This is a genomic window from Pelagimonas varians (assembly GCF_003208435.1).
GTDB lineage: Bacteria > Pseudomonadota > Alphaproteobacteria > Rhodobacterales > Rhodobacteraceae > Pelagimonas > Pelagimonas varians.
Genome location: NZ_QKMF01000025.1, coordinates 1 through 46,641, shown reverse-complemented (window position 1 = coordinate 46,641; position 46,641 = coordinate 1). Strand labels below are relative to the sequence as shown.

Here is a 46,641-nt window from a genome sequence, read left to right as displayed (position 1 = left end):
TGGCAACGACTCGGGCAATGGCGGGGCCGGGGATGATGTTCTCTTCGGCGAGGACGGCAATGACTCTTTGCGCGCAGAAACCGGAGCTGATGCGCTATGGGGCGGCGATGGCGACGACTGGATGGATGGCGGCAGCCAAAGCGATACACTGGGCGGCGGCGCAGGCAACGACATTTTGCTTGGTGGTGATGGCCAAGATGAGCTGTGGGGTTCCGCAGGCAATGATGATCTTTGGGGCGGCGCGGGCGACGATATGATGGGCGGAGGCACCGGCGTCGATACTTTGCACGGCGGCACCGGCAATGACATCGTCTGGGGCGGCGGCGAGGGCGATTTGCAATACGGCGGAGATGGCAATGACAACGTCGGCGGCTATTCCGGTGATGACACCCTATATGGCGAAAATGGCAATGACGGGGTTTGGGGCAATGTCGGCAATGATCTGGGCTATGGCGGCGCGGGCAATGACACGCTGGCTGGCGACGTTGGCAATGACACCCTGTACGGCGGCACCGGCGATGACATCTTGTCGGGCGGCGGTGGCAATGACCGGCTGTGGGGGGGCGCGGGTGCCGATACCTTTGTCTTTTATGCAAACCCGGGCAATGATGTGATCGGTGACTTCGAAAACGGCATTGATCATATCCGCATAAATGGACCTGCCTCTTCTTATCGGGCCTTGACGATTGAGGCCACAAACGATGGCACCCTTGTGCACATCGCGGGGGGAGGAGAGATCCTTCTGGATGGGGTAGATCGGTCCACAATTTCGTCGGATGATTTCTTGTTTTCCTGATCTGCGAGGACCGACTCCTTGTCCTCCCCCTCTTTGCGTTGTTAAGAACCTGCGTGCAGGACACGGGGAACGGGTGCGGATATGGGTGGGTCACATGGGGGAAAAAAGTTCCAGCAGCGCTATCAACAGGCCACACGCTTTATTGTGCCACAACTGCGCCAATCCGGCCGGCCGCTGAACCAGTTACGCGCGCTGGAAATTGGCTGCGGCGAGGGCCCTAAACTCTGCGCGCTGGCCCCGTTGTTTGACCGCTACGTCGGAATTGATCTGGATGCCCATGCGCTTGAGCTGGGCCGTGAAAATGCCCGCGCCTTGAACATCAACAATGCCGATATACGCCTGCAAGCGGCCGATGATCTGCCCGAAGTTCTGGCGGCAGAGCAGTTTGATGTTATCTTTTTATATGCGGTGCTGGAACATCTGACCGTCGCCGAACGTTTGGCAACGCTGCGCCTGTGTTGGGACATGCTGCCGGAAAATGGCTTGTTGTACTTTGGCGAAGCCCCGAACCGCATTGCACCAATCGACTACCATTCGACCAAACTGCCCTATTTTCACATGATGCCACCTGAATTGGCTCAGGAATTTATCGACAGGTCAGCTCATGAAAGCTGGCGCACCCGTGTGCGATCAGAAGAGACCGTAGAGCTGGGATTATATCGCAACGGGCAGCATGTGGGGTTTGAGGAATTTGACCTTGCCATCGCGCCGCCCGATCAACTGGCCCAGCATCTGCTATTGGACAATTGGTCCGAACCGATGATGAATCTCTATCCTTTGCGCTGGTTCGAACCGCGAAACCTTGATGATTTTGCCCAACTGACCGCCACCGGAGTGCACCAAGCGCCGTTGCCGCCACTGTTTGCGCGCTATTGGCTTGAAGGGATCTTGGTCAAGAACTCCGGCACTCCGCCGCCGCCTGTACGCTTTCCCAAACTGTCAGGCCCTCAAGAAACCCGCGCCTTTCGCGATCCGGTTGGGACAGCCTTTTACGGGCTGCGACAAACCGAAACCGCGTCCTTCACCCTTGATGCCCCCGCCACTGAGCTGATGCTGGGCGTGACGCAGAAAAGCTATGGCCAGATCAGCGTCGCGCAGGAGGGAAAAGATATCTGCATCCTTGAGGTAGAAGACATCCAGTCCGCAAATGCCGGATCGTGGGCCCCGCAATCTTGGCGGCGCATTGCGCTGCCTGCCAACCGTGCCGGTCAAACCCTCACGATATCCGCCGCAAAAAATGCCTGGATCGGCTTGTGCCCGCCCTTCATACGCTAGACGCACTTCCGATCTTGGCCCCTTAAGTTCTGCGCGCCCCTTGAGTGCCGCGTCGCTGTGCGGCACAAGACCCACGTATTTACGGTGCCTCAGCGCGCCCCATTCTTTATCGGAGACGCTCCATGCCCCCCAAATTTGGCACCAGCGGATTACGCGGCCTTGTGACTGAACTGACTGACGACCTTGTCGCCGATTACACCCGCGCATTTTTGGCCGCCTGTCCGCATGGCGGCGCTTTGCATCTGGGGCGGGATCTACGCCCCTCGTCCCCCGACATTGCCGCCGTTGTGGCCCGCACAGCCCTCGCTGAAGGCGTTGATGTGATCGATTGCGGCGCGCTGGCAACCCCTGCTCTTGCGCTCTCGTCTTTGCATGCAGGGCAGGCGGCTTTGATGGTCACCGGAAGCCATATCCCCGCAGACCGCAACGGTCTTAAATTCTACGTCCCCAACGGCGAGATTTCCAAAGAGGACGAAATCGCCATTGGGGCGCATTTGGGCCGTGACAGCGCCGGATTGGATGCCGCCGAGGCGGATGGATCAGCTGCAGTCACCGCCTATCTGGCGCGCTATGTGACGGGCTTTGGCCCAGCGGCTCTGGCCGGGTTGCGCATCGGCATCTATCAACACAGCTCCGTTGCGCGTGACCTGATGGTTGACGTGATCAAGGCCCTTGGCGCCGAGCCAGTCGCGCTTGCCCGCTCTGATGTCTTTATCCCTGTCGACACCGAAGCGCTGGACCCGCAAACCCGTGGCATGCTGGCTGGCTGGTGCACAGAGCATAACCTTGATGCGCTGATCTCGACCGATGGCGATGCGGACCGGCCGATGGTGGCCGATAAATCCGGCACCGTGGTTTTGGGGGATGTTCTGGGCGCGCTGACGGCCCGCAGTCTTGGCGCCACGGTCCTTTGTACGCCGGTTTCGTCGAACTCGATGGTCTTGGGGATGGATGATTTTGCAACCGTACATCTGACCCGCATCGGATCCCCCTATGTGATCGCTGCAATGGAAAGCACGCTGACCGCCGATCCGGCAGCCAAGGTGGTGGGATATGAAGCCAATGGCGGATTCCTTTTAGGCTTTGACGCCGAAGGAGTAGCTGGCACGCTGGCACCCCTGATGACCCGCGATTGCCTTCTGCCGATCATTGCGCCTTTGGCTGCCGCAAAGGCCGCCGGACAAAGTCTCGCTGATCTGGTTGCAACGCTCCCGGCCTGTTTCACCGCTGCAGACCGTATCGCTGGCATCCCGACCGAGGTCTCAAACAGCTTTATCGCGCAATTGACCCAAGACGCCGCCGCGCGCGCCGCGTTCTTTGAGGCGGGAGCCGAACAGGGGATTGATACCACAGACGGGCTGCGGGTCACATTCACCAGCGGCGCTGTGGTGCATCTGCGCCCATCGGGAAATGCCCCCGAATGCCGCTGCTATGCCGAAGGCCCCAGCGCCGGAATTGCCCAGTCTCTCGTTCAGACGCACCTGAAAAAGCTGCAAGACAGCCTCGGATAGGGACGCGCGATGCTTCAACTTTGCTCAAGCGCATTAGGCGCTTGAGCAATTTGAGGACTCCGCGCAGGGCGGGCTGGTCTAAAACCGGCCCCTCAAACTCCCGTTATGAATGAGCAAGCTTTGGCGTAGGTCAGGACTTATGTGATCCGGATTGAAGGGTATTTTGCTACACCCGTTTTACCGTCGCCAAGCTCACCTTGAACAAATTTGCGATGTCCTTCATCGCCCGCCCCTCGCTTTTTAACCGCAGCACTTCAGCTTTCTGATCCGCTGATAGGGCGGGGGGGCGCCCCCCGACGCGGCCCTTTGCTCTAGCCGCCTTGAGCCCCTCCATCGTCCGTTCCCGGATGCGTTCACGCTCGAACTGGGCGATGGATGCAAATACGTGGAAAATCAGACGCCCCGCTGGTGTGGTTGTGTCAATATCTTCGGCAAGGGATCTGAACCCCGCCTGCACGGTTTCGATCTGGGCCACGATGTCCAAAAGATCGACCAGAGAACGCGCAAGGCGGTCATACTTGGTCACCAGAACCACATCATCCGGTCTGAGTTGGTCCAAAAGTCGATCAAGCTCAGGGCGTGATCTTTTTGCTCCGCTGATCTTGTCCGCGAAAATGCGCTCCGCACCGGCTTCTGTCAAAGCCGTGATTTGGGCATCAAGGTTTTGGTCCGCTGTCGAGACACGTGCATATCCAATAATCATGTTTGGACGGTATCAAAAACGGTTCAAAACACAATCTGTTTTGACCCGGGTTTTTGAGCCTCAGAAGTGTCCTGAAAACAGGCCGGCAGGGCGCAAGGGTCAAAAACGACCGTTTTTGACCGATAGGGTCTGACAAGGGGGGCTGGCCGACGAGAAAAGAAACGATTTCTGGCTCCAATAGACATCACTTTAGGGCCACAGTATCGTTGCCGAAGTGGCTTCGCCAGATTTCCGCCCGTGCGCCATCCCTTGCATCGTAATCCCGCACGGCCAGCATCAAATCTCCAAACTCTGGCACTTCTTCGTCCGCCCCGATCTCGGTCAACCGCATTGTGTACCACGCGGTCACGCCGCCCTCCGGAGCCTCTGCGAACCTTGGAAACGCAGGTTCGCGCAACCGGTTCTTCATCCAGTAATTTGGCAATGAAGGCTCAAGCACCAGCGCACGGGCGAGACCGACAATATCAACAGCCCCACTTGTGACCGCCTCATCGGCCTGTTCACGTGTCTTGAAACCGCCGGTCAGCATAAGAGGCTTGGAGGTCAACTTACGTGCGCGCTTGGCGAACTGAATGAAATAGGGGCCGTGCCCCGACCCGTCAGAAGCGGATTTTGCTCCGGGAAAGTAGGTTCCGCCGCTGATGTCGATCAAATCGACCGAAGACTGATCGAGCGCGGCAACAACCTGAAGCGCCTCATCCTCGGCGAACCCTCCTTCGAGAAGATCGGAGGAGTTCAGTTTTACAGCAATCGGAAAATACGGCCCGACTGCGGCACGGATCGCGTCTATGGAGGCCAATAGAAGCCGCATGCGGTTCTGGATTGGGCCACCGTAATTGTCACAGCGTTTGTTGAACAACGGTGACAAGAACTGGCTAAGCAAGAACCCGTGCGCCGCGTGAACCTCTACTCCGCCAAAACCGGCCTGTTGAGCGAGGCGTGCTGTCCGCGCGAATTCCTTGGGGACTTGGTGGATTTCGTCGTCGCTCATTTCAGCGCAGCGCAAACCCGGCACATCAAGCGCACTTGGTCCCTTTGGATTGCTCGTCGGAGCGTAGGAGAGCGCTCCGGCATGACCGAGTTGCACCCAAAGAAGGGCACCGTTGCTGCCGCCATTTTCGGCCAATTTCCGAAAGCTCTTGAGGTCGGACATCTCGTTGAGCACGAGATTGCCGGGTTTCTCCGCGTAGCCGGGATTGCCCTGAACCTCGCCGACAATGGATACCGCCACCCCACCTTCTGCCCATCGCAGGTAAAGGTTTATCTGCTCTGCTGTCGGATGCCCCGTTCCATCCCCCAACGAATCCGACATGGCCGATTTTGCGATACGGTTCTTAAGGACGGCACCGCAGGGCAGTTCGAGTGGCTCAAATAGATTTACATGCCGCTGCATTGCAAACTCCCGACAATTTTGGACTAACCCATTGACCGCTGACGCACGCACACAGCGCCCCTGTGCGGCGAAAAAAGCAAGATCGAACTTCTATCTGAGACACCGCGCCAGCCGAAACTCATGGTTATCTATCACCGGCGAAAACGGCCGCTTCCACCAAAAACAATGGCTGTTTTCCAAAGATCCCGTTCGCAAAAGCGGCCATACGCGCAGATCTTGGTTCAGAACCGGAACGGTGCATCCCCGAGCGCCTCTTCAAGCTGGATACGCGTGGTATCGAGATTGGGCACAAAATCCAAAATCCGACCCGATTTTTGGCCCTTTTGCGTCAAGGCAACGGTGAGCAAGGCGTTGTAGTTGCCGTGATCCGCCGGATTTATACCCAAGAAATCCAACAGGTCTGCCACCTTTTGGCGCCCCTTTTGAGGGTCCGCATAGACCTGTTCAAAATAGACCACAAACGGTGTGATACCGTGATCATCCATCAACGTCTTTATCTTGTGCCGGTAGGTCTGACAGACTTTTAGGTGCGCCACCGCACCCGGCGCGTCAAACGGCGCAGCCTGCGCTGTGCCGTTCTGCAAATCCTGAAACACTTTCCAGGCCTCTTGTTTACCCCACGCTCCGGTCAGCCGGGCCAATTCCAATGACAAAATCCGGTCGACCTCGGCTTCGCGGTCCAGCACGATCTGCACATAGCCAAGCTCGGTCGAGACCTCGAGCAACAGCCGGTTGAACGGATCAGGCAGCAATTCAAAACAATGCTTGATCAAAGGACGTTTCGCCAGAACCCGCTTTAGATCTGCCCGCAAGAGATCCTCATCCTTGTGTTCAAACCAGCCTTTCGTGACCGCGCCAAATACCCGCTCGGGGTTAAAAGGTTCGTGTTGAACGCCAGAATGTTCTGACAAGACTGCCAAAAGCCCTGCGAGTGTGGTGCCGCCGGTGCGGCGCAACGTCCAGATGATATACGGGGAACTCACGTGACCTATCCTACCTGCATTGTTGGCAAATCTGGTAGCATCTAGCCCCTCTGCCGACAAGCCGCGCTTTCCCCTCGTGCAAAGCCCCACAACTCGCGGTACAACCGCGTTAACTTACTGCAGAGATCTCATGACACTGACGCGTTCCGGCCAAACCGCCCTGACACCATCTGTTTCCATATCGGTGATTGTTCCGGTCTATAACGTCACGGGTCACATCGCTGCCTGCCTACACAGTCTGCGCAGTCAGACCTTTGAAAATTTCGAAGTCATTGTGATTGATGACGGGTCCACCGATGACAGCGCCGCAATCGCCCGAAGCGCCATCGCCGGTGATCCGCGCTTTGAGGTGATCGTTCAAGAAAATCGCGGATTGTCCGGCGCGCGCAATACCGGATTGGACCATGCCCGCGGGGGCTGCATTGCTTTTGTGGACGGGGATGACCGGGTGATGCCGGACTATCTGGCCCAGCTTTGGCAGGCCTTGCAGGACAGCGGTGCGGATTGGGTGGCCTGCGGGATCCAGTCGTGTTTTCCAGATGGCAATGGCACCACCCATTCCGCCATTCACGGCAGCGCAGACCTGTCTTTGCACCACACACCGCAGCGTTTCGCCTTTCATGACTGGTCCGATGTGGTGCGCCATTTCCCCTCGGCGTGGAACAAGCTCTATCGCCGCGCCTTGATCGAAGATTTGCGCTTTGACGAAGGACTTTGGTTCGAAGACCACGGGTTTTTTCTAAGGGCTGCTGATCGGACCGATCATATCTTGCACCTGCCACAGCCGCTCTATTTGCAAACCCAAGGCCGCATCGGCCAAATCACCACCCAAGACAGTGACCGGGTGTTCGAGCAATTCGATGTGCTGCGCGACATGTCACAGCTGATGCACGCCAGCTCCAGACCCGGCGGTGCCCAAGCCATGGCCCGCATGGTATCGCGCCTGAGTTTCGAGCGCAGCACCGCCCTCAAAGATCCCGTCCGCCGATCCCGCTTTGTGGCGGCTACGGTCGATTTTCTCAACGATCAGGGCCTGACCTATAGTGCCGATTGGGACCCTGACATTGCCCGCGCATGGGGCCTTGAGATCTCTGGCCAACTGCCGCTGAGTGTGGTTGTTCCCTGCACCGCAAACGCGACCGGTCCAAAGGCTTTGCAAGACACGCTGCACAGCCTGACCACGCAATTTGGTCCCGGCCGCGAAATCCTGGTGATCTGTGAGGGTGAAAAAGCCGCGCAAACCGCCAGAAACGCCGCCAGGGACACGCCTTTGGCCCAGATCCATTTGGCTCAACCTCCTTTCAAAAACAACCTATTACAAGCTGGCCTTGATCTGGCGCAGGGGCTCTATGTGCATTTCCTAACCGCCGGAGATGTGCTGCACCCGGCCGCCTTATCCGACTGGGTTGAGACCGCACTGCGCCATGACGCCGACGTCACCCAATCCGCATTTCGAATGGGAACAGGGCCGGATGCACCGGTGGAATCCGGGTTGTTGGATGCGCCATGGCAACCGGGTGATCCTGACATTGCCGCCCCCGAACAGATCACCGCTGCGCAAGCTTTACGCGCCGGTCCCCATCTACAAACCAAGCTGTTCAAACGGTCTTTTTTGGCGGAACAGGGTCTGAAATTTGCCTCACGCCCCCGCGCGAAAACCGGCGTTGGTCCGGATTGGGGCTTTGGCCTTGCCGCGATGCTGGTGGCCAAGCGTGGGGCCTATGTGGCCTGGCCGACCACCGCAATCGCCGCATTTGACGCGCCGCCCCCGCGTGCAGTGTCAGCAAGCCTAACCTATAAGTCCATGCTGCGCGCCCTGCCCGCCAGCGCCACAGGCATCCTGCCGCTGGGTTGGCAAAAGCGGCTTTATGCCCGTGTCCTGCGCCACCATATCGACACTGCCCTACCCGCCTCTGGCCCACGAAAAACCCTGTCACTGGCCACCATGAGCGCCAACAGCCTGTTGCGCGGCTTTTCCGGTCCCCATGTGGATCCCGCCGGATTTGACCCCAATATCGGCCCGCGTCTGGCCAAGATCCTGAACCCGCAAAGCCTGCTTGGGCTGCCTGCGCTGGTGCCCCACCCTGCGAAACCCGCCAAGACCAAATCACCGCCCAAGTATCTCTTTCCTGTCCACACCCATGCCTGTTTGAAGTTTCGCGTCGATTTTCAGCAAGCCGATTTTGCCAATCTCGATTTTAACATCAAAAAGGGACCGCACATTCCGTTGCATCTGTCGTTTCGCCTGAAAGAACAGAGAATTATTTGCAATGACAGCCACACAGACGGGCGTTGGCGGGCAGAGCGTATCAAACCCTTTGCCCTCAGCCGGCAGGGCCATGTTGTTCAAATCGATATTGCACGGCCGACAGTCCGCGTTCTTGTTGACGGACAAGAGGTGTTTCATCTCACCCAGCGGCGCCTTTGGCGGCGCAGCGGTTTTGCCTCTTTGGACAAGATCACCCATTTTTCGCCCGAAGTCGGGATCAACCCCACCGACATCATTCCGCAAAAGCCCACAAAGGAACTGGCGCTGGACCCGCGTTTGATGCTGCGCGCGGCGCAATCTGCGCAGGGTCAAACGCTTGATCATGACGGTGTGCCGATGCTGGTAACCGAAGCCACTTTCAGCGGCCATCAAGCCGGACTGGTGGCACAGCCATCGGGAAAGATATGGGCAACCGGTAAAGACAAAGTCACATTCTCGCTCTCAGGTGGCAGCGCCCTATCGCTTAGCCGCCAAGACATGGCCGACCGGATTGTGACGGTCTGCGATCAGGGATTGGCAAAACAGGATGCTGCATTGGCTGCACTGGTGTTGGAACATGTGCAACTGGGCAATCTCTTGCCGCTTTTGCCCAAAGCCACACAATACGCTGTCGACACCTTGTCACACGGGCTTGGCCTTTCGGATTATCTCCAACGGCCCGCAGCGGCCCCGACCCAAGACCATATACCAATTGTCGAAGAGGCTTTGGCAAAGCCCGATCCTGTCACGGCGCAGATCAATGTGGCCCTGACCCGTTTTTCACAAAGTCAAAGCGCGCACCCGCCTGTGGATCCAGCCCAGACCCTGGCCGATATAGCGCTGCCAAAAGACAGTCTGAAACTTTTGTATCTCAACCTGTCCGAAGTGTTTTGCAGCCAGGGCCAGACCTTTGAAGTTCTCTATGATCAGGCCCGCGCCGCTGGTGTAAACAACTACACCCCTGCGCCGGGCGGCGATGTCTGGAGCCTATCGGCGATGTTGCCGTTTATGCTGTTGAACGGCGATTATGACGCCCTCGAAGAGGCCGCGCAGGATCTGGCAAAACGCAGCGATGAGGGCTGGATTTTGACACCGCCGGTGTCTTGGGCCATGCGGCGCGCACAAACGCTATCGGGGGTGCCCGATAGCCTGCGCGATGGTATGCTGTTTTCATGGATGGCGCTGGTCCGCGGCCAAGCCGAAACCTATTGGGGCCGCACCCATTGCCGCGAGATGACGCGCAGCGCAGTCTGGCTGGTCACCGATTTGAAACGTACCGACAAGATGCACCGCGATGTGCATAAATTCTGTCTTGGCATCTATGGTCTGTCGCGGACATTCTGGCAGATGATCGATGAAACAGGCTCTGTTCCTGCGCACCTGGCTCAGGCGCATCACTATTTCAACACCATTCTTGAAGCCAAGGCAGGCACATCCAATCTGGCGGAAATCGACCGCGCCCTATGCTTTTTCGAGGCGGAAGGCAGTCTTGAAGCGGCCCGCTTGCGTGTTGAATTGCTTGGCCCGACCAGCAGCACCGGCCCGACGGCCCCGCTGTTGGCTGGCCCCAAAGACCCCGCAGGCGCCGCGATCCGGCATCTGGCCTTCCCATCCAGCCCCCCGATCGATCCTGCCTTGATGGATCTGGCCCGCGACGGGATCGCCGATCTCTATCCATTGGTGACGCGCGCGCCTCACTTGGATTGCCAACACAGCGCCGCGCGGCGCATCGAAGCCGCGCAGAAATCCCCCGAAACCGGATCAGACAGCGCGCTGTTGCAAACGTTTGAACCGCTCAGCGGGATCGATCAAGGCTTCCTCGGGATCGGCCTTGGGCTCAGCTTGCTGGCGATCCGTCTAGATCAGGGCCAACCCAGCGGCCCGATTGCCCAATGGATCGATGCGCAGATCGCAAATGTCCCCGCCCTCGCCCGGCGCGAACTGCCCCATGCGTCGGCGCTTGTCTCGCCTTTGGCGCGGCTTGCGGGGCACCCCGATCAAGATGCAAAGCGCCTGTGTCTGGAACTGGAAGCCCCGCCTTTCGCCCAAGATCTGCTGCCCTGCGCTCCGGCTTCGCCCCTGTATGATACGGTTGTCACGGTTTTTTCCTGCCGCGCCTATCTTGATGACCGCATCCCTGCCCTGCGTGCCAGCTGGCTGACGATGCTCAAGGATCTGGGCATTCCCTATGTGGTGGTTGTCGGCGATGGAGACGGGCAATTGCGCGGCGATGTGGTGCATCTTGAGGCCCCCGACGATTACGAAGGCCTGCCGCAAAAGACATTGGCCGCAATCAAATGGGTGCATGACAACACCCCCTACGCGCATATGCTGAAAATCGACGATGATTGTTTTCTCAATGCCCCGTTGTTTTTCCAATCTCTCAGCTACCGCAAAAGCCACTATTACGGCCGCCGCCTAGAACGCGCTCCGGGTCAGTTGGACCGTGCTTGGCACCAAGTGAAATCCACGTCGGACCGCGGGCGCTTCGAGCTGGATAAGTCACCAGAGCCCTCGTCTTATGCGGATGGCGGTTCGGGCTATGCCCTCAGCCGGACTGCGATGAAGGCCGCGCTGGATGCTGCCCAAAGCGCATCGGGACAACAGATTATTGCCGCCTCCTTTATGGAAGACAAAATGCTGGGCGATCTGCTGGCCCTGCGCAGTATCCATGTCTCTGACGAAGATTACCTGACCTCGGTGCGCCGCCGCTCGCACAAGGATGCGATCCCGGTCGCGACATGGCTCAACAGCTTTTTGCCGTCTCAGGCCGCGCCACTGCAATTGGCACACCTTGATAACCACCACGATCTGGCCGGGGCGATGGCGCAGCTCAAAACCAATGATTTGCGTCCCCCCAAAATTTGGCCCAGCTTTCAAGCGGCCCGTCTGGGGTTTCAAAGCAACGCGCTGGAACTCATCAGCTCCGAGGCGACAGTCCAGGCCGCCCGCGACGCCGACGTTGCGGTGGTTGCCTGCATGCGCAATGAGATGTTCATGCTGCCGCATTTTCTGGCCCATTATCGCCGCCTTGGCGTGACTGCGTTTTTGATTGCAGACAATTGTTCTGATGACGGCACCTTGGAATATCTGGCGCAGCAACCCGATGTCGCGCTGTTTTCTGTTGATACCGACTACAACAAATCGGCTTATGGCGTCGGCTGGCAACAGGCGATGATGGCCGCCTTTCGCATGCACAAATGGTCGCTGGTTGCCGATGCGGATGAATTGCTGGTCTGGCAGGAAAACCAGACCCAAACCTTGCCTGATTTGCTAAAATCCCCGGATCTTGACAGCGCCGAAGCCGTGCGGATCTTTATGCTTGATATGTATCCCGAAGGGCCGCTTGAGGCCGCAGATTTTGCCAGCGGCGACCCCTTTGCCGAAGCGGGCTTTGCCGATCGCGATCCGTTTCTAGATCATTGCCTGATGCGCGGCCCCTATTGCGATGCACCGGCTTGGACATCCGCGCTACGCCACCGTTTGATCCCCGGCTCAACGCCCAATCTGTTTGTGGCCCAAAAGCTGGCGCTGCTGCGCTATCATCCGTTTATGCATTTGTCGGCGGGTCTGCATTTCATCGCAGATGCACAGGTGGCCAAACGCGAGCTGATCTTTGGCCATTTCAAGTACAATGCCGCCTTCCGCGCCAAAGCCAAGGCCGAAGTCGCCCGCGGCCAGCACTGGGGGGATGCGGCGGAATACAAGAAGTATCTGACACTGACGTCGGAGGCGCGCAGCCAGATCCATGACCCGGAACTCTCTGTGCCGTGGCACCAAAGCCCGTTTGTCAAACAGCGGCTACAGACCTGACCAAAAGGGCGGCCTAGCCGCGATAGTGTGGCAACAACCCGTCGATATGGGCTGGCATACCCGTGGGTGGACGGGCCCCTTGCCAGTAGCCGTCAAAATCGACGCTCCCGTCCAGCAGCGCCGCAATCCGGGCATGAAAGGCCTCTATGTTGCCGGCGGGAAACACCATTTCCGGACAGTTGCCCAGCTCCTGAGCCCCGCCCATATCGGCGCAGAGCAATGGAATGTGGCGGGCATGCATTTCTAACGCCACCTGTGGCAGGTTGTCGTGCCACAATACCGGAACCAGCCCGACATCGACCTGCGCCAACAACCGGTCCAGATCGTCATGGCCATACCCGTTGGCGTAATCGACTTCGCTCAGATGGCTGCCCAAGGCTGCGACACGGCCCATGGTCGCCTTGTCACCGCGCCGCGCGGCAATCACCACCCGCACCCGTCCGGCCAAATCCGGCGGCAGGGTTTCCAGCGCTTGCAGCAAAAAATAAAAGCCTTTGTCGCGGCGCATATAGCCCAGATAGCCCAAGGTCAGAACACTGTCACCCGATTGCGGCACCGCGCGGGGGACCGTTTGGGCAAAACGTGCGGACTCGGGCGAGCCGATATAGCTGGTATGGGCAAGCTTCGGGTCTATTCCATGCGCCACGGCCAGTGTGCGCACCGCATCCGAAACGCACAGCACACTGTCGCAAAATCCGTTCAGCGCCGCCACCATCTGCGCCCGCCGGCTAGCAAAAGGCGTACCATCAGGGCGGGCCACCACCTCAAGCGTACCGGGGGTGCTGCCAAGGCTCTGCCTGCGCATCCGCCGCGGGACACCGCGCAGCCTACGCGCCAAAAGCGCCGTCTTGGCCCCAAAGCGCAACGACCAGAACAACGCCACATCAAACGCCCAACTGCCCGGCTTTAACCCCATTGATTTGAGCTGGCAGCTCAGCCCCGCCGCCAGTTGCAGATTGCGCTGGTTATGACGGGCCGGCAAACAGTGCACGCAATTGCGCCCCTCATCAAATCCGGTGCAGCTGATCCGCTCTTGGTGCCAAAAATTCACCTGCGGGCAAAACGGATAGTAATTGTGCAAAGACACAACAATCCGCATCTGCGGCCAGCGCGTCTTGAACCCCTCAAGCACCGAAACCGGCAGGCCTTCGAGGTTGTTCAAATGCAAGACATCGTATGGGCCAGTCTGATCAATCAAATCATAGACCGTTTCTGCTGTCTCTGGATGATCCAACTGAGCGCCATCACCATAACTGTGATGCGCCGGGGCGATCACCCCTGAATTGACGATTACATAGCGCGGGCAGGCATCGCCTTGATCGACCACGTCCCAGCGCGGCACGCGCGACAGCAGGTCATAAGCCACTCCGGATGAAAAGAAGGCGACGCTGACATCGGAGTGGCCAGCCAGAGCCCGCACCAGATTGCGTTGATAGACAGACACACCGCCACCGCGGTTTTCATCATCCAGGTAGTCAACCCAGTTGTAATAGAGGATTTTCACAATTCATCCTCAAGCCAGCGCCCGTACCCGATTGTATTGAAATAGTGCCGAACCGCTTTTTGATCCTCGATCCGGTCCAAAATCGTATTGCTGCCCTGTTTGACCAGCGGGCTTTTCATGTCGCGGTCTTCCTTTAATCCGAAGAACTCGCAAATCCTCCCGTTGAAACCGGGGGCAAACATATCGCGATATTCGATGCTGATCTGGCGATGCGGCTGCGCCGCCAACCAAGAGGAAAACAAGTAATCTGTCATTGCCAGTTCATGCCAGCGATGGCTGATCTGGCGCGGCGAGGCGTTAATTTTTGCCTGTACGTATGCGCTATCTTCTTTGCCCTGCGCCCATCTTTGGCTTTGGGCCGCTTTGATCAAAGACGTCACCTGCGCAAGACGGTTTTCGCGCCAGACATAGACCAGCGTGATATCGGGATCGGCCTCTAACGCCTTAAAAACCGAAATGTTGTGCCCCAGCATAAACTTGAAGCCAGCCCATTTCACCGTCCGCGGATGCGGCTCTTCAAAGATGCGCTGCATAAAGCCCACAGGATCGGCGTCACGGTTTGCCACAACGGCTTCATAGCTGTCGTCCTGTTCGTCCAAACCCACCACTGCCCGCGGATTAAACTGTTCTCCCGTGCAGGACATTTTCGGATGTGCATTGAGCAAGGTGGTCAGATAGGTCGTGCCGCTGCGCGGGAGGCCTAAAATAACAAAGCGGTGCGGAGCGGGCCGCGGAGATCCAAGTTTTGACAGGATTGCACGCACAAATATTAGGCCTCTTCTACATGAGGCGGCTTATTTAGCAAAGCAGGGCAAGTTTCAACCATCCTGCGCAATCCTGATGATTTCAAGATGGGCCTCAATGGCTTCGTGGATATTGTCGAAATAAAGAAGCTCGCCGCCGGTCAAAACCACTCCGGCATCACAAAACTCGCGCATCTGCCCCATTTCATGACTGACCATAATTGCAGAGGATGTTTTCATCCGTTCGTTAAACACCCGCCGGCTTTTGGCGCGAAAGGCCGCGTCCCCCACCGCCGTCACCTCATCCACCAGATAGGTGTCAAAATGGATGCCCATTGACGCCCCAAAAGTCAGACGTGATTTCATCCCGGATGAATAGCTGCGCACCGGCATGTCGAAATGCTTGCCGATGTCCGAAAAATCCTTAACAAAATCCACAAGCTCATCGGTATCCACACCATAGATCCGCGCAATAAAGCGCACATTTTGCGCGCCGGTCAATTCGCCGTGAAACGATCCCGCAAACCCCACCGGCCAAGAGATAGAGCCATCGCTGATCACCCGCCCGCTATCGGGGCGCATGGTGCCAGCGATGATCCGTAACAAGGTGGATTTTCCTGCCCCGTTGCGCCCCAACAGAGCCAGCGACTGGCCCGAGGGCAAGGTTATATCCAGATCGTCGATCACCAGCTTGCGTTCGCCGCGCAGCCGGAAGCTTTTGGTGAGATGGTCAAAACGGATCATTGCACCCCCCCTTCCCGGTTCAGCCCCCTAAGAGTACGAAACATATCGTTACGCCCTGTCGCGGATCGAATAATAGACCAAAGCCAGCACCGACCAGGTCAGCAGTACAAACAGACCAAACAGTGCTGCGATGGTGCTGCGGCGCGGGTATTCGCTGCTTTCGGCCAAGGTGGGCCGGACATAGGTGGCCAAATAGCGGCTTTGGCGTTGGGCATTGGCGCGGGCAAGCCCCAAGGCCGTCAATGCGGCGCGGTAGGTTTCTTCGCTAAACTCCCGGTCCACAATCAACCCTTCATATTCGGCAATCAGGCTGGGATAGTCATCTCCGGTGGCATCTGCCCCCGTCCCGGCGGAGGGGCCTTCCGAAGCAAAACTTTGGCGTTCACTGGCAATGCGGTCCCGGATCACCTGAATGCGGCGGCTTTCTTGGACAAGTCGCGGATCATCGGCATTGGTCGTCCCGCTGAGCAAATCATATTCAATCAGCGACTCGGCCAGTTGTTGCTGAAGATTGTTCATCACCCCCATGCGGCCCTGAATATCCGCCTCGGGATCAACAATCTGGGTTCGGGTGCGAAACGCGGTCAGAGCCTCTCGTGCAATTTTCAGCCGCTCAACCGCCTCGGCCAGATCGCTGCGCGCATAGCGCATGGAATCTTCGCGCGCCTGCACGTTCAGGGCGTTGATCATCTCCTGGCTTTTGTCCACGATAACCCGCGCGATTTGTCGGGCTTTTTCCGGCTCGAAAGCCAAAACCTTTACCTCGATCAATCCCGATCCCGAATCAAAGGCCACTTTGACGATCCGCTGCCAATACCACTCAAGGTCTTCGATGGTGGGGTCGGGCCATAGGGCAAAGACCGGGTCTTTGGGCCAAAGCTGGGTGTAATGCGCCACCAGCCCGGTTTCGGCTTCGACCGCCTGCACCAGACTTTGGCTCAGGACAAATTCATATAGGATATCACCATCCGACGCGCTGTTGGAGCCTGTGAGCTGCGACAAGCCCCCCAGCAGTTCAGAGGCATTTCCGCCCTCTTCTTTGCGCACGGTAAATCCGGTGACCGACCCATATTGGTCAGCGGCAATCGCCCAAAGGTAAAAGCACACCACGGAAAATGGCACCAAGACCACCGCGACAAAGGACATGACAAGGCCCCAGTGTCGCCGCCGCATACGGGTGCGGGTCGCGACAGGCTTGACCGGCTTTTCTCCCGGTTGGGACGCCGATTTTGCGGCCGGTTTGGGGGCCTGTTTCTGGGCGGGCTGTTTCTGGGCGGGCTGCGGTGCCACCTTGGGGGCTGCAGGCGGTTGCTTTTTGGGTCCTGCTCTGTTGGCCGCTCCCGGATTCGGGGCCGCAGGCACAATTTTGGGGGCTGGCGGTTTTGCAGCCACAGCCCTCCCCTGCCCTTTTGGCGTGGATGGTGCTGCCGGAGCACCTTGCTGGCCCGGCTTTTGCGCTGTCGCCCCGCCTGCCGGATGAACCGGCTTTGCGGGGGCCCCTGTGCCTTCGGTCATCGATATGCCTTCGGTCTTTATGGCCTTGTAGAAAGCCTGTTGGATATTCCTTCGCCGTTTACCATAATGGGCAGGCCCTTGACCAGTATGAGACAGCACCCTGATGACCCGACCTGTGAACCCGCCTTCTGCACCGCATGCGGGCATCCCCCGGGCGCCCACGCCCATACGTCAGGCCCAAAGGCCCGGCCAGCAGCCGGGCTATGGAACCAACCGCAGCTTTGCCACAGGTAAAGCCGTGACAGCCTTGATGATCCGGGAAATGGCAACGCGCTACGGACGCTCTCCGGGGGGATATGTTTGGGCCTTGCTTGAGCCGATGGGCGTTATTTTGATCATGGCGATAGGCTTTTCAGTGATGCTGAGATCGCCGCCGATCGGCAATAGTTTCATCTTGTTCTATGCGACCGGGTTTCTGCCCTTTACCCTGTTTCAAAGCCTCTCGAAAGCCATTGCGCGCAGTATCAGCTTTTCGCGCGCCCTTCTGATGTATCCGGCGGTAACCTGGGTAGATGCCATGCTGGCGCGCTTTGTGTTAAATTCGCTGACCGGAATCCTGGTCACTTTGGTCATCTGCGCCAGCCTTCTCGCGGTCACCGATACCCGCGTTGCGCTAGACGGCGGCCCGATTCTGACCAGCTTTGGTATGACCTGTCTCTTGGGTCTGTCGATTGGCGTGTTCAATTGCGCCGTCGATGGGCTGTTTCCTGTTTGGAAGCAGTTCTGGTCAATCATTTCGCGGCCACTGGTTTTGTTGTCCGGCGTGATCTTCATGTACGAAGATTTGCCGGCCAAGGTTCGGGAAATTTTGTGGTACAATCCCTTGGTGCATATAACCGCCACGATGCGCGACGGGTTTTATCCGACGTATAACCCCGATTACATCTCGGTAACCTATTGCGTGTTGTTCAGTCTGATCTTTTTGTTTTTCGGCATTATTCTCATGGCGCGGTTTCACCGGGATATCCTGAACAACTAAGCCAAAATCAATCCTCGGCGGTCCAGCGTTTGACCTGCGCAAAATCCACAGCTGTGCGGCCCAGAAGCCCGTCGCGCAGCGCCCGCGCCACCAATGCCAGAAACCGCCCGCGCGCGCCCTTATAGAACCGGACTTTAGACAGCCATTTGACCACAACCAAGGGCAGCACCAACCAAAACCATAACCCAGCCGCCTCGCGGTAGATCATCAGCAAATTACGGTGATGATAATAGCATTTCCACATCGGACGAAACCGCTGTGCCCCTTCGGTCAGCGTGGTAAAATCGTGCTCGAACCGCACGCCGGGATCAAAGCGGATGTGCCCGCCTGCCCGCGACAGACGCAGCGTATATAGAACATCATCACCGTATATAAACAGACTCGGGTCCGGAAAGCCGCCAATCTGCAGCCCGCGCCGCGACACAAACAATCCAACAAAAGACCCGCCGTCGATCCGTTGCGGTGTCTCACAATCGTAATCTTTTTGGCCCATGTGAAAGCCTTCACGGCCCTTTTTCACCGTGCGCTTAAACGCATCTTTGTGCCAAAACGGGTTCACCCAAGGCCGGTTCATATCGCAGATCCGGCCATCGGGATGGTAGACCGCAGCGGACACCGCATCGACCCCGTCCAAATCCCCGGACTGCACACGGGATTGAAAAACCCCCAGGGCACCGGGTTCGGGGCGCGCATCATCATCCATCACCACCAGCCAATCGGGATCATAACGATCAACCGCATGGCGCATGCCTTGTTCAAACCCGCCAGCACCGCCACCATTTGTTGCGCTGCGAAACACCCAAAGGCGGGGATCCGATTGCGTAGCAAGCCAGGCCTCGGTGCCATCGGTTGAGGCGTTGTCGATCACCACAACAGCTTCAAGATGCGCCGGCGCGCTTTGCAGCAACCGGGCCAAACTGACCTTGAGCTGCTCAAGCCGGTTATAGCTGACCATCACGGCCACCAGCCGCATGTCTTGGGGGGCGCGCCCTGCGTTCATATCGCTTCCTTAAGTTGTGGCGCTTAGGCACATAAATTCGCGGGGCTGTCAAATCTCTGGACGTGGCCAGCCGCGCCTATACCGGGGTCTCAGGGGCGTTTAAGCGCTCCTATGACAGCTGCGCTGGTTCCAGGCTGTTTGTTGCGCCCCCCCCAGCCGGAGACATCAAACCGCTTCTGGATGTGAAAAAGCGTGCCACATTGGCCATACTGCATCTTGTACCTGATCAGGTTCCTTTCCTTATTTCACTTTTATATTAATGGCATACGGAACGCCCCTTCACTGAACGCCCGCCCCATAGACGGTACAAAAGTCAAAAAAGCGTTGTGTGGGAATAAGTTGCGTGCCATGTGTTAACTTGTCGCTAAATGGCAAAATTAACGCCGTTTAGCGACGAAACGCGAACGACCCAATAAGAGGTCGTCTGGCAGAGTGGAATCGAACATGAAAACTGTAGAAACCAAGTCTATAGCAGCCTCCATTGCATCAAACGCGACCCGCCTGTCGGAGGCGCTGAACAGCCATATGCGCAACAGCTTCCAGCCTGACAGCCGGAAAACCTTGCGCAAGTTTCATCCTGCGGAGGTTTCCGAGCTGACCGGCATTAGCCTGTCAAACCTTAGAACCCGTCATCAAGACGGTGACTTTCCCGAAGTCGAGACCGATTCCAGAGGCCGCAGGCTCTATTCCGCCGAAGACATCGACCAAATTCGCGAGGTGATGGCGCGGACCGGCCGGAATGGGGACTCATACCGACCCGGACGCCGTGAGAATGACCCCCTTCAGATCATTTCTATCGTCAACTTCAAAGGCGGCAGCAGCAAAACAACCAGTGCGATCCACCTGGCGCAACGTTATGCGCTGCGCGGATACAGGGTTCTTGCGGTCGACATGGACCCGCAGGCCAGCCTGACCACGATGTTCGGGTATCGCCCCGAAATTGAATTCGCAGAAAGCGGCACGATCTATGACGCTTTAAAATACGAAAACCCTGTGCCTCTGAGTCAGGTCATTCGAAAGACCTATTTTCACAATCTGGACCTTGCTCCCGCCGGGCTCTTGTTGTCCGAATACGAAACCGAGACGGCCTACGCCCTGCAACACAAAGTTGACCCGCCGTTTACGCAGCGCCTTGCCATCGCGCTTGACGAAGTCGAAGCCAATTATGATCTCGTTATCATCGACTGTCCGCCTCAGCTCGGCTTTACGACCATGACAGCCCTTTTGGCATCAACCGGCCTCTTGATAACGGTTGTCCCCAGCATGTTGGATGTCGCCTCGATGGCCCAGTTTTTGGAAATGGCCGGGGAAACGGTTGAGGCTCTCGAAGATGCGGCAGGACCGATAGATTGGAACTTTCTCAAGTTTCTGATCGCCCGATATGAACCAACGGATGTTCCCCAGTCACAAATGGCCGGCTTCTTGCGGTCCATACTTCTGGATCAGGTTTTGACCACGCCCATGCTCAAATCCACTGCAATTTCCGACGCGGGTATGACGCAGCAAACGATATACGAGCTGGACCCGTCACATGTCGTTAAAAAGACACTGGTTCGCATTCTTGAAAGTGTGAATGGTGTCGCCGATGAGTTCGAGAAAACCATCCAGACCGCTTGGGGAAGGGAAACCGACTGATGGCCCGTAGAAACCTGTTCAACCCCCCGCCCCCACCAGATGCAGATGCCGCACCAGCCCCCGGCGCGGACCAAAAACCACGCTTTCCAAATACCGGTGCAATGAGCGGCGTCAAATCCACCCTAAAAGATGTCGCGAGCAACGCAGTCAGAGAGATTTCCGTTGATGTCATTGAAGAGGCCGGTCCCAAGGACCGTCTCAGCTTCACGGATGCCGACGTCTTTAATCTGGCTGAAAGCATCAAGGCACATGGCCAGCAAGTGCCGATTATGGTGCGCCCCATGGCGGACAAACCCGGGCACTACCGGATTGTGTACGGTCGCCGCAGATTGCGCGCGCTGCGTTCTTTGGGTCTGACGGCAAAGGCCCTTGTCCGATCCCTTTCAGACGAGGCGGCCATTCTTGCGCAGGGGCAAGAAAACACCCAACGCCTCGACCCCAGTTTCATTGAAAAAGCGCTTTTCGCGGCGGAGCTCGCCTCTTCTGGGTACGCGCAAACTGTTATTTTGGACGCCTTGGCGCTGGACAAGCCGATGCTGTCACGCATGGCCAAGGTCGCCCGATCTGTTCCAAAACCCGTGATTGAGCAGATTGGGTCTGCCCATGGTATCGGGCGAAGACGCTGGGAAGAGCTTGCCGACCTGCTGCGCAAAGAAGACATCGACATTGAGCAGATCACAGCCAATCTCAATCTTAGGACAAGCCAAACCTCAGAAGATCGTTTTGGGTTGATTAGTGACGCAGTCAACAAATCGGTTTTGTCCAAGATCGCGGACAAACCGCCCGCCCTTCCCGCTATATCCATTACGTTAAGCGATGGGACCGCGCTGGCTGAAGTCAAAGAAACCGCCCGCGCAGTGACCGTCAAATTGTCAAAAACGCAGACCCCTGAGTTCGCCCGGTGGATGCGTGAGAACGCCGAAGCGGAGCTCATGCGCCTGTATGAGGCATGGCAGTCTGATACAAAGCCCAACTGATCTTTGATCGGGCAGAAACGCACCACAGGGTATTCCCACCAAAGCCCCGTTTGCATTTTGCGCCGGTCAACACCAGCGGTTTTCGCTGCCGGAAATATGCCGCAGTTTTCTGCCCTTTGAAAATTCAGTGCCTTTCACAGCCGGGCACTTTGACAATAAATTGCTGCTTCCGAAGGGCACTCCGCTGAGATTTTGTCCGCGGACAATCGCCTTCCGAAAGCTCCCACCGCCGCAACTGGTGTGCGACCATCAAGCAGCGCGCAGCATCTTTTCAAGAGGGTGGTTCATTGATCCGAGAGGGCGGTCTCAATCACAAAAGCCTGACCAAATCCATGGGCGCAGAAGACAAAGCCTTTTGAGTTTGTTGCGGCCTGAAGCCATCTTTTGTCCGCGGACAATTGTCCGTCAGGCACATTCACATGCAGGCACATGGCTACTTTTTAAGTTGGGCATCCAGCGCATCAATCTGCGCTTTCAATGCCTGCGGGTCTTGCGCGCCGTTTTCGTTTGCCCACTCGGCAGGCGAGGGGAATGTGATGCCGCGACTTTCCCAAAAACTGCGAATGTCTGATGCGCAAAGAATATCTGTCCAGCCATGCTTGTTAAAGGCATCAACATAGATACGCCCCCCGAGGCCGCGCTTGAATTCGGTGCGAATTTCATCTTGCTGCGTCTGGGGCAGGGGGGTCCATACCGTTTTAATCAGATCGCCGCAGTGCATCCGGTATGAAACCTCTTGCGCCTTTTGGGAGGCTTTCAAAACCTCCCTCTGGCGCTCAAGGCTTTTCAGTTCGATCTTGGCGGTTTGAACCTCATCGAGGCGCTTTTGCTTTTCGGCATTTTCATTGTGAAAGTCTTCTTCGATCGCTGCCTTCAAAAATCCCGCTGTCGATGATTTGATTTTTCCATTCGCGACCTGCGACGTGGTTAGATCAACCTTGTCCAGAACGTAGGCCTCGCCGTAGTCAATCACCCAAGACCGCGCCAGAGTTTTAGACACACCTTTTTTCAACAAGGCCTGATAGGCCGCCGTCGAAGAGATCTCGTCCTCATCATCCATCCCTATTAGCGCCATCTGAGGGTTGGGTTTTACGGTAAACTGCAAGGCGGCAACCGACCGCCCTTTGCGGACCGTCAGCACCTCGACCTGAATATTTGAATGCTCGTTCACTTCTTTCATCGCGGGCATGATCACATCCCGCTTGAGGAACTTGAACTCCTTGTAGCGCCCCTCGACGGACATAAGCTTTCTGAACAGGCCCAGATCCCACACCGGTGTTTGTCCAATGCCAACATACCGATTGCAGTTCTCATACAGCACCAGTGCATGGGAGCTGCGCAAACTGCGCAAGACGCTCAAGTTGATTTTCGAGTAGATGTCGGGATGAAAGAGCTTTTCCGCAAGAGATTGCTCATATCGATAGGTACACATCCCCCCCTTCACCTTCACATAGGTCAAAAGTGACATGGCTTCCCAAGACCGTTCCCCGTCATCCTCCATGATGTCGAATTGCATCACCGTTTCAACGATGCCAACCAGCGCTTCTTTCAGGTAGGCTGTGTTTTTGCTGTCGAACCCGATCATGTCACACAAAATACGAGTGTTGATATGGTGATCGCGTTCAGTGACCAGAGTGTCATACGCATTGTACAGCAACGCATTAACAAGCTTCCGCTGCAGAGCCGTCAGATCCGCAACCGAGTGAATGGCAGATACATGCTTCTTCAGTATCTGCTTGTCATTGTTGTATTCTTTTATCTCACGGACCATAAGGTGATTTCGCTAAGGTGATATTTTGTCACCATTGTACTCATCACCTCAAGAATGCAAGTTTTTTCGCCCACAACCGGTTCGGTTCCATTTTCCCCGCCCCATATCTTATCACCTTTAGAAAGCTGACAGGCTCCGTCTTGCAAGGTTTGCTCTGTAAATACAGAAGATCAAAAGCGCAGCCCCACATCCTATCACCTTTCGCCCCATGTCTTGTCACCTCAAACCGGTTTTCAGCGTATTTTTCTGTTTGTTATCAATGCACTGATTACCCTCTCCGCAAAGCCCCACATCTTATCACCTCTCACCCCATATTCTATCACCTTTCGCCCCATGTCTTATCACCTTAAAAAAGACATCGCCCCATATCCTATCACCTTTCGCCCCATATCCTATCACCTTTACCTCTTTATCCTATTGAATATAAACATAAATACTCCGGCTAAACCTTTTAAACGTTGTTTTCTTAAACGTACTTAAACAACAACAGGGACCCTATCGGCCCCTGATGTCGGGTGTTGATTTCTTATTTTTGACTTTAATTGTGGAATTTTCAGCAAGAGGGCGCAGCCATACCCGAGCCCAAACACCTCAAGCGTAAAAGATAGAAACCACATATCCCCTTATTTGGATGATCAAGCCATTGGGGCCTCACCTCGGTCAAAAGCTGCTTTGCGCAATTCCGCCAAATCCACCGGATTTGAACCAGTTCTTAAGGTCCTTGGAGATAGGGTCTTGTGTCCGTTAAAGGGGGCTATTGTGGCCGTGGGTGTTGAAAATCGGGCGCTGGATCGGGTCATCTAGTCACGAAATCGCCGTTTTCGCCCGCTATAAAAACCGGAATCCCTCAAAACCGGTGTTCTTGGGCACTGGATGGCAGACAACTTTGAACCTAGAGTAACGTCGAAATAAAAAAGGTTTTCATGTATGTGCACGCTTTGTAGCGCCAGTCAGAACTTTGATCCCAATCGTCATTTGGACTCAGAACCGGTTTTTGCGGCACTCAGAGAGGGCAATGATGCAGCAGGGGGCGTCAATACCCGGTACGAGATGTCTGTCGGGGACAGTTTTACCGGGACGATCAACTCTGACTCCGACACTGACTGGATCGAGATCAGCCTGACCGCAGGTCAAAGCTATATCTTTACGGTAGAGGGCAGCCAAAGCGGATATGCGCTGGAGGACCCTTACCTTCAGATACAAGACGCAAACGGTGGCTATCTGGATTATAGTGACGATGTCAGCCCGGTTGCCAAAGAACCTTCCTTGACCTTTACGGCTGAGACCAGCGGCACTCACTATTTGTATGTGCGCGGCTATGGTGAAGACGATCAGGGCAGCTACCGGTTGACCAGCGAGGCCCACGCCCAGGCCTCCAGCGCCGATGGCGCGGGTACGATTGATGAAATGGCCACCTATTTGCTGTCAGGCTATTGGGGCTCGGAGCGCAGTTTTGACACATCGCGAAGCAATGAGCTGACAGTGAACCTCAATGGGTTGACCTCTGAGGGCAAGAAATTGGCCCGCTGGGCGCTTGAGGCTTGGGAAACCGTGGCCGATCTTGAGTTTGTGGAAACGTCTTCGGGCGGGGCGGATATCACGTTTGATGACAACAAAAGCGGGGCTTTTGCCGGATCGACCTATACTCTTGACGGGACCATCCTGAGCTCGACGGTAAACATCTCGAGCTCCTGGATTGGGCGTTATGGGTCCGGCGTGACCTCTTACACGATGTCGACTTATATCCATGAAATCGGCCACGCGCTGGGTCTGGGCCATCAAGGCAGCTATGACGGTGAAGCCAGCTACCCATATGACGCTACCTTTAGCAATGACAGCTACCAGCTGTCGGTGATGTCCTATTTTCAACAAGACGACAACACAACTGTCGACGCCAGTTATGCCGAACCCATGAGCGCGATGATGGTCGATGTCGTTGCCATTCAAGAGCATTACGGCGCGCCCGATGACAGTTCCAGCCCCACGGCAGGGGACACCACATGGGGCGAAAATGGAACTCTTGGCACCTATATGGACCGGTATCTGGCAGATGGGGCTTTGCCTTCGGACCCCATCACCATTACGATTTATGATGTCAGCGGCACCGACAGAATTGACTTCCGGTCGCAAGCCGATGCCATCAACTTCAACCTCAATGCCGAAAGTTTTTCTGACGTAGGTGGGCTGGTTGGTAATATCGGTATCGCCCGCAACACCACGATCGAGGATCTGATAACCGGCAGCGGTGATGACACTGTGACCGGCAACTGGGCTGCGAATACAATCACGACCCAAGGTGGTGATGATAGTGTTCTGGGCGAAAACGGTTGGGACCGGATTTGGCTGGGTGATGGGGCTGATACCGGTCGTGGCGGCAATGGCGATGACAAGATTGGCGGCATGAACGGTGCCGACCTTTTGATGGGCGATGCCGGCAATGATACGATTTGGGGCGGCGAGGACCGCGATGAAATCTATGGTGGTACAGAAAACGACCTGCTTTTGGGTGATGCCCATAATGACACGATTTATGGCGGTGACGGCGAAGATACCCTGCACGGCGGATCACACAATGACCGGCTTGAGGCCGGACAGGGCAATGACCTGATTTATGGCGATGCCGGCAGTGACGGTTTGTTGGGGGACGCGGGCTTCGACACAATCTATGGCGGTGACCACAATGACTGGCTTGATGGCGGCCGTTGGTCTGACACGCTGTATGGCGGCGAAGGCAATGACGGGCTGCTGGGTAACCATGGCCATGATATCATGAACGGCGAAGGCGGCGATGACAAAATCTGGTTTGGCATCGGCAATGACACCGCCACGGGCGGCGAGGGGGCGGATACCTTTAGCTTCTTCCGCTTCTCCGAAAACGACACGATTACCGACTTCAATGCGGCAGAGGGCGATCTGGTGCGGGTTCACAGCCGCATATGGACACTCGACGGGCTCACTTTGACCGAAGCGCAGATGTTGGACCGCTATGCATCGATTGATGGCAATGGAAATGTTGTTCTCAGCTTTGACACCGGCGATAGCCTGACCTTGCTTGGCGTGACGACGACGGATGGCTTGGGTGCCATTGTTGACATCATCTGACCAAGGCCAAACTGCCGTCCATTTGGTTCTGGATCGCCGGGGCCTGTCGGCCTTTTGGGCGGGCAACTTTTGCCAAAGGTCGCGCGCGCAGTGCCTCAGGTTATCCCGGAAACAGTGCTTTTTCCAACACGGATGACATGCATGGCCAGCGCCGCTGGCCGTCATGTTTCTTGGGCGTTGTCGTTCCGCGGTAAAATTCGCACTGGGTGCTGGACGCCCTTGGAGGTTTATGGTTTCAGTACGCAACTGTTCGGTATGCTAGGCGCGCCGGCTTGTAGTAATGGATCGACTGGGCAATGGAAAAATCAAACATGATGGGTAGTTTACAAGAGGCGCAACAGCTTTTGGTTGTGCTTCCTGAAGGCGAAAATACCTCTAGGGACATTTTCCAATTCCTTGAAGAGGCGTTGCCAGACTGCAAAATGACACGCCACGATGATTTTCTGCTGGCGGCCAAAGTTGAGCCGGCGACAACAGTCATTGCCCTAATGTTCGCGCCAATTGATTGTTTGGCAGTTAAACTGGCGGCAGGCCAAGCCCCGGATATTGCTTTAAACGAATGGCGCAGCCATGCCGAAGACATTTTGAAGGTCTTTCGTAAGGACCGGCGGCGCATTGCTGTTTTGGACTTTGGAGCGGTTGTTGCTGCACCGCAGGAGGCTTTGAATTTCCTGACAGAGCGGCTGGGTCTAAATCAGAAGATAAAGTCACCGGAAGCAGCGTCATTGACCTGGACAGCTCCCTCGGCACATTGGCGCATTCTCGCTTCGGCGCTGGTGGAAGCTGGGGCCGCTGATCTTGTGGATGAACTGGAAACGATGTTGCCGGCCTCCCAAAAAATTCGCCGCTTCTCGCTGTCTGCAATTGAGCAAGCGATTGAAGGGCATAATACAGATCAGGCAACAATTGGCCGGCAGCAGACCGAAATTGACGAACTGCGCGATAAAATCAAGATGTCGGATCAGGCGCAGCGTGCACATCAGGCTGTGCAAGCCGAGAGAAATTCTTTGCGCGGCGTGCTCCGAGATCTTTTCGATCAGTTGGAAACTGTGAGCCAGGAAAAGCAGATGTTGACGGTCTCACGAAAGGGATTGCAGCAAGATGCGGAACTGCATCGTGAACAGCAAAACTATCGGGAATCTGTGTTGGGGGCCGTTTTACTTGACCGTATGAACGCAGCCGAAGATGCCGCAGGAAGCCTGCGCGCTGAACGCGACAGGCAGTCTGAAGAGCTAGCCTCGGTGTATGCGTCACGCTCTTGGAAAGTCACCGGGCCTATGCGTGCCACACGTCGCCGCATTGATAAGACCTAACCGGCTATACGGGCTTGCCCAAACGTGGCGGGCCAAGATCCAAGCATCGCGCCGCGGGGAGCACAAATAACCGCAAATCGTGTAGGACAAAGTCGAAATCGCGCATGGGCAGGTTGAAGACCAAAGTATGGAACCCCGACGGGCCACATAGCGCGGAATCGCCGTGGACGGTGTGCAACAGCGTTTGCACAGCCCGGCTGCTTTGCCCTTGAAGCGGCTCTTGCAGGTAGGTGTCATTCATTCCGCTGCTTCGGGCGCTACGGATGAACAAAGGTAGGGTTTCCCCGGCGCAGCCTTCGAAATCCAGCACCAGGCCCAATATATCGCCAGCCTCAAGGCTGCCTTCGCGCAATGACAGGTTAAACGACAGCCAGCCGGGCTTTCGCTGCACGGTGACTTTTGCTGCGAACAGAACATCTTGCTTGGGCAACAGATCCAGAGTGACATCGCCGCCGTCCGCATCCCAGCTGAAATAAACGCCAGAGGCCAACGTGACCTCGGAATTTGTGTGTTTTGGATCATTGTCTAGCCGCATGTCCTGTACGGTCCGCGCTGTGTTCAGTTCGATGGGATGAGTCACGTGGGGCAAGTTCCTGTTGGCTGGTCGTATAAAATGTGCGCGATGGGCGCTTTGATATTTCTATGCCGTAAACCGGGTCTAATTGTCGAGAGGGCGGGGGGGATGGCTAGACGGTCCTTGTGCAGTGTGATCTTTAGGGCCAAATCAAAGGAGACTGGGCCGAGTGACTGTTGACCCTGCACCCAAGAGCAATAGCCTGTCTGTTTTGCGCGTGGATCGACCTGTTGATAATCTGCCTGATCTGTTCGGGGCGGCGGGGCAGACGGTCCTGTCAAAGATGCGCGTGACGATGTGGCGTTCGCGAGATGGGCTTGCGGCAAGGCTGCGAGCCGGGGCTGCTCCGGCGCAGGCTTTAGCCGATTGGGGATGTCAGACCACTTGGGATCTTGCCGCACTAGAGCCAGATCAGCCAGTGGTCTTGTTACCCGTCTTGGCGCAACAGCCGGAGGATAAAACCCTTGGAGCGCTGTCGTTTTTGTTTGCCGACGCGCTTTTGAACAGTGCCCCTGAATGGCACAGTCTGGCCCGCGCTTGGGATGAGAGGTTCGAAACATCATCGGATAGGGCCGGATCAGGGATTGAAACTGCGCAGGGGTTATCCTTAAGCATGATTGAGTTGGCACATGCGAACCTGACAGAATTGGCCGAGACTGCAGCAAAGGCACATCTGGAAACGGGGTTGGCGCGGGCAGGGAGGCAAGCGGAATATCGCACCAGAGTGCAAGCCGCGCAGATGGCCCAAGCCCGCGAGGCCGTTTTGGCAGCGGCACTTTTGGATAGAATGCGCGATCAGGGGTTTGATGACACCGGGGATGCGCAATGAGCCCTGCCTTTGCCGCCATCCCGCAGCTAGAAGCGGCACCCCGTCCGCGGTTGTTTCTTGAAGCGCAGCATGGGCTGTGCAACCGGTTGCGGGCCATGGCCTCGGGCGCAGCCATCGCCGAGGCCACAGGCCGGGAACTGGTGGTGATCTGGCGCCCCGATCATCATTGCCAATGCGATATCAGTGACCTTTTGGACTATCCGGGTCCGGTCATCACCGATGACACGGCAGATCTGTGTCGCCGCTTTTCTGACCGGGTTTATAATTATATGGAGATCGAGCCGGGAGCGGTTTTCGAAGAACCAGTCTTGGCGCAATCACCGGATCCGGCCGGAGATGTCTATGTGCGCAGCGCTTACACGCTGGTCAGTCCTCATGCGAATTTTGATGTGGAACAACGGTTTTTACGCGGTTTGATTGCCGCAGCGCCGGTACAAGATCTGGTCAATACGGTACGTCATCCCAATGATGTTGCCTTGCATATCCGCATGGCCACGGGTCCGGCGTTTGATCACCTTAGTTATGAATCCCCCGAAAACTGGCCCGAAGACCGCCATACAGAGATGCTGCACTGGCGCGCCAAAAGCCAGCCTGAGGTGTTTGAGGCCCGGCTTGATGCGCTGATCGCGACCGGAGAGATCGAAACCGTGTTTCTGGCCGCCGATTTGCCCGGCACCTATGACCGGTTTCAGGCGCGTTATGGCGACCGGGTGGCCTATCTGCCGCGCCAGTTATACGATCGATCGGCCCGTCAATTGCAATATGCACTGGCGGACTTGCTGCTTTTGACCGAAGCCAAGCGGCTTTTGGCCAGCAATTGGAGTTCGTTTTCCGATGTCGCTCAAAGATTGGCCTATCCTGGCCGCCCCGTTGAACAAAGTGGCAAAGATTTCTGACGCGGCTCCGGAATCGGGGCGATCACTGGGGAACGGAGCTAGGGGGTCTTATCAACGCTCGGGGAATACCCCAGAGCGGCGCAGAGCCGTTCATATGCGGGGCAGTTTTCTGCCTGACGTCTGATATTTTCGGGCACGTCTCGGCGGGGCCGAACCTCTATCTTATCCGAAGACCGGCCACTGTCTCCGGACATGTTCAAGAGCGGTAGAAAGATCTCTGTCCCCCCCTCAAAGGGAAGATCCAGTGTTTCGCAAATTTGCTGTAGAACCTGCTCGGGCGCGGCGATGAAATCTTCGTATCGGAAGGTTGGCACGTCGCTATAGTGGCTCAGAAACGTTTCATAGCGCTTTGCATACTCTTCCAGCGTAAAGGGCTGAAAATGATGCCAGCCATTCCCGCTCAGGGATAGGAAGGAATCCAACGGATGGCGCACCGTAGTGACGGATTTGACGTCGCCGATGTCTTGCAAAAGCTTGCGTAACGTCGGGCGTTGGTCTGATTGGGTGTGCGAGCAAAATTGCGAATGTGCGTGGTCGCGCAGGACAAGAGAGCCGCCACGTGCGCAAACTTCCGAGTGCAAGGCCTTCACCGACGCTTTGAAAACAACTGCGATAGCGTCCGGATCAATCGGCCGGGTGGCAAACCGCGCGGCATACAGAACATCCGTGGGTTGGAAGCGTGGCGCGGTCAATGCACCGAGAACCATTTGGTCTGGGCTGAGGGGATCAATTTCGCTCAGCAGTGTCACATTGGGCATTGTGGCCAATAGTTTGCTGATCAAAGTGCCGCCAGAGCAGGCAAAATGATGGATCGAACGTATTGGCTCCGGCTTTTGCGCTGCGAGGGCCTCACATTGCTGGAGCAGACTTGGCAGCGAAAGAAGATCGGTGGCTTCTCCGGCATAGTCCTTGATTAGATCTTCAGTATTTTCGAGTGTGCGGAGCAGGTCTTGGACCGATGAGGAGCCTGTCATGCACCTTCCCCTGCAGGCTGCTTCGGGGTGTTCCGAGGCGCGCTGCCTGCTTCGATTTTTTCGGCATCCTCTGAAAGCAGGCTTTCCAGTGCAATGGAAACATTCTGTGTGCCGTCCTGCGATGGCGTCAGCTCTCGCAATTGCTCCATGGCCTGACGCAGGCGCGGGGCCAGCTTTCCCAACAGCTCTTGCTGTGTTTGCCGTATCTTTTCAGCGTCATGGAATTTGACCTGCAAGGCGCGCAGATCCGACTGCACCATCACTTGACTGCGCAGGGCTAGCTCCAGATTGGACTGGGCTTTTTGTGCGGCCGCTTGGGCAGTGGTTTGGGTCTCGGTAAGTTCGGCTTGCAATGTCTGGATTTGCGCACCGCGTTCCTTAGCCATCTGTTCCGTACTGGCCAGAGCGGTTTGGTTTTCGGCAAGTTGGGTTTGTAACGTTTGGACCTGCTCGCCGTGGTCCTCAGCCATCTGTGCGGTGCTGGTCAGCGCGGCTTGGGTTTCGGCAAGTTGGGTTTGTAATGTCTGGATTTGCTCGCCGCGTTCCTCAGCCATCTGTGCTGAGCTGGCCAAAGTGGTTTGGCTATCGGCAAGTTGGGTTTGCAATGTCTGGATTTGCGCGCTGCGTTCCTCAGCCATCTGTGCTGAGCCGGCCAAAGTGGTTTGGCTATCGACCAGTTGGGTTTGCAATGCTTCGATCTGATCGTCGCGCGTCGCAATCATTTCCCGTGTTTGGGAAATTGTCTCCTGAACGTCGGTCAGAACAGATCTAAGCGATCTGAGCTCGCGCGCTCTGCGATCCTTTCTGAAATCTTGAAGAATCCAATCGGCATCACCGGTGTCGGAGCGCTCCAGAACGAAATCCAGATTTTCTGCCCGGGCTGTCAAAGTCGCAGCGTCGGACCCGAGATCGAACATGGGCTCTACGCTGCTGCGTAGATAAAGCTGCTCCATCGTGTCAAAAGCGGGGGACGCTTCCAGCGCGTCCAGTATCGGTAACTCGGAACCGTAAGCCTGCACCCAAACGCTGCGCACCGGTGCAAGATCCTTGCAACGTTCCAAAACCTCGGCAGGGGTCAGCACCTGCACAGTTTGGGTGCTTCGAACCCGCAGCCCCGGCATCAGTGCGTGCAGTTGTGGGGAAGGGGGATGGATGCTGTGTAACCCGGGAAAATTATATAGGTGCAGCTGTTCAGTGCCATTTTGTTTTGACACCGCTGCCCGGACAAGCTGTACATCCGGGTTGCCTCTAAAGTGGTCTTCTAGCTCAATAAAGAGGCGCTGTTCGGCCTGGACAACCAGCGTGTTTTGAAATTGCTTGGTTTGGGCTATGAATTGAAGGTCCTTCAGAGACGCTCCGATCGCAACAAGAGTTCCATGTTGTGCGTCCGGTGAGTGTTCAAACATGAATAATTCCTAATTTGTTCTCAACTTCAGCGTTTCCCGCCAAGCCCTAGTGCTTTTACGCAGCTGGCGAAATTCCTACAAGCCGCCCTAGAACGGGGCAAAGGCCCTTAGAGGAAATCGCGCCCGATCGTTATCCCATCTAGGCGGCCAATCGCGAGTGTGTGGTGGCCGGACTGTCTTGAAGTTACCCAAGCGCCATTTTTTTGAGTGTTTCACCGCTTTTAGAGGTAGAGACCCTTGTTTGATTGTCATTCACCTGTACCCCCAAGGGCGTGGTCATCCAAGTACTTTTGCCAATCTTGCGCTACTATTGGTTTCGGTATACTAGGTCCGGAAATGCTTGTGTTACCCCTACCAAGGGCATCATTTTTCGTAAGAAAATAGGCGAAGAACATCGGGTTCTTGAGGGATTTTGGCGCTCAGTCGCTCTCAAAAGTTACCTGCGACAGATTAAACTAAGTGACAGATACACAAATGGTGATGGCATTGGAAAACGTTTTGTATGCTGATATCCAAGGGCAACTTCTAGGCTTATATTTGCGGGTATCCTCAGGCGCGGTTGACACGCTGGAAGAGATTGAAAGCAGTCTCGCTCCGATGACGCAACAGGCCGTCGGTTCGGAAAAGCTGGAAGGACTGCTGGGGCGATACAAAGAGCTGATTTTATTAGCTTATGGATCATCACCCGCAGGATTGGAGTACAAGGCCGGCGCGGTTTTGAAACCGCCGCAGCCTCAGGTAAAATTGCCCATTGTGGTGACGTCGGTTAACCCGTTCAAGCGGACCGAAATGCAAAAGCTTTGTTTTGACAAGTGGAGTGCATTGGGTTTTGAAATCTATACTGTAAACCACCACTCCGAGGTGGGCGCGCTCAAAGCCTTGGGCATCCTTGATCATCAAATAATTGAAATTGATGATGAACAAACGGGCCTGGCTTTGCACGGCAAACCGATGCCGCGAATTTTGTCTGTGATTGAATTGTGTGCAGTACGTTTTGACCGGGGTCTTTTGTTGGTCAATTCCGACCTTTACCCAGCTGTAAACGATACTGTTTTTCTGGAAACCTGGCAAAATGTGGCCCCTGCTGTTGGGCTGACCCGTCAGGATGTTCAGAAGCTGGACTATTTTGTTCCGGCGTCTTCCGCGCCATACCGCCAAGGTCTGGACGCGTTTTATCTGGGATATGATGCACTGCATGATGTGCTCGCGGCGGCCCGGCTCTACAAGGCGAGCGAGCGGATGTGCTTTGGCATTGTTGGCTGGGACTTTTTCATGGGAGCCCTTCTCAAGACCTCGTTCAAAGGAACATTTTTGGACAGTGGTTTTTTACTGCATGAAAAACATCAGCAAACATATTCTGATGTTGAAGAATTCGCGCATTACCTCACTGCTATGCAAGCCATGGGGTTTGGTATCGGCAAAGATCACATTCTGGCCGCGTCTGAAATGCACAGCAATATCGTGGCGACCTGTAGTGAAAACATGGCCCACTGCCTGCCCGCGGATCTGGCGGCGCGGCCCCACGATCGGCCCTTGCCCGAGATCTGCGAAGCGGTTTTCCGGCAGCTTGAGACGCGCGCGCCCACAATAATTCACGTGCTTGGTCGGGATAAGGTTCTGGGGCTCTTGTCCTTTGTGCACGAGCGTCCCGATCTGGACATATCAAATGTTCTCGAAGAGTTACCGCCCAGTGAAATGCTCCGGGCGTTCGGCCACGTGCTACTGATTTTGGTTATGTTTATTCAACTCCGGTCAGAGGGCAGCTCCAATCTGACCTCAACTTATCCAGCTGGAAATATGCATGCCGAGGCCGTGCGCATTATTCGCAAAAATACAACCGAGGATTGGCCGATGCGCCGGTTCGAAATCGCAAAGCTGTTCGCGATTGAACTGTCGACCTATGAGGTGTTCAACCATAAATTGATGGATTTTCTGGCCCTGTCTTGTGAAAACGAGAGCGAGCGGGCATTAGTCACTTTAGTCAAAGAATTTGTTACAGGGGAGCTCAAGAATGCTGCTTAGTCCTAAGAGCCCAAGTGCTATCCTTCCATGGGAAACCGACTTCGTTTTGGACAAAGCAGAAGCCGATCTTCCGGGCGTTTCTATTGTTATTCCGATCTATAATTCTGGGGCCTTTTTGGAAAAGACCCTCCGAAGCTTGATGTGCAACGATCTGAGCGGTGTCGAATTGATCCTCATGGATGGTGGAAGCACGGATGACACGGCTGACATCGTCGAGCACTACCGCGAGATTTTCAGCACAGTGGTGATGGAGAAGGACAAAGGTCAGTCCGATGCCATCAACAAGGGGTATGAACACGCGACGCAGCCCATCCTGTATTGGCTCAATGGTGATGATATTATTTTGCCAAATGTGTTGGTGCAGGTGCGGCGTGCCTATCGGGATAACCCGGACATACACGTCGTGGTGGGTGACGCATTTATGACCGAGATTGACTTCAAACCGATCCGGCACTTTCAATTCTCGGATGAAAAACTGACGTTTGAATATCTTCTTGATTACGCAGCCCATCACTTGATCCAGCCCAGTGTGTTTTTCAGGCGGGAGGCTTGGGCGGCGTCGGGTCCATGTAAGGTGCACATGCACTATGCCATGGATGCGGATCTTTTCCTTGGGATGGCATCGAAATTCAAATTTCTGCACATCCCTGTCGACATCGCCTACAGCGTATACCACGAGGCCTGTAAGACCCGCGAAAAACGGGCTGAATCGATCACCGAGTTGGCGCTTGTACAAGCTGCACATGGCGGGATGAAAGAATCCCGCGCCACATTGGATATTTTGGTCCAGCTCTTTAATGAGCTGTCCGAAAAAGAGGATACGGCCCCTTCGTCAAGCTTGGCGGAGACACTCTCCGGACGGAAACTGGCTGCGCTGCAGGCCGAGGTTGCGCGCAACCGGGAGCTTTTGCTTGAGCAAGACATCGAGGCCACCGCATGACCATGGCAAAGAGAATTGCCATTATGTCGAGCGCTGGTGGCGGTGGTGCGGGGATCGCGGCGCGGCGGATGGCGGATGCGATCAATGCATCGGGTGAAAACACTGCGGATTTCATTGATATTGCCGTTCTCGGAGAGGCGGTTTCAAACTCGATCAGCATTGCGGACAGTGTGTCGAACCACACAATCAGTGACACGCATTTTACGGTCGAAAACCCTGGCTACAATCGGGGTTGGCTGGTGGACATGTTGGCCGAATACGACTTGGTCAATGTCCATTGGGCCAGTTTTCTCATAAATAACAGCGAACTTCTGGAACTCGCGATGCGCAGGCAGCCGATGCTGTTTATGATGCATGACTTTTACTATGTCACTGGCGGGTGCCACTATCCGGCCACCTGCACGCAGCTTGGAACAGGATGTCTGGCCTGTCCGCAGGTCGACACTGCACGGTGTTCTCAGCATATAATTGCCGAGAACTATCAGATGAAGAAGTCGATTTTTGCGCAACCGAATGTGCATTTGGCAGCCCCGAGCGCATTTGTCCGCGACACAGCAGTGCAAAGCGGTATCATCAGCGCAGACCGTGCGCATGTCCTGCGCAATGCCTATCAGCCGTCACATGATTTTGACGGGACCCGTGCTTTTGACAAGCGCATTCTGCTGATTGCGGACAGCCTGTATGAAGGCCGTAAAAACATGCGCTTCGCCCTGGAGGTTTTGGCCAAACTGACTCAGATGGGTGAACGGTTTATGGTTGATGTCGTCGGCACTGCAGCGCCCGAGATGAAAGCCTTTCTTGCGGCGACCGGGGTTCGGCATGTCTTTCACGGGCGCATCACAGACCATGACGCATTGGCATCCATCATGAGTAAAACCAACGTCATGATCACAGCGTCCTTGGAAGACAACTGGCCAAACATCCTGGTCGAGGCTGGCAGCTACGGCTGTATGCCCGTTGTGGGCCCGGGTCATGGATGCGAAGAGTTTGTACGGGCTTTCGACTATGGAAAAGTTGCAACGGACTATACCGTAACCAGCTTTATGACGGCGACTTTGGACGCTTTAAATGATAGGTCTCCCGAACACCGAAACAGAGCCGTCGAAGATATCCGCGCCGCACATGCGCCTTCCGCTGCATGCTCCAGTTACTTTTCTATCCTAGAAGACATACCAGTAAAGTAGCGTCCCACAAAGTTGGCCCCACGATTACGGCTGACACTTATCCCACGAATATCCTATGGAAAGCTGAATTGATGACAAAGTACTACCTTGACCTACCTGTGCTAGATCGAACAAGTGCGGTTTCATCTTATACGTTTTCTTCAGCGGATATTATGTCGGCCTCTGGTGTCAACATTGGCAACTTTGCTTTCCGTCATGCGCTGCGCTTTATCATCAAAGACCTGCTGTCATACACGGTCACGCGGTATCCGGCCTATCTGAACGCTGCGCGTGAAAACAAAGTGGACAGCGTTATTGTTTCTTGTGCCAACTGGTTGGGCACTTCGGATGCGGATGAGGCGGCTAACTTTAATCGCGCCGCGGCTTTTGAAGCAACAGATGCCTCGACTGTATGCTTTGGTTTGGGTGTCCAAGCCCAAAGCGGCGTGAGCTTTGCGAATTTGGGCCCCAACACCCAGCGCTTGGCCAAAGTTCTGGCAGAGCGGTGCAATCTTTTGAGTGTTCGGGACGAAACAACCCAGAACACGTTGGAAAAATTTGGCATCACCAATACGGTTGTGACCGGATGCCCATCCAATTTCATTAACGGCAACCCCGATCTCGGGATGAATATCTCTGCAACAGCACAAGAGCTGTTGGGTCGGGTTCAATCCTGGCAAGGGGTCCGCGCCGCGATTTGTGAGTTTTCGGGCGGGAACCCTGCTTCTGGACGCGTTTTGCAGGCAAAGCTGCGCCTGCTTGAAACATCACCTGCGTTCTACATTGTTCAATCGCCCACCTTGTTGCCATTTACGATGCGCGAAACACGCGAGATCCCGGCTTCATATCTGAAGAACAATCCTTTCGGCGAGTCTGTCGAACGGTTGCGGAGGGTCTTGCGGTCCAAGGTCATTTACTTTTCGTCGATTGAATCCTGGATGGATTTCGCGCGCACGTGCGATCTGTCCTACGGGATGCGCATCCACGGCAACATGGTGCCGCTTCAGGCCGGTGTTCCTTCTGTTCTTATCAGCCATGACTCCCGCACGTCAGGCCTTGCAAACATCATGGGTATTCCGCAGGTGTCGGCCGAAGATTTCGCAGATAATCATGCAAAGTCGCCTTTGGGTATTCTCGAGATCATCGCCGAGAAGATGCAAGACTACGACAAAAAACGGCGCGGCCTTGCAAACGTCATGTGTGACTACCTGCAAGCCAATGAGATTGAAGCCCATCCTTCGATCCTTGGTGTCGCTGGACGATAATTTAATTTGCTACGCGGGTTTAGAAAAGCTGTTCACCAAACCCCTTCTCCAAAAGTATCATAGGGTACAAGACATATGAAAAAAGCACTCATTACTGGTATAACAGGTCAAGACGGTTCCTATTTGGCTGAGTTTTTGTTGGCCAAAGGCTATGAAGTGCATGGCATCAAGCGCCGGGCCTCTTCGTTCAATACCCAGCGTGTGGATCACATTTACGAAGATCCACACACGGACAATGCCAACTTCAAGCTGCATTACGGCGATTTGACGGACAGCTCGAACCTGACGCGGATCATCTCCGAAGTGCAGCCCGACGAGGTGTATAACCTTGGCGCGCAAAGCCATGTTGCGGTCAGTTTTGAAGCGCCTGAATACACGGCTGATGTCGACGCCATGGGCACCTTGCGCCTGCTCGAAGCGATCCGGTTTCTGGGCCTTGAGAAAAAGACCCGTTTCTATCAGGCCTCGACCTCGGAGCTTTATGGTTTGGTGCAGGAAATCCCGCAGCGTGAAACCACCCCGTTCCACCCGCGCAGCCCCTATGCGGTGGCGAAAATGTACGCCTATTGGATCACGGTGAACTACCGCGAAGCCTATGGCATGTATGCTTGCAACGGCATTTTGTTTAACCACGAAAGCCCGCGCCGCGGCGAAACCTTTGTGACCCGCAAAATCACCCGCGGTTTGGCCAATATTGCCCAAGGTCTCGAAGAGTGTCTGTACATGGGCAACATCGATGCGCTGCGCGATTGGGGCCATGCCAAAGACTATGTGCGCATGCAGTGGATGATGCTGCAACAGGATGTGGCCGAGGATTTTGTCATCGCCACCGGCGTTCAATATAGCGTGCGCGAATTCATCACTTGGTCGGCGCGTGAACTGGGCGTCGAGCTGGAGTTCACCGGCACCGGTGTTGATGAGATCGCAACCGTGGCCAGCGTCACCGGTGACAATGCCCCGTCGCTGAAGGTTGGCGATGTGGTCTTGCGCATCGATCCGCGCTATTTCCGCCCGGCCGAGGTGGAAACCCTGCTTGGCGACCCTACAAAGGCCAAAGAGGTCTTGGGCTGGGTGCCGGAAATCACCACGCAAGAGATGTGCGCCGAAATGGTCCGCGACGATCTCAAAGCCGCCAAACGCCACGCCTTGCTAAAAGCGCACGACATGGATCTGCCGGTCAGCGTCGAAAACGGGTAGAGCGTAAAAGGCGTGAAACCGTATCCGTGGTGCGCGAAATTAGAGAAAAGTAGGACACATGAAAAAACGAGGTCTATCAAATTTGTGGGGCAAATCGCTTGCAGACCTGCAGGATACTTTGGTCAAGGTTCCTCGTAACATCGTTTGTGCAGCGGATACTGATATTGTTATCGAAGGGTTCCCGCGCAGCGGGAACACTTTCACAATCGATATGTTGTCTATTCTGCAAGAAGGGTCAGACAAACGGTTGAAAATCGCGCACCATACGCATGTGATAGAAAACATCTTGATCGGGCGTAAACTCGACCGGCCGATTATTGCACTGATCCGCCGTCCGGAAGATGCAATTCTGTCTTATACGATTTTCTCTGGGAAATCGGTTGAGTTTTCAGCGCAGCGCTATTTCAACTTTTACAATGCAATCCTGCACATGGATCCGGTGCCGACCATTGTGGATTTTTCGACCGTTGTTGGTGATTTCAATAAGGTTGTTGAGTTGGTGAACACCGCGACGGGGGCTTCAATTCCCCTGTCGTCCGATCTCAAGGCGGATGGTGTGCGGGCCCATGCCCTTGCGGAAGGGCGCGCGCGTGGAACACATGGCGATTCCTATGCCCTGCGTATTGGCGCGCCCAATAAAGATCGGGAAAAAGTCAAACTGGAACGTCGGGCTTCCATTGCTGGATTTTTAGCGGACCACACCGAGGTCCAAGATTTATATGATCGTGTAGCGGCCCAAGCCATTTAAAATAGGTGAAACGCATGAAAATTTATATAGCAGGTCATCGCGGCATGGTTGGGGGTGCGATTTTGCGCCGGCTTGAAGCCCGCAAAGCTGCGGGCGAGGCGATCACAATGATCACCCGCACCTCATCAGAGCTGGACCTGACCAATCAGGTGGCTGTGGCTGACTTCATGCAGGCCGAAAAGCCCGATCAGGTCATTCTGGCCGCTGCCAAAGTGGGCGGCATTATGGCCAATAACACCTATCCGGCCCAGTTCATCTATGAAAACCTGATGATTGAATGCAATGTCATCCATCAGGCCTATGCGGCGGATGTTCAACGCCTGTTGCAACTGGGTTCATCGTGTATTTATCCCAAGGCCGTGCCACAGCCGATGCGCGAAGACGCATTGTTGACCGGCACACTTGAGGCGACAAATGAACCCTATGCCGTGGCCAAAATCGCAGGGATCAAACTGTGCGAGAGTTATAACCGCCAGTATGGCGTTGATTATCGGTCGGTTATGCCGACAAACTTGTATGGGCCGGGTGATAATTTCCATCCCGAAAACTCCCATGTTCTGCCTGCGCTGATTCGCCGGTTCCACGAAGCGGCCCGCGATGGTCTGGAAGATGTGATGATCTGGGGATCTGGCAATCCGCGCCGCGAATTCCTGCATGTCGATGACATGGCTGAGGCAAGCCTGTTTGTGGCCGATCTGCCCAAGGACATCTATGCTGCCAATACCCAAGAAATGCTGAGCCATATCAATGTTGGTTCAGGCACGGATATTTCGATCTTGGAATTGGCACAGTTGGTGGCGCAGGTCACCGGTTTCAAAGGCACCATTAGCACCGACCCGAGCAAGCCGGATGGTACGATGAAAAAGCTCATGGATGTGGGGCGTTTGGCCGATATGGGGTGGAGGGCCTCGATCGGACTAGAGACCGGCGTTGAGGAGACGTATCAGTGGTTTTTAAAGCAAGATAGCAGCGATTTGCGTTCAGCCTGAGTGCGGTATGCGGCGGGATGGTTGGAATGATGGAAGAACTCTATTCTAGTTACAAAACCCGTTTTGCCAGTTATGTCGCGCAGATGAGTAACCCGATCAATTTAGAACTTCCAAGCCTGCCCGGTGAGGCCGGTAAATTAATTCAAGAGGTATCGCGATGATTACTCCCCTTCTTTTATGCGGTGGTTCCGGCACGCGCCTTTGGCCGTTGTCGCGCAAAAGTTATCCCAAACAATTCACCCAGCTAACTGGCGACGACAGCCTGTTCCAAGCATCAGCCAAGCGTTTGGCTGGCGACGGATTTGCCGCGCCAATTGTGGTCACCGGATCTGATTTCCGCTTTATCGTGACCGAACAACTGGCCGCTGTGGAACTGGGCGCGGCCGCAACGCTGATCGAACCCGAAGGGCGCAACACGGCACCGGCAATTTTGGCCGGCGCCCTGATGCTTGAGGCGCAAAGCCCTGGCGCGTTGATGCTGGTGGCCCCGTCCGATCACGTCATCCCCGATGCCGCACAATTCCGCGATACGGTGCAGGCGGCAACCGCAGCCGCGCAGGCCGGCCAGTTGGTCACATTCGGCATTCGTCCCGACCGCGCCGAGACCGGCTATGGCTGGCTTGAGATGTCGCAAGCCGCGACCGGTGATTTCGCACCGGTGCCGCAGCCCCTGCAAGCCTTTGTTGAAAAACCCGACAGCGCCACGGCTCAGGTCATGTTGGACGGCGGGCAACATCTGTGGAATGCGGGCATTTTCTTGTTCTCGACCACGGCGATTTTGGCCGCATTCGAAGCCTTTGCCCCGGACATGCTGGCAGCCGTTCGGGCCGCGGTCGAGGGTGCCGAGAGCGACCTTGGCTTTACCCGTCTGGCACCCGCGCCTTGGGGGCAAGCAGATGACATCTCGATTGATTATGCGGTGATGGAGAAAGCCGACAATCTGACCGTTGTGCCCTTTGGCGGCAGCTGGTCCGATTTAGGCGGTTGGGATGCGGTTTGGCGTGAAGCCGGACCAGACGCTGAGGGTGTTGTGACCTCCGGGCCGGCCACGTCGATTGAATGCCGTAACACGATGTTGCGCGCTGAGGCCGAACATCAGGAACTGGTTGGCATTGGTCTGGAAGATGTGATCGCAGTGGCCATGCCGGATGCGGTTCTTGTTGCGCATAAAGATCGCGCGCAAGACGTGAAAAAAGCCGTTGCCGCGCTGAAGGCGAAGGGGGCTGTGCAGGCCGAAACCCTGCCGCGCGATTACCGCCCTTGGGGTTGGTTCGAAAGCCTCGTGGTTGGATCGCGTTTTCAGGTGAAGCGTATCCATGTGCACCCTGGTGCAGCGCTGTCCTTACAAAGCCATCATCACCGGTCCGAACACTGGATTGTGGTTGAGGGCACCGCCAAGGTCACTGTGGACACGGACGTCAAGCTCGTGACGGAAAATCAATCGGTCTATATCCCATTGGGTGCAGTGCACCGTATGGAAAACCCCGGCAAAGTACCGATGGTGCTGATCGAAGTGCAAACGGGATCCTATTTGGGCGAAGACGACATCATCCGCTATGAGGATGTCTATTCGCGCGGTCAGGGTGCCAAGGGCTAAATAGCTTTCAAAAGAGAGGCAGCGTCGATTTGCGCCGCCTCTCTCTTTTCTATGTCCCTGCTAAGACAGGGCCGCGCGGGCTTCGCGGCGCGCTTTGGCGATGTCTTCGGGCACGGGGGAGCCGGTCTCGACCTGACGAATGACATACCAGTCGGTGGCTTTCAGACAGATGCGAGCCTCGTCGAGGCGACGGGCTTTGGCATCTGCCCCAACCGGGATGGCGCGGGAAAAATCAATATTGCTCATGTTCAGGTCTCCAATGCAGGGGCGGCGGGCAGGGCGACCAGCCCATCACATGTCAAGCCAATCGGTTGCGGAGATCGCTGCGCGTGGGGGGCATTGGCCCCATGTGGTAAAAGCACTGTCAGCTCAAGCACACCGCCGCGCCGCGACACCGGCCCGACAAACCACGGCGATGCCACGGCCTGCGCTGGCAGGCTTTGACCCTCAGCCAGAGGGCTGAAATCAAAAGCCTCGCCATTGGCGATCAAAATGTCACCCTGACGTTCCAAAATCAGGGTGTCGTTGCTGCGTATTGGTGAAAAATGCAGCGTCATCATATTCTCAGCCCTTTGCATCAAAACCAACGGCCATAGGCGATAACATGGGCGTTGGGCGAGACGGCCTCGGAACCCGAGGCCGCAACCCATGAGCGCACATCAACTGTGCTTGCGGTTTGGTCGGAAACCGAAATCAGCCGCGCCGCACCAGAAATATTTGCACTGGCCACCACCGCGACATCGTCCGAGGCAAACACAGCGGGAAAGGTCCAGACGGCGGCCGCATTGGAAACGGTCGAAAAGTCGGAATACCAACACACCTGCGTCCCATCAGCAAAACGGGTGTAATGGCCATTGGCATTGCTGGCGGATTCGATCACCGCGCCGGTGGGCGTTCCACCTGATTGGGACACCGTGCCGATCAGATTTTCGGGGCCATAGGTGTGATCAACCCGTGCGAGGCGCCCCGGGGTGGTGTCGCTGGCGCTTTGTTGAACCGCCGCACCTGTCGCGATCCCAGTTGCCGGATCAAAGGCAAGGGCTGTGGTCCAGGCACTGCCATCGGCGCTGGTTTTAATCGCAAACCCGTCGCTGCCCGAGGTGCCCATTTCCGCCCGACCAGACCAATCGGTTTGAAACAAGAGGCTGGCGGTATCGCCGCTGGCGGCTTTGTTGATCTTTACCTGATGGCCGGCACCATCATGGCTTAGCAAGCTGGCGTCAGAGGCGACGGCCAAGCGGTTCACGGCGTCATGTGCCGTGTTCACACCAAGGCCGTCCAGATGATCCAGATCGGGCGGCGCGGTACGATCCCAGCTGCTGCCGGTCCAACGCATCACTGCACCACTGGTTTTATCAAGCGCCAGATACCCCTCTTGCGGGGGGACAAAGACCCAGGCAGTGCCGTCCCAAGCGGCCAGTGTGCCTTCGGGCTGGCTGATCCAGCCGCCTGTGGCAGCGGCCCCCAGGGCCCAAATCTGGCCTGCTGTGGGCAGGGGCGGCGGCGCATTGACGCCAAAGCCTTCGACCGCGAGTTGAACCAACAGATCCAAGCGGGCAAGGGCTTCGTTGTGGGTGACGTGTTTTTGCGCCTGAGCGGGCAAAAGATAGGGCAGCGACAAGCGCGCCGAAGTATCGGGCATGGACGGGGCCTCCGGTCAAATTGGGTGATCGCCAATTTTGACCGAAACTCTTGCCAATCTCCGAACCCGCCGTTCGGTGCCCTGCTTGACGCGGGTTTACTTCGGGCCTTTTAGGCGGGGGTGAACCCCGCGGCCGCATCCAAGGCTTCGCGAATGGTGACATCCATATCAAGGTAGCGATAGGTGCCGAGCCGCCCAAGGAAGGTTACGCCGGTTTCTGCCGCTGCCAAGGCTTCATATTCTGACAGCAAGGCTTTGTCGTTGAGCAGGCGGATCGGATAATAGGGGGTATCCTCGACGCCGCAGGCACGGGGCGTTTCGCGGTATAGCACGCTGGCCTCATGGGTTTCCCAAGGGGCAAAATGTTTGTGCTCGGTGATACGGGTATAGGGTAGGTCGCGGTCCGGATAGTTCATGACTGCGCAGCCTTGGTAATCGCCTTGTACCGTAAAGCGGTCAAAATCCAGCGTGCGGTAACCCAGACGCCCCAATTTGGCGTCAAAATATCCATCCAGCGGCCCGGTCCAGATCAGATGATCTGCCTTGGCCGCCGCCTGCGCCGTATAAGGCGTGTTCAGATGTACATCGATGCCGGGATGATCCAGAATCGCCGCCACCATCGGTGTATAGCCCTGTTCGGGCATACCTTGGAACGGATGGGCAAAATAGTTGTCGTTATAATCAAACCGCATCGGCAGGCGTTTGAGGATCGCCGCGGGCAAATCCGCTGGTGAGCAGCCCCATTGCTTTTCGGTATATCCGGCCAAAAACGCCTCATAGAGCGCCGGGCCCACCATGCGCAGCGCTTGCTCCTCAAAGCTTTGCGGATCGGTGATCTCGCGGCGCGCTTGGGTGTCTTCGATAAAGGCCCGCGCCTGAGCCGGGTCAAAGGTTTTGCCAAAGAACTGGTTGATGGTGTGCAGATTGATCGGCAGCGTATAGACTTGGCCTTGCGCCGTGGCGCGCACCTGATGGCGATAGGGGACAAAACGGGCAAACTTTGTCACATAATCCCAAACACCCGCGTCGCCGGTGTGAAAGATGTGCGGACCGTAAACATGCACCAGAACGCCGGTGTCAGGGCAGCGTTCGGTATGGCAATTGCCCGCAATATGCGACCGGCTTTCGAGCACGGTGATGTGATGTCCGGCTTGGGCCAACTGGCGGGCCATGACAGCACCAGACAGACCGGCACCAACAATAAGTATCTTCATTATAACTGATCCGCCTGCCCATTTTTGTCGCTATTCTAGGCGCAGGTACGGGCAGGGACAACCTATGCCTTTCACCTTGAGCGGGTCCTCGCAGTTAGGGATGCCAGACTGGAAAAGGACCTGCGTAAACCGGACCGACATCCGGCCCCCCCAGCAGGCAAGGAATGACACCGGCTTTGATGTAAATTCTCTCGAAGAGACCACGTTTTGCCCGATTTTGATCCGGTTGCAGCCCCGCCGTTTGGGCAATTTCAGCTTCGAACACTTTGGAGATGAAACATGTTCTCGCAGATAGCATCCATATTCAGCAGCTTGTGGCGGCGCGGCCCTGTGGACGACACTTTGCCAGCCGAGCCAACTCCTCATTTTGTGGATCTTTTGGCACCCGTTACCGTAAGCGTTGAAGACCCTCTCCAATATTCCGAAGCCGCCTATGCGCCGCCCGACCTGTTTTCTGATCAGGCCTCTCGTGTTCAGATTTTGCCAGCTGCGCCGGGGGTCACCCTTGTGGGCGGCAACAGTCACAGCCTGCTTCAGGGGGCCAATTTGCCGGATACCATCGAAGGCAATCAGGGCAATGACACGCTAAATGGCGGCGGTGGCGGCGACCATCTGTTTGGCAACGGCGGCAATGATTTGCTCCAAGGTCAGGGGGGACATGACGAAATCTGGGGCGGAGACGGCCACGACACGCATATCGGTGGCACCGGAGATGATCTTATGGGCGGCGGCGCAGGCAATGACCTGTTGCAAGGCGATGACGGCGATGACGAGATCTGGGGGTCCTCAGGTCTGGATGTCCTGTGGGGCGGTACCGGCGACGACACTTTGGGCGGCGGCGGCGATGCCGACACGTTGAACGGCGAGGCCGGAGAAGACCTGATCTGGGGCGGCGGCGGCAATGACGTTATGAACGGCGGCGCGGAAAATGACATGATGGGGGGCTATTCGGGTCATGATAGCCTGTATGGCAACACAGGTGACGATGGTATGTGGGGCGGATCGGGCAACGATCTGGGCTATGGCGGCGCGGGCAATGACACCTTTGGCGGTCAGGACGGCAATGACACGTATTATGGCGGGGTTGGCAACGACTCGGGCAATGGCGGGGCCGGGGATGATGTTCTCTTCGGCGAGGACGGCAATGACTCTTTGCGCGCAGAAACCGGAGCTGATGCGC

The 46,641-nt window shown here is 56.1% G+C and carries 37 protein-coding genes; 21 read left to right on the top strand and 16 right to left on the bottom strand.

Going from position 1 to position 46,641, the window contains the following annotated elements; all coding sequences use genetic code 11:
* The 3 genes from C8N36_RS21985 to C8N36_RS21975 form a co-directional block, all read left to right on the top strand.
* Positions 1-796: calcium-binding protein (locus C8N36_RS21985; RefSeq protein WP_146227691.1), on the top strand; the 796-nt coding region annotated here is incomplete at its 5' end.
* A gap of 81 nt (positions 797-877) precedes the next feature.
* Positions 878-2,071, top strand: a complete 1,194-nt coding sequence (locus C8N36_RS21980; RefSeq protein ID WP_110768046.1) for a class I SAM-dependent methyltransferase — start codon at positions 878-880, stop codon at positions 2,069-2,071.
* 122 nt (positions 2,072-2,193) lie between these two features.
* Entirely contained in the window at positions 2,194-3,582 is a 1,389-nt protein-coding gene (locus C8N36_RS21975; RefSeq protein ID WP_110768044.1) for a phosphomannomutase, read from the top strand.
* Positions 3,583-3,748: 166 nt separating this feature from the next.
* On the opposite strand, the gene C8N36_RS21970 is transcribed toward C8N36_RS21975, so the two are convergent.
* The 3 genes from C8N36_RS21970 to C8N36_RS21960 form a co-directional block, all read right to left on the bottom strand.
* Positions 3,749-4,285, bottom strand: a complete 537-nt coding sequence (locus tag C8N36_RS21970; protein WP_110768042.1) for a recombinase family protein — start codon at positions 4,283-4,285, stop codon at positions 3,749-3,751.
* 184 nt (positions 4,286-4,469) lie between these two features.
* A complete protein-coding gene (locus C8N36_RS21965) occupies positions 4,470-5,678 on the bottom strand; it encodes an NADH:flavin oxidoreductase/NADH oxidase family protein (RefSeq protein ID WP_110768040.1) in 1,209 nt (402 codons plus the stop codon).
* Between the two features lie 221 nt (positions 5,679-5,899).
* Positions 5,900-6,661 carry a hypothetical protein gene (locus tag C8N36_RS21960; RefSeq protein WP_110768038.1) on the bottom strand — a complete coding sequence of 254 codons (762 nt, stop codon included), beginning with the start codon at positions 6,659-6,661 and terminating at the stop codon, positions 5,900-5,902.
* A 130-nt stretch (positions 6,662-6,791) separates the two neighbouring features.
* On the opposite strand from C8N36_RS21960, the gene C8N36_RS21955 reads away from it, so the two are divergent.
* Positions 6,792-12,722: a glycosyltransferase gene (locus C8N36_RS21955; protein WP_110768036.1), complete on the top strand. Its 5,931-nt coding sequence runs from the start codon at positions 6,792-6,794 to the stop codon at positions 12,720-12,722.
* A gap of 13 nt (positions 12,723-12,735) precedes the next feature.
* On the opposite strand, the gene C8N36_RS21950 is transcribed toward C8N36_RS21955, so the two are convergent.
* Genes C8N36_RS21950 through C8N36_RS21935 form a run of 4 tightly spaced genes read right to left on the bottom strand, consistent with a single transcriptional unit; the run spans position 12,736 to position 17,228 of the window.
* A complete protein-coding gene (locus tag C8N36_RS21950; protein ID WP_110768034.1) occupies positions 12,736-14,226 on the bottom strand; it encodes a glycosyltransferase in 1,491 nt (496 codons plus the stop codon).
* Positions 14,223-14,990: a sulfotransferase family protein gene (locus C8N36_RS21945; protein ID WP_170125951.1), complete on the bottom strand. Its 768-nt coding sequence runs from the start codon at positions 14,988-14,990 to the stop codon at positions 14,223-14,225. The genes C8N36_RS21950 and C8N36_RS21945 overlap by 4 nt, the downstream gene beginning before the upstream one ends.
* 54 nt (positions 14,991-15,044) lie before the next feature.
* Positions 15,045-15,713: an ABC transporter ATP-binding protein gene (locus tag C8N36_RS21940; protein ID WP_110768029.1), complete on the bottom strand. Its 669-nt coding sequence runs from the start codon at positions 15,711-15,713 to the stop codon at positions 15,045-15,047.
* A 48-nt stretch (positions 15,714-15,761) separates the two neighbouring features.
* Entirely contained in the window at positions 15,762-17,228 is a 1,467-nt protein-coding gene (locus C8N36_RS21935) for a KpsE/RkpR family capsule polysaccharide export protein (protein WP_245911026.1), read from the bottom strand.
* Between the two features lie 103 nt (positions 17,229-17,331).
* Between C8N36_RS21935 and C8N36_RS21930 the strand changes: the two genes are divergently transcribed.
* A complete protein-coding gene (locus C8N36_RS21930) occupies positions 17,332-18,207 on the top strand; it encodes an ABC transporter permease (protein ID WP_110768027.1) in 876 nt (291 codons plus the stop codon).
* A 7-nt stretch (positions 18,208-18,214) separates the two neighbouring features.
* Here C8N36_RS21930 and C8N36_RS21925 read toward each other — a convergent pair whose 3' ends face one another.
* On the bottom strand, positions 18,215-19,207 hold the full coding sequence (locus tag C8N36_RS21925; protein ID WP_110768025.1) for a glycosyltransferase: 993 nt from the start codon (positions 19,205-19,207) through the stop codon (positions 18,215-18,217).
* Positions 19,208-19,651: 444 nt separating this feature from the next.
* On the opposite strand from C8N36_RS21925, the gene repA reads away from it, so the two are divergent.
* Complete coding sequence (repA, locus tag C8N36_RS21915) at positions 19,652-20,842, top strand: plasmid partitioning protein RepA (protein WP_110768021.1); 1,191 nt, start codon at positions 19,652-19,654, stop codon at positions 20,840-20,842.
* The gene (gene repB / locus C8N36_RS21910) at positions 20,842-21,819 is read left to right on the top strand and encodes a plasmid partitioning protein RepB (protein ID WP_110768019.1); all 978 of its coding nucleotides are present in this window, start codon (positions 20,842-20,844) and stop codon (positions 21,817-21,819) included. The genes repA and repB overlap by 1 nt, the downstream gene beginning before the upstream one ends.
* 433 nt (positions 21,820-22,252) lie before the next feature.
* On the opposite strand, the gene C8N36_RS21905 is transcribed toward repB, so the two are convergent.
* Positions 22,253-23,590 carry a replication initiation protein gene (locus C8N36_RS21905; protein ID WP_110768017.1) on the bottom strand — a complete coding sequence of 446 codons (1,338 nt, stop codon included), beginning with the start codon at positions 23,588-23,590 and terminating at the stop codon, positions 22,253-22,255.
* Positions 23,591-24,517: 927 nt separating this feature from the next.
* Between C8N36_RS21905 and C8N36_RS21900 the strand changes: the two genes are divergently transcribed.
* Complete coding sequence (locus tag C8N36_RS21900; RefSeq protein WP_110768015.1) at positions 24,518-26,692, top strand: M10 family metallopeptidase C-terminal domain-containing protein; 2,175 nt, start codon at positions 24,518-24,520, stop codon at positions 26,690-26,692.
* A gap of 311 nt (positions 26,693-27,003) precedes the next feature.
* Positions 27,004-28,005 carry a hypothetical protein gene (locus C8N36_RS21895; protein WP_146227689.1) on the top strand — a complete coding sequence of 334 codons (1,002 nt, stop codon included), beginning with the start codon at positions 27,004-27,006 and terminating at the stop codon, positions 28,003-28,005.
* A gap of 4 nt (positions 28,006-28,009) precedes the next feature.
* Here the strand turns inward: C8N36_RS21895 and C8N36_RS21890 are convergent, their stop codons facing one another.
* Positions 28,010-28,585, bottom strand: coding sequence for a hypothetical protein (locus C8N36_RS21890; protein WP_110768011.1), 576 nt, complete (start codon positions 28,583-28,585; stop codon positions 28,010-28,012).
* A gap of 163 nt (positions 28,586-28,748) precedes the next feature.
* Between C8N36_RS21890 and C8N36_RS21885 the strand changes: the two genes are divergently transcribed.
* Both C8N36_RS21885 and C8N36_RS21880 read left to right on the top strand, forming a co-directional pair.
* Entirely contained in the window at positions 28,749-29,408 is a 660-nt protein-coding gene (locus tag C8N36_RS21885; protein ID WP_110768009.1) for a hypothetical protein, read from the top strand.
* A complete protein-coding gene (locus tag C8N36_RS21880; protein ID WP_110768006.1) occupies positions 29,405-30,304 on the top strand; it encodes an O-fucosyltransferase family protein in 900 nt (299 codons plus the stop codon). Before C8N36_RS21885 ends, C8N36_RS21880 begins: the two co-directional genes overlap by 4 nt.
* 38 nt (positions 30,305-30,342) lie before the next feature.
* Here the strand turns inward: C8N36_RS21880 and C8N36_RS21875 are convergent, their stop codons facing one another.
* A complete protein-coding gene (locus C8N36_RS21875) occupies positions 30,343-31,278 on the bottom strand; it encodes a sulfotransferase (RefSeq protein ID WP_110768004.1) in 936 nt (311 codons plus the stop codon).
* On the bottom strand, positions 31,275-32,684 hold the full coding sequence (locus tag C8N36_RS21870; RefSeq protein WP_110768002.1) for a coiled-coil domain-containing protein: 1,410 nt from the start codon (positions 32,682-32,684) through the stop codon (positions 31,275-31,277). The genes C8N36_RS21875 and C8N36_RS21870 overlap by 4 nt, the downstream gene beginning before the upstream one ends.
* A gap of 459 nt (positions 32,685-33,143) precedes the next feature.
* On the opposite strand from C8N36_RS21870, the gene C8N36_RS21865 reads away from it, so the two are divergent.
* From C8N36_RS21865 to C8N36_RS21830, 9 genes are all read left to right on the top strand, one after another.
* A complete protein-coding gene (locus C8N36_RS21865) occupies positions 33,144-34,706 on the top strand; it encodes a hypothetical protein (protein WP_146227687.1) in 1,563 nt (520 codons plus the stop codon).
* Positions 34,696-35,646, top strand: a complete 951-nt coding sequence (locus C8N36_RS21860; protein WP_110767998.1) for a glycosyltransferase — start codon at positions 34,696-34,698, stop codon at positions 35,644-35,646. The genes C8N36_RS21865 and C8N36_RS21860 overlap by 11 nt, the downstream gene beginning before the upstream one ends.
* Positions 35,643-36,830 (top strand): glycosyltransferase, encoded by a 1,188-nt coding sequence (locus C8N36_RS21855; protein ID WP_110767996.1) that lies wholly within the window; start codon positions 35,643-35,645, stop codon positions 36,828-36,830. Before C8N36_RS21860 ends, C8N36_RS21855 begins: the two co-directional genes overlap by 4 nt.
* A 71-nt stretch (positions 36,831-36,901) precedes the next feature.
* Complete coding sequence (locus C8N36_RS21850) at positions 36,902-38,074, top strand: polysaccharide pyruvyl transferase family protein (protein ID WP_170125950.1); 1,173 nt, start codon at positions 36,902-36,904, stop codon at positions 38,072-38,074.
* A gap of 75 nt (positions 38,075-38,149) precedes the next feature.
* Complete coding sequence (gmd, locus tag C8N36_RS21845; protein WP_110767992.1) at positions 38,150-39,271, top strand: GDP-mannose 4,6-dehydratase; 1,122 nt, start codon at positions 38,150-38,152, stop codon at positions 39,269-39,271.
* 58 nt (positions 39,272-39,329) lie between these two features.
* Positions 39,330-40,019: a hypothetical protein gene (locus tag C8N36_RS21840; protein WP_110767990.1), complete on the top strand. Its 690-nt coding sequence runs from the start codon at positions 39,330-39,332 to the stop codon at positions 40,017-40,019.
* Positions 40,020-40,033: 14 nt separating this feature from the next.
* On the top strand, positions 40,034-41,008 hold the full coding sequence (gene fcl, locus C8N36_RS21835) for a GDP-L-fucose synthase (protein WP_110767988.1): 975 nt from the start codon (positions 40,034-40,036) through the stop codon (positions 41,006-41,008).
* A 26-nt stretch (positions 41,009-41,034) separates the two neighbouring features.
* Positions 41,035-41,169: a hypothetical protein gene (locus C8N36_RS24715; RefSeq protein ID WP_281269720.1), complete on the top strand. Its 135-nt coding sequence runs from the start codon at positions 41,035-41,037 to the stop codon at positions 41,167-41,169.
* Positions 41,166-42,605 carry a mannose-1-phosphate guanylyltransferase/mannose-6-phosphate isomerase gene (locus C8N36_RS21830; protein ID WP_110767985.1) on the top strand — a complete coding sequence of 480 codons (1,440 nt, stop codon included), beginning with the start codon at positions 41,166-41,168 and terminating at the stop codon, positions 42,603-42,605. The genes C8N36_RS24715 and C8N36_RS21830 overlap by 4 nt, the downstream gene beginning before the upstream one ends.
* 60 nt (positions 42,606-42,665) lie before the next feature.
* On the opposite strand, the gene C8N36_RS21825 is transcribed toward C8N36_RS21830, so the two are convergent.
* The 4 genes from C8N36_RS21825 to glf all read right to left on the bottom strand — a co-directional run bounded on the left by C8N36_RS21825 (position 42,666) and on the right by glf (position 45,461).
* Entirely contained in the window at positions 42,666-42,851 is a 186-nt protein-coding gene (locus tag C8N36_RS21825) for a hypothetical protein (protein WP_110767983.1), read from the bottom strand.
* A gap of 2 nt (positions 42,852-42,853) precedes the next feature.
* Positions 42,854-43,165 (bottom strand): hypothetical protein, encoded by a 312-nt coding sequence (locus tag C8N36_RS21820; RefSeq protein ID WP_245911025.1) that lies wholly within the window; start codon positions 43,163-43,165, stop codon positions 42,854-42,856.
* 17 nt (positions 43,166-43,182) lie between these two features.
* Positions 43,183-44,247, bottom strand: coding sequence for a DUF2793 domain-containing protein (locus C8N36_RS21815; RefSeq protein ID WP_110767981.1), 1,065 nt, complete (start codon positions 44,245-44,247; stop codon positions 43,183-43,185).
* Between the two features lie 110 nt (positions 44,248-44,357).
* Positions 44,358-45,461, bottom strand: a complete 1,104-nt coding sequence (glf, locus tag C8N36_RS21810; RefSeq protein ID WP_110767979.1) for a UDP-galactopyranose mutase — start codon at positions 45,459-45,461, stop codon at positions 44,358-44,360.
* A 279-nt stretch (positions 45,462-45,740) separates the two neighbouring features.
* On the opposite strand from glf, the gene C8N36_RS21805 reads away from it, so the two are divergent.
* Positions 45,741-46,641 (top strand): calcium-binding protein (locus tag C8N36_RS21805; protein WP_281269719.1); only part of this gene is annotated, 901 nt, incomplete at its 3' end.

What these genes read in the sequence shown, in the direction of transcription:
- C8N36_RS21980 (WP_110768046.1), top strand. Translation starts at nt 878, where the DNA reads ATGGGTGGGTCACATGGGGGAAAAAAGTTCCAGCAGCGCTATCAACAG.
- C8N36_RS21975 (WP_110768044.1), top strand. Translation starts at nt 2,194, where the DNA reads ATGCCCCCCAAATTTGGCACCAGCGGATTACGCGGCCTTGTGACTGAA.
- C8N36_RS21970 (WP_110768042.1), bottom strand. Translation starts at nt 4,285, where the DNA reads ATGATTATTGGATATGCACGTGTCTCGACAGCGGACCAAAACCTTGAT.
- C8N36_RS21965 (WP_110768040.1), bottom strand. Translation starts at nt 5,678, where the DNA reads ATGCAGCGGCATGTAAATCTATTTGAGCCACTCGAACTGCCCTGCGGT.
- C8N36_RS21955 (WP_110768036.1), top strand. Translation starts at nt 6,792, where the DNA reads ATGACACTGACGCGTTCCGGCCAAACCGCCCTGACACCATCTGTTTCC.
- C8N36_RS21940 (WP_110768029.1), bottom strand. Translation starts at nt 15,713, where the DNA reads ATGATCCGTTTTGACCATCTCACCAAAAGCTTCCGGCTGCGCGGCGAA.
- C8N36_RS21935 (WP_245911026.1), bottom strand. Translation starts at nt 17,228, where the DNA reads ATGACCGAAGGCACAGGGGCCCCCGCAAAGCCGGTTCATCCGGCAGGC.
- C8N36_RS21930 (WP_110768027.1), top strand. Translation starts at nt 17,332, where the DNA reads ATGACCCGACCTGTGAACCCGCCTTCTGCACCGCATGCGGGCATCCCC.
- C8N36_RS21925 (WP_110768025.1), bottom strand. Translation starts at nt 19,207, where the DNA reads ATGAACGCAGGGCGCGCCCCCCAAGACATGCGGCTGGTGGCCGTGATG.
- repA (WP_110768021.1), top strand. Translation starts at nt 19,652, where the DNA reads ATGAAAACTGTAGAAACCAAGTCTATAGCAGCCTCCATTGCATCAAAC.
- repB (WP_110768019.1), top strand. Translation starts at nt 20,842, where the DNA reads ATGGCCCGTAGAAACCTGTTCAACCCCCCGCCCCCACCAGATGCAGAT.
- C8N36_RS21905 (WP_110768017.1), bottom strand. Translation starts at nt 23,590, where the DNA reads ATGGTCCGTGAGATAAAAGAATACAACAATGACAAGCAGATACTGAAG.
- C8N36_RS21900 (WP_110768015.1), top strand. Translation starts at nt 24,518, where the DNA reads ATGTGCACGCTTTGTAGCGCCAGTCAGAACTTTGATCCCAATCGTCAT.
- C8N36_RS21895 (WP_146227689.1), top strand. Translation starts at nt 27,004, where the DNA reads ATGATGGGTAGTTTACAAGAGGCGCAACAGCTTTTGGTTGTGCTTCCT.
- C8N36_RS21880 (WP_110768006.1), top strand. Translation starts at nt 29,405, where the DNA reads ATGAGCCCTGCCTTTGCCGCCATCCCGCAGCTAGAAGCGGCACCCCGT.
- C8N36_RS21875 (WP_110768004.1), bottom strand. Translation starts at nt 31,278, where the DNA reads ATGACAGGCTCCTCATCGGTCCAAGACCTGCTCCGCACACTCGAAAAT.
- C8N36_RS21870 (WP_110768002.1), bottom strand. Translation starts at nt 32,684, where the DNA reads ATGTTTGAACACTCACCGGACGCACAACATGGAACTCTTGTTGCGATC.
- C8N36_RS21860 (WP_110767998.1), top strand. Translation starts at nt 34,696, where the DNA reads ATGCTGCTTAGTCCTAAGAGCCCAAGTGCTATCCTTCCATGGGAAACC.
- C8N36_RS21855 (WP_110767996.1), top strand. Translation starts at nt 35,643, where the DNA reads ATGACCATGGCAAAGAGAATTGCCATTATGTCGAGCGCTGGTGGCGGT.
- C8N36_RS21850 (WP_170125950.1), top strand. Translation starts at nt 36,902, where the DNA reads ATGACAAAGTACTACCTTGACCTACCTGTGCTAGATCGAACAAGTGCG.
- gmd (WP_110767992.1), top strand. Translation starts at nt 38,150, where the DNA reads ATGAAAAAAGCACTCATTACTGGTATAACAGGTCAAGACGGTTCCTAT.
- C8N36_RS21840 (WP_110767990.1), top strand. Translation starts at nt 39,330, where the DNA reads ATGAAAAAACGAGGTCTATCAAATTTGTGGGGCAAATCGCTTGCAGAC.
- fcl (WP_110767988.1), top strand. Translation starts at nt 40,034, where the DNA reads ATGAAAATTTATATAGCAGGTCATCGCGGCATGGTTGGGGGTGCGATT.
- C8N36_RS24715 (WP_281269720.1), top strand. Translation starts at nt 41,035, where the DNA reads ATGATGGAAGAACTCTATTCTAGTTACAAAACCCGTTTTGCCAGTTAT.
- C8N36_RS21830 (WP_110767985.1), top strand. Translation starts at nt 41,166, where the DNA reads ATGATTACTCCCCTTCTTTTATGCGGTGGTTCCGGCACGCGCCTTTGG.
- C8N36_RS21825 (WP_110767983.1), bottom strand. Translation starts at nt 42,851, where the DNA reads ATGAGCAATATTGATTTTTCCCGCGCCATCCCGGTTGGGGCAGATGCC.
- C8N36_RS21820 (WP_245911025.1), bottom strand. Translation starts at nt 43,165, where the DNA reads ATGATGACGCTGCATTTTTCACCAATACGCAGCAACGACACCCTGATT.
- C8N36_RS21815 (WP_110767981.1), bottom strand. Translation starts at nt 44,247, where the DNA reads ATGCCCGATACTTCGGCGCGCTTGTCGCTGCCCTATCTTTTGCCCGCT.
- glf (WP_110767979.1), bottom strand. Translation starts at nt 45,461, where the DNA reads ATGAAGATACTTATTGTTGGTGCCGGTCTGTCTGGTGCTGTCATGGCC.